Raw genomic sequence first — 44265 nt, 5'->3', positions numbered from 1 at the left:
AGTGCTCGCTGCCGGCGGCGAGAGCGTGCTGTTCATCGACACCGAAGGGCTCTCGGCGGAGCGGCTGGAGCAGGTCTGCGGCGACGCGTCGCCTGACGGGTTATCCATCGCGGCACCGCTCGACCAAGCCGAGCTGCTCGACCTGCTCAAAAGCCTCGACGAGCCGCCGGCGCTGCTGGTCATCGACACGGTTAACGCGCACGCGCGGCTCGAGTATGCGCTCGACAAAGAGAAGTGCGAGCGAGTATTCACACTGATGATAATCCACCTGCATAATCTCGCGACCGAGCAGGGGCTGCCCATCCTGTTGACGGGACAGGTTTACGAGCGCGACGGCGAAGTTGGTCCTTACTACGGCAAGTCGCTGGTCCACATGGCCAAGACGCTGCTCCACCTCGAGAAGGCGCACGCGCCGGGGCTACGGCACGCGCGCCTCAGGAAGCACCGCTCGCTCCCCGAAGGCGTCGCCGACTTTTTGCTGACCGGCAACGGACTCGAGTAGTCAGCGCCGCCGCCGTGCGGCGATTGACATCACGCTGAGCGTGACCGGCAGGCCGGGGCCGGGCAGATCCTCGAGTTTCTGCTGCCATCCCGCTTTCGAGTCACTGGCGTTGCCGTCGGGGTCGGTCATGTTGTCGCCGTTCCCGTCGCCGCTGCCCGGACCGGGCGACGACGCCTTCGAAATCCAGAACTGGTCGGCGACCGCGCCGTCGGAGTTGCGGATGAAGCTGAAGTGCAGCTCGCCTTGCGGGGTAACTTCGAAGACCGAGTAACCGTAGGATGCCTCGCGGTAGGCGGACCAAGCGGGCTGTGGTTCTTCGAACTCGTCGTAGAGCGAGCGGCCACCGGTGCCGACGACGACATGGATGGGTGCGCCGGGGTTGCGGTACGGTTCCGTCGCGCTGGAAGTAGAATTTGAGAGAGGTTCTTCCTGGAAGACGGGGTAGCTGCGTTCGTAGCTGTGGTCGTGCCCCCAGACGGCGAGGTCGACGCCGTAATCGTAGAGCAGTTCTTCCATCGCGTCACGGAAATCAACTTCGCTGCCGTGTGCCGAGTTGGAGCTGTACATCGGCCGGTGCGCGAACACCACCAGCCACGGCGTCGCTTGGCGGTCCACCTCTTGGAGTTCGCTCTCTAGCCAGTTGTACTGCTGGCTGCCGGGCCCGTAGTCGTGCTCCGACGACAGAGATATAAAGTGAATCCCCTCGAAACTGAAGCTGTACCAGAACGGGTTCGACCCTGACGTGTAGAACCGCGTTTCATACGCGTCGAACTCGTAGTAGGCCTCATCCTCGTGGTTGCCGGGAGCATACATGTGCGGCACCGTTGCCGCCAGCGGCTGGATCTGGTTCTGGTAGTCATCCCAGAGGGACTGGTCCGCTACGCCCCCCGAGCCGACGTCGTTAGCGTACGATATGTCGCCGGCGTGGATGACTAGGTCCAGGCTCGCGGCGCGCATTTTCTGCGTTGTCGCTTCGGCGTCAGAGGAAATGCCATGGTCAGCGATGGCACCGATACGCACCGGGCGGCTACCCTGCGGCACGGTCACGAAACTGGCGACGTCGCTCCACTCGCCGTCGCCGCCGACGCGGTAGTGGTAGGTGTTGTTGGGAGCGAGGCCAGCCAGCTCGACAGTATGGATACAGGTGGTCCAGTCATACATCTCCCACGAACCCGATGCGGTCTGGTTGAGGCTGTCCGGTCCGAGGCCGTATTCGATGTCGCTGGACGAGGTGCAGAGCAGCGTCGTGGCTTCAGCGGTGCCCCACTGCACAACCATTCCGTCGCCTAGGGCATTCGTCGCCAGATGCACCTGCTCAGGCGGCTCGCCCGCCGTAGCTGGCGCCAGCCAGAGCAATAGCGTAGCCAGCAAAATCAACTGCCGCATCGCGCCCCACTAGCCGCGGGCGCAAATACGATTTCCCGCGTCAAACCCTTTATCTCCGGGCCAATAGCGGGAGCATGTCGGTCTACGACGATTTCATCGCTCGCGTGGAGGAGCTCTCGACTATCGAGGGCATCGGCGGGCTGCTCGGCTGGGACCAGGAAACCATGATGCCGCCGAAGGGCGGGAAGCTGCGTGCCGAGTCGCTGGCGTTCCTCTCGGGGCTGGCGCACGCGCGGCTGGTCGATCCGGCGATGGGCGAGCTGCTCGTGAAGCTCGCGGACGCCGAGCTCGACGAGGGAGAGGCGGCCAACGTGCGCGAGGTGCGCCACGCCTGGGAGAAGGCGACGAAGCTGCCGGCCGAACTGGTCGAGGAAATCGCGCGGCACAAGTCGCTGGCGCTGCAAATATGGCAAGAGGCGCGCGCCGAAGACGATTTCGCGAAGTTCCAGCCTGCCCTCGAGAAGATGGTCGAGCTGCAATGCCGGGCGGCGGAGCACTACGGCTACGACGACAACATCTACGACGCGCTGCTCGACAACTACGAGCAGGGGATGACGGTCGCGCAGCTCGACCCACTCTTCGCCGGGCTGCGCGAGGAAATCGTGCCGCTGGTGAAGGCCATCGGCCGCTGCGACCAGCCCGATATGTCGTTCATGGAGCGCGGGCCGTTCCCCGAGGCGGGGCAGCGCGAGTTTTCGCTGCGCGTCGCGGCGTCCATCGGCTTCGATTTCGACGCCGGCCGCATGGATACATCGACGCACCCCTTCTGCTCCGGCGCCGGCCCGCGCGACGTGCGCTTCACGACACGCTACGACGAGTCGTTCCCCTTCGGCTGCCTCTACGGCGTGATGCACGAGACCGGCCACGGACTCTACGAGCAGGGGCTGCTGGCGGAGCACGAGGGCACCCCGCTCGGCAAAGCGGTGTCGCTCGGAGTGCATGAATCGCAGTCACGGCTGTGGGAGAACCTGGTCGGCCGCAGCCGCGAGTTCTGGGAGCACTGGCTGCCTGACTTCCGCGAGACGTTTCCGCACGTCGGCGACCTCGATGTGGAAACCATCCACCGTGCGGTGAACCGCGTCCACCCGTCGCTGATTCGGGTCGAGGCCGACGAGGCGACCTACAACCTGCACATCATGCTGCGCTACGAGGTCGAGAAGGCGCTGGTCAACGGCGAAGTCCCGGTAGGCGACCTGCCGCAGTTCTGGAACTCGCGCATGGAGAAATACCTCGGTATCACGCCCCCGAACGACGCGCAGGGCGTCCTGCAGGACATCCACTGGTCAATGGGCGCCATTGGCTACTTCCCGACCTACACCCTTGGCAATCTCTACGCGGCGCAGCTGTGGGACGCCACGCTGCGTGACCTGCCCGACCTGCCGCAGCAGATATCGCGTGGAGAGACCGCGCCGCTGCTGGAATGGATGCGCAGCCACATCCACCAGCACGGCAGCCGCTGGGAGCCGGAGGAGCTGGTGCAGCGCGCCAGCGGCGCGGAGCCCGGGGCTGAGGCTTTCGTGCGTTACCTGAAAGCGAAGTTCGGGGCGCTTTACGGGCTGGCCTGACGCCCCTGCCGCCAGCGCACCAGCACCGCCACTCCGGCGACCGCGACGGCGATAACGAGCAGCGCCAGCACTGTCCGGCCGGCGCTGCCCCTGTCGTCGCCGGCAGCCGGTGGCTGCGCGTCCGCGTACGCCAGCTCTGTTACCAGCCCCGACGCAATATCGAGGCCGGTCTGGAATCCCGCCAGCAGGTTGGCGTGCGAGCCGGCGATGAGCTCGAGCGATTCGAGCCGGTCGGTCGAGAAGTGCTTGAAGGTCTGCTCGCAGCCGTCGTCCTCCTGCCAGGCGTACTCGTGCATGCCGCGGAACCAGATGGCGGGGATGCCGACGCGGATGAATGCGGCCTGGTCTGAGTTGGTCTCGGTGTCATCGATGGCGAGCACCCATTCGGGCGGCAATTCCAGATAGTCGTAGGCGACCTGCTCCAGGGCTTTGCGCAGCATCGAGAAGTTGGCGCGAGTCTGGTTGTCGTACTCGTAGTCGGCGTAGCCGGAGAAGTCCTCGACTGGCGAGGTGTAGAGGTAGAGCTTGAAAAATTCCTCATCGCAGAGCGGCGAGAGGCTGGCGCGGTTCGGGACCGGGTACGAGAGCCCGAACATGTCGAAATTCAGGTTCGCCAGCACGGTCGCGTTGCCGCGGGCCGACTCGACGAACAGCTGCGCGCCCTGCCCGCCCTCCTCTTCCGAGTCCCACGCGCCGAAGACCAGCGAGACTTCCGGCTGCGCCGCTACCTCCTGTGTGAAGTAGCGCGCCAGCTCGAGCACGGTGGCGGTGCCGACGGCGTTGTCGTAGGCGCCTGAGTCACTGCTGATGGTGGCGTCGTAGTGGCCACCCAGGACCAGCCACTTGTTCGGGTCTGTTGCATAGCCTTAATCATGGATGGAAAGGTCGAGGTGCATTCACTGGATGAGTTGGACCGCCGGTGGTGAAGCGCAATCTTTTCTGTGAAAAAACTATATTTATTCACAAACTAATTTATGAACTTTCTTTATATTAGACCCAGGGAAGATGGTTGATATGTCACAAGACAACTTGTTAGTCACTATACTCAAAACAGTATCACGAGGTATGACTTGATTCCAGATTATCCGGTAGGTCACCGGGTCTGTCCACGTCAATCCCACCCTGAGGGAAAAGGACTGCCCCGATCTTCTCCGCGCGATTATGTAGGATTTTTTTCGCTCCAGAATCATTACTCAGCATTTTTAGCTCGGGGAAATATTGTTTTTCAAAGAGGGCTGGAACACCCAAGATTCCGTCATAATCGCTAGCGGTAATCGTATACCCAGATAGGAACAGATCAATGAGCGAGTCAATGACTTTCGCTGTTAGAAAGGGCTGGTCGCAGACCAGAAACAGGGCTGCGCGTGTATTATTGTTAATTACTTCCATTTCCTCCAGTCCTGTTCGGATAGAGGAAGCTATCCCGGACCTCCAATATTTATTCTGTACCGGATGTACTGGGAGCTCAAAAATACTGCCGTGGATGGATGGAGCATGGGCGCCCAGCACTACAATAACTTCACTGCATTTTGAGGCCATGACACACCGGATAGTGTGACCAAGAAGAGTTGTATCTCTATAGGGAAGTAACTGTTTTGGAACTCCTAGCCGTTCGGAAGAGCCTGCTGCCAGTATGATGGCACATATATCCAGTCTGCCGTCAGAATCTGGCGACATTGAGTTCCATTATCTCTGGACTTTTCAGGACGTCTCCTGCACTCTTGCTCAGGATTGCCTGTATCTCCGATACTATTGATAGTGCTATTTCAGCCGGAGTTTCGCTGCCGATATCCAGTCCAACCGGGGAGTGGAGTCTTTTCCTTGCGTCTGAAATACTCATTACTTCTGCCAATTCAACTTCTTTCAGGAGGTTATCAGTGCGGATTTTTGTACCAAGAAGCCCAAGATAATCCAAACCCACCGGTAGCAGTATTTTCAACAATTTGGCGTCACGGAGATAGTTGTGCGTAAGGATTACTGCAGCATCGACTTTGGAGAGATTTACGCTATTGACCAAGTTCTCAGATGCAGCCTGAACTAGGTTGTCTGCGTCGGGAAATTTCTCTTCGGTAAGGTATGCAGGACGATGGTCTGTAACGGTAACTCGCCAACCGAGGCGTTTCGCAAAGGATACTAGTGGCAGTGCATCGCTCCCAGCACCAATTACCAGCAAGTTAATGGGTGGGCAAATGACATTGGAAAAAATTTCCATCTCGCCCAACTCCGTGAGTGAAATCTGGTTCGCACTGTTAGAACCGACCGGCATTTTTCTTACCAAGGACTGAATTGTCTCAATGGTAGTCTGGGAGACTATATCCGTAATCAATCGATTGTCCTCAGCCAGAAATAGTCTGTTTCCCACCTCTTTTTTGTTCCCGGACCTGTGAATAACAACCGACCTGACCGAGGAGTCCTGTTCAATCAGACGGCCAATATGTTCTAGGAAAAAATGAGATTTATTAACAGATACTGGCTCGAGCAAAATATCAACTTCGCCGCCACAACCAATCCCAAGTCCGAATACTATGTCCTCAGGTGACGAAGTATCATATTTCATCAGTAATATTTCTCCAGTCGAGAGTGCTTTTTCCGCATGATGTAGCAAGTCTGTTTCCAGGCAACCACCACTGATGTTGCCCACAAATTCCCCAGATTCGACTATCAAGGCTTGGGCACCCGGTTTCCGGTAATGAGAGCCCTGCACTTTTACCAACGTTGCCAAAACAGAAGATTTACCAGAATCGCGGCACTGTTGGTAAGCCTTTATTATCTGTTCGAGTTCGTTCATTTGTTTTTGGGAAGGCTCTGATCGATGCTTTTCCACCAGTCCCGAAGAAACAGGTCAATCATCTGTCGGCGGTATTTCAATGGCATGAGGTCATTGTTAACTGTCTTACAATTCTTCCGAGCTGCCTTGACGAGACTTTCCAATGTCAGGTCTACGAGAGATTCCTCGATGAGAACAGGTGACATGGACACTCCATTCAGACAGACCCGGGCAACGCCGCCACTATTGACTGTCGCAGCGACTGTCAGAGAAGTGAAGTCCAGTGTTTTCCGTAAGCGGAGTTTCCGGAACCACCAGCTTGCCGGCTTTTCTGAAACCTGGATATCAGTCAGGATTGCATTGTCACCCAGATGCTGGTGGAAATTAATCCCATCCGGAACATAAACATCTTTCAGGTTGATTTGTTTTTTCCCCTTCTGGGACTGAATCTTAACTGTGGCACCAAGGGCAATCAGAGCCGGCGCCGTATCTGACACATTTCGGGAAAAGCACTTACCCTTTCCTCCGGTTACTAGGCATATATCTCCTACATCCCTTATACAGGAGCCAATTGCATCCCGCCATTCCTGTGACTGGTTGTAGAATGTGCAACGGTTGTTAACCAACAAATTGCCGCCAAGGGTAGCAGTTTTTCTGATTACTGGTGTTGCCACAGACTTAGCAGCTTCAATTAGTATCGGAAAATGATTCTTAATCTCTGAGCAAGTAGCGATGTCATCCAGAGTAATGGCAGCTCCAAGTCTTAGCGAATTTCTGTCAACCTTAAACGCAGAGGTATCCACGAGTTCGCTCAGGTCAATGATAGTTTCCTCATTTACCAGTTTATGTTTCCGGTAAATCAGCAGGTCGGTTCCACCCCCAAAATATACACACTTTCCCGGCCGGTCTGATGCCAGAGAAAGGGCCTCCTTGACTGTGGCTGGGCGGAAAAAGCTACTCACGATCCGAATCCTTCTCCCTGAAAATTCTTTCACAACGCTCATCGCCGGCTGGTATTGAACTTACCGTTTCCACCTCTATATCAGTACCCAGTTCACGGTTGAAATCAGTTGTAATTGTCTTGAACCAGCAGTCGCAGCCAGGCTGATCTTCCTCCACAGCATCAAACTTGACGTGCCAGTCATGCCACGGGCACACATCATGAATAACGCTGACCTCGTCATCATTGTCAACGACGCGTGCACTTTCACCCATGGAGAGGGAACTATCCACTATCATCTGGGCAATCTGGGGTGAGACAGGCTTGTCCCTTTCCACTTTTCGAAGATAGGCTTTGGCCGTATCGTGTCCTGCAATCTCCCAGTATTGCAGTACAGCATCCATGGGCGACCTTTCGGGATACATTTTCATGAAGGTTTCTCTCCATTCGAAGAAAGTCGCTCTACTAATCTGACAGAGTGCCTTGAATCTCTGTTCGAGTGTGTAGTTCATATGCTTTCAGTCCGCATCAGATTTGACCTTATATATCTCTTCAGCCTGCTTCTGCGAGACTACCTCGTCCCGCACGTCTCTCAACACTTTTTCACGTCTTCTCTCCTCAGGTTTTCCATATCCGCCACCACCACTGGCGACCTGATGGTAGACTGTACCAGCCGGTATTCCCTCAATCATATCCTTACTCATGGGTACGACTTCTTTCCCATCGGCGTAAGTGAGGCAAATTCTGTTCAGGATACTCTCCTTGCCTCCAAATAGGCCGTAGGGTGGTTTTATGTCGCCATCCCCGAAAACTACCATGGTGGTGTTATTACCACCCAACTCAATTTCAGTTATCACGCCCAGACCTCCTCGCCACTTTCCCGCTCCGGCGGAATCTTTTAGATACTCATGCCGCATCAATTTATGCGGTGTTTGCCGCTCGAACATTTCATAGTCCTGATCAAGCACACCTCCTGAGGCGTCTATCATACCAATATGATCGTAGCCGTCTGACTGATGCAATGCCCCTGAACCACCCTTCATGCCGAGGAAGCAGATGTCTACATATTTTTCGTCTGTTCCAGGGTGAACACCTGTAAAAAGCGAACACAAAAGATGATTCCACCCCGCAGTGACGCGTTCTGGAATTGCCAGACTTAGGGCCTTGAAAATGGAATCGGCTACTTGTGGGCATAGATGATTTCCGAATGTAGTGGCTGCAGGATAGGCAGCGTTCAGGATTATGCCTTCAGGCACAACATAACGCAGTGGTTTTATCATTCCTTCATTATGTGGAATATCTGGGTTAATCATCTGGAGGAATGTAAGCGTGATGGCTGAGCATGTAGATGTGTAGGTGCCGTTCACGAAACCTTTTGTCTGGGGAGATGATTTGGAGAAATCAAAGCAGATAGTTTCATCCTCAACCGTGATTTTTGCGCGCACGGTAAATTGAGTTCCCTCATGCTTTCCGTCATAGAATACTATGCTCTCACCCTCATAAATACCATTGGGGATGGAGGCTATTTCACTCCGCATCATTTTTTCCGTAGAACTGAAAAGTTTCTCCTTGTGAGCTTCATAGCACCCTACACCGTACTTTGCTGCCAGCGCTTTTAACCTCCTCTCACCCAGTGTACAAGCACCAACTTGGGCTTTAATGTCTTCCTGAACTATGTCTAGCCGAATATTTGCAAAAATCAGATTCCAGACATCCTCCCTCAGCTGCCCTTTTTCATAGATTTTGACAGCCGGGATTCGGATTGCTTCTTGCCACACTTCCGTGGCGTTTGGGTTGTACCCTCCCTGCACCGCCCCTCCAATGTCTGCCTGGTGCCCCTTCGCGGCAGCCCAGCCAATTAAGGTCTCATCGTAAAAAATGGGCTTGAAGACAGCGACGTCGTTGTTCTGATTACCCATGGAAAACACATCGTTGTGTATGATGACATCTCCTGGATGTATATCTTCACCATACTGTTCTAGAATGACTCTGCAAACGGGTCCCAAAGAAAATGAGAGAATCGGCAGATTTTCAGTCTGCTCCAGCATCCGCCCTTCGGCGTCATAAAGTCCAGTCACGAAATCCTTTGCTTCGCAGAGGATTGGAGAGCGAGTAGTCTTGGTCAGTGAAATACTCATTTCATCCGTAATGGATTTGAATGCCCGTTGAAAAATCGAGAGAAGAATTCTGTCAATATCTACCATTGCACCCTCTTTTAGTTGGTTGGCTCAAGTCTGAAACCCTCTGGATATTTATCTCGGTTGTATACAATGAACGAACCCCCAATTCCACTATCACAATCGTAGGAATTTCCCAGAAAAATCGTAGTATTGACCTGCTCGATAATTGCAGGACCTTCGATAGTGTATCTTTCCGTTAGCTTATCTCCATCGTAAACCGGAACTTCTTTCAGCTCATCTATTTCCGGCACGTAAGCTCTTCGTCTGCCTTTCAGTGCAGTATTGGGATTTCGAACCGGCGTTGAACTATCAATTTCGGCAGGAAGATTTGGCTTTTCGATGACGCCAATTGCCCTGAGACGGAGGTTGATAATCTCCAGTTCAGTCCCTTCCTGTTCAAGTGAATATCCAAACTGGCGGTTGTGTTCCTTGTGAAATTCACGTTGGATTCTCTCCAAATTGAATGATGCTATATCATCCATGCTCGTAGGAAGTGGCACTTCATGATACTGTCCCACATAGCGCAAATCCAATGAAGGCTGTAGTTGAACGCATTCTTTGGCAATCCCTTCTTTTGACATGGTAAGTTCGCACTCAGCTATCAGTTCTCCGAGGACCTCGAGAAAAGAATCTTTGTCGATTTCAGAAAGCCTGGTAATGTACGACCTGACAAAATCGTATTTCAGGTCTCCTAGCAGCATGCCGGTAGCACAGAAGATCGGTGCAACATCAGGCACCACGAACATCGGTATTTCCAACTCACGACAGATTTCTCCAGCATGAATGGGGCCAGCTCCTCCAGCCACAATCATCAAGAATTCCCTTGGATCATATCCTCTCTCTACAGAGACTTGGCGAACACCTTGGGCCATATTCGTGTTGATGACGCGATACATGCCTGCAGCGGTCTCGACAGTAGAGAGATTAAGGGGCTGGGCAAGTTCTACGCCTGTTTGTTCGAGGGCTTTTTCAGCATCCAACTTGTATTTTCCCCCAGCAAAGAAATCTGGATCAAGATAACCAAGGATCAGGTCAGCATCAGTACAAGTCAGTTCTTCACCACCTTGGTTGTAACACACAGGGCCAGGTCGCGAACCGGCGCTCTGGGGCCCCATCTGTAGCAAGCCGCCACGGTTTATCCAACCGATGCTGCCGCCTCCAGCCCCAATGGTTACAATGTCAAGGGTTGGGAGGGCGACCCTATAGCGATTGATTTCTCCATCTGTACTGGTTACACATTCCCTCTCCACCACCATACTGGCATCGAAACTGGTCCCACCCATATCAATGGTTATGCAATTATTGTATCCTAAAATCCCTGCGTAATATGCTCCTGCGACTGGAGCGGCAGCTGGACCAGACAAGACCGTCACTGCTGGTATTTTTCGTGCAACTTCCGGGGTCACTACACCTCCATTGGATTGCATTATCAGGAGACTCCCTCCGAACTTTAAATCTTTCAGTTTCTCTAGAAGGGACTGGAGATATTTGTCAACCAGTACACCGATGCAAGCATTCACAACCGTGGTGCTCAACCGCTCATAGAATCGGATGGATGGTAGCACTTCATAAGAGCCGGTAATGAATACACTATCTAAGCGGTCCCTCAGATACTCTGTAGCCTGTCTCTCATGCATTTCGTTCATGTAGGAATTCATGAAACAGACTGCAACAGCCTCTACTTGTTCATCTTTCAACCTCTCAATTAGTGAGTCCAAATCGGATTTGTTTAATGGAGTCTGTACGTTACCTTCGGAATCAATTCGTTCATTTACTACTAGCCTGAGATATCTTGGAACAAGTGGTGTGACATTTCGATAGTGGTTGTTGTACTGCTCTTCCCGGATGCCGCGTCGCATTTCTAGGGCATCTCGCATACCGAGTGTCGTTATCAGGGCAGTTTTCGCCCCCTGAGCCGTAAGGAGTGCATTAGTGGCAACCGTAGTTCCATGTACTATGGTATCGATGCTCGAGATAAATTCTGAGGCATCTTTGTGGAGCTTTTTTCCTAATTCCTTTATCCCTGTAATGAAACCAATAGAGGAATCCTCCGGTGTAGACAGTGTCTTGTGTATTACCATTTCACCTTTAGCGGAAACAAGGAAGAAATCCGTGAATGTTCCGCCCACATCTATACCAAGTTTGTATCTCATGTAGTTTCTAAAAGTAAGTGTTGCCTTCTCTACTTGTGCACAAATTTTGCTTTTGCTCTCGGGCCGTTAGTCAGGAAATTTGCTAAACCAATTTTCATATCTTTGGTTTCGAGACACTGCCCGAAAAGCTGCGCTTCGAAGTCGAGTCCTGCATCCAAGGTCATTTTGCTCCCTCCATAGATCGCCTCAGTGATTAGGGAGTCTATCTTCTGGCTCAGATGGCCAATGTCCAAGTCGGGAATATCGCCACTTTGGCTGAGAGGGTGTTCAGCTATAGGTGCGAGTTCCAGAGCCCCATCTGCCAGTTGTCCCACCAGAAAAATTGCAGCTTCGATTAAGTCACTTTCCACTTCCTTGTGGACTAAGCCAATTTCGGTTGCTTCCTTAGAGGAAATAGTGCGGCCTGTTCGCAATATTTCTGCTGCTATGTCGACCCCCACCAGCCGTGGCAGTCTCTGTGTAGCACCAGCACCAGGGATGAAACCAAGATTAACCTCTGGCTGTCTGACTAGAACAGCTAATCCTTTCCGACATATTCGGGCACTACAGGACATGGCCAGTTCATTTCCGCCGCCGAAAGCAAATCCGTTCATGGCACAAACAACAGGTTTTCCAAGAGCCTGAATTCGACTGAATACAGTCTGAAAGCGGCGTGCATTTTCGTATCCTTGATCAGCGGTCTTCAGAGAGGCAAGCATGTTGATATCTGCTCCCGAAACAAATGCCTTTACACCAAAACCAGTGATGACCGAACCGATAACCGACGTATCTTTTTCAGCTTCAAGCAAACCTTTCTCCAGTTCAGCAATTACACCAAGATTAAGTGCGTTCAAAACTTTCGGACGCCGGATAGTAAAGACTGCGACCCGACCTTCCAGTTTTTTTACTATTCGGGAAATCTCCCATTTTCCTGCTGCCCGCGCAGCTTCGAGCGATGCTGGAATGGAAAATCCATCCTGCTCATTGCAAAAATCTTCAACAAGCTGGTAAACATTGTTGAGACCGAGTTTATTCATTAGAGTAAAAGGAGCTTTCATTACCAACGCTATCTCACACGCCATATCAAGATCATTAACATTGCTGATTCCCTTATCTATAATGAAGGAAGAGAGTGCAAAATAAGCGCCGAGAAATTGTTTTTCCAAAATGGCCTCCTTTTCCGAGGCAATGTTCACTTCCTCGCCCCGTTGGGCAATCTCCCAACTAGTACCATTTCTGACCTCTTCTTGCAGTGTCTTGGGTGACTTAAACCAAGGCATGAGTTCATGGTTCATTTCATCCAGACCATGGTCAGTGATGGGGTTTCCCCCCGTCAGGGTCAACGCAGTGAAGGGGCCCACACCCAGTCCCAGTGCCTTGCAGGCGGCAGCATCAATCTCCTTTACGGTGCCATATCCCTTTTCAAGGCATAAAATAGCCATCTGGCAAAGTCCTTCAAAAATAGGGTCGATAGCGTAACCGTAGGAACTTTTCACCCTGATGGGAACCTTTCCGATAGCTTCATAGAACTCCATAAGCGAAGTGGTAATTGTTTCGCTAGTGTCTGCACCAGGTACTATTTCTACAACAGGGTTGCGTTCAGCTGGGAAAAAGTAGTGAGTGACAAGGCAGCGTTCTTTTTCGACAATATTCTGAAAAATTACTTCCGGGCGCATGTGAGACGAATTTGACAGGAACAGGCATTTTTCTCCACAAATCTCTTCGACTTGGCTGAAAATTATTTTTTTTATTTTTTCGTCCTCTGTGGCAGCTTCCAGAACTACTGCCGAACCTGCGATTGCCTGATAATCTGTGGTATACGATATACTGTTCCTCATTGTTTCAGCCATTGCTGGTCTGAACGCACCGCTTTCAACACCTCTTTGGATTTTCTTTTCTATTCTGGTCTTTGCATTCGAAAGTGCGTCATTAGATATATCAACCAGGATCAGTTCAACACTGCTTTTCGAAAACACTTTCGAAAAGTGCAGGCATATATCAGGCCCTATCTGACCAGCACCGATTATCGAAAGCTTAGATATGGATAAGGTTTTGTAACGGTAACTCATGGTTCACCAAAAAATTTCACGTCATACACATACCACACTCTACTAAGTGGTGTCTTTGAGCTTGTGTATAGATTCTCTTTCAATTCAATCATTAAAGATGTCCCTGCAGATATTCCAAAGTACTTCTCGGCGGTACCATTCCGAGGCGCGCAGATCCGTGATTGGACTGGCACAATCGAGCACCATAGTGGCAAATTTTTCACGTTCATTGTTTGTTAAACGGGAATGATTTTTGCCTGCTAAGAAATCGCAGGCAGATCTTGCAAACTTGATTGTCGGGGCCACAGAGCCAATGGCCACACCTGACGATGTGACATTTCCATCATTGTTCGCCAGTACATGGAACGCAAGAGATACGATAGCTATCTCCATCGCGTTTCTGACACCAACCTTGACGAAACGAGAGTGCACGATGTCCTCAGTTCTGTTCAAGGGGAAAACCACACTCCGCAAAACTTCTTCTGCCCTCAAGACAGTCTGTTTGACACCCGAAAAAAATTCTGCAATTGGGACGGAACGCACATCTCCCTCTACATTCAGTATCTCGCAGCTTGCTTCCAGAGCTGTCAAAGCACATGACATGTCTCCAGCAGGAGAAGCTGTGCAAATGTTTCCGCCCACAGTAGCAACCTCTCGAATCTGGCGTGAGGCAAAGTTTTCCGCTGCCTGAACCACAACAGGTGCCCGATGGCGAACTTTCTTGTCCGTCATGATTTCAGCAATAGTTGTTAAAGCTCCAATTCTGATGCCTTCATCTACGAATTGAATTGTTGTAAAATCACTGTCATCCATCTGGGCCAAATTGATTATCAGCAAGTCTTTTTGTGGTTCCTGCTTCAACTCAAGAACTAGGTCAGTATATCCTGCGCCGAATCTGAAATTACCGTTGATATTCCGGTTGATTATCTGTAGGAGGTCTTCGGTCGTTTCGGGTGTTTCTATCTCGATTCCCATTTCAATTGTTAATCTGTTGTTTCCCGTCAAGAGCCCTAAGGACTCTCTCCGGAGTAAGCGGAATGGTGTTGATTTCAACACCTAGGGCGTGACATACAGCATTCGTAACGGCTGCCGCTGTAGGGACTAATGGCGCTTCTGCCACTCCTTTCGCACCATACGGTCCCGACGGTTCGTCAGTTTCCACAGGATAAAAATGAATCCTTGGGATGTCACGCGTAGTGGGCAACTTATAATCATGAAATGTCGGATTTAGCAGATATCCCTCATCAGAAAACAGTTCTTCGCTCAGGGCGTAACCCAGCCCCATTGCAACTCCCCCCTCAATCTGTCCTTCAAGCCCCAGTGGGTTCAGTACTTTTCCTACATCCTGTGCCATATAGACGTCCAGAACCTCAACTTTTCCAGTGAGAGTGTCTACTTGGACCTCTACCGCTTGGGATGCAAATGCGTAACACCCCGATACATTTCCCTTGTATTGCTTGTCCTGAAATTCACTGGAAGGCTCATAGAAATATGAAACTTCACACAGTTCATGTGGTGTCTTGAAGTGGATCTCCCTCACGACTTTGTCAATTTTGTATGAGTCACCTGTCTTGTCAGATTGGATATTTCCATCAATATAAATCAAATCTTCTGGGACCGTGTCAAGTAGCTGGGAGGCTTTTGACGAAAGCTTATGCTTTAGTTTCTTCAGCGCTCCAAGAAGTGAATTACCAGCCACGAAAGCTGTACGCGAAGCGTGAACGCCTACGTCCCATGGCTTTACGTCAGTATCGCTGTTGATAATCCGAATTTTCTCCAGATCAATCCCCAGTTCTTCCCGGGCAAACATGGCCAATATGGTTTCTGAACCTTGTCCGATTTCGCTGGAGCCTGATATGATAGTCAAATAGCCATAGGTATCAAGCTTGAGAGTGGTACCGCATCCGTCAGAAGGATATATTTTGGCACCGCCACCCACATGGAGCATGGAGGCAAAACCAATTCCGCGCCTGTAGCGATTGGAACAGGTCGTTCCGTTTTTCTTCGTATTGTAATCGCTGTTTTTAACTACAGATTCTAGAGCTTGTTTATGCCCACACGTACCGTACACTAGTTCCTGACCAGTAATTTCTCCAGGAAGATTGGCATTGAGTAGGCGTATTTCTGCTCTATCAATGCCCAGTTTATCAGCCATCAGATCTATGTTCCGCTCGAGGGCGAAAGTAGCTTGAGGATTGCCGAATCCCCGAAAGGAGCCAGCAAAGACATTGTTCGTGTAGACAGCATCTGCATTATAGGTACAAGCTGGAATTTTGTAGAGTGATGAAAACGTTTGCATCATCACGAAAGAGCTCCTTGCACCCCATGAAGTGTAGGCACCATTGTCCTTTGTGATTTTCACTTCCCTGAAAGTAAAATTCCCGTTCTCGTCCATACCAGTGGTGAGGTCGATTATCATGGACTGTCTGATGGCAGAGGCGATGAATTCCTCTTTCCTGTCGTATAGAATTTGGACAGGCCGCCCCGTCTTCATTGAAAGTAAAGCACAGATTGGTTCGAATGGGTGAAGATCGAGTTTACTTCCAAATCCGCCACCAATAATAGGTTGAATGACCCGAATTTTTGACGGTTTCATCTTAAGAGCATGTGCAATCTCTCGTTGATAGAGGAAGGGGACCTGGGTTGAACTGTACATCGTCAGTCTGCCATCCACATCAGAATAGTTGGCCGTAACGTTGCTTGTTGCCATGCAACTATGTGCTACCTTCGGCAGGACATACTGTCTGCTAACCACACAAGTGCTTTTCTCCTTCTGTTTTTGCATATCGCCGTGTTCGTAATGAAAAGACTCCGAAATATTCGGATTACCTTCTTTGTCGTGGTTGAATCGGTTAATCTGCGGGGCTGTGGTTTTCAGTGCATCGAACGGATTGAAAATACCCTTTCGTGGTGAATATTCTACTTTAATCAGTTTGAGCGCCTCCATAGCCAATTCCTTCGTAACAGCAGCCACGGCAGCAACTTCATCCCTGATACAATTGACTTCATCACCTTTCATGACGGGATGATCCTTCCGGTAACCGAGGTTATTCGTATCAATGTCACTTGCAGTAATAACACACTCGACTCCTGGCAGGGACAATGCTTGTGACACATCGATTGAATCTATTCTGGCTGAAGGGTATTCAGTCCGTAAAATAGCACCATGCAGCATCCCGGAAATTTCGATGTCTGGACCATAAACTGCCTTGCCGCTCACGCGGTCAGCAGCATCCAATTTTGGCGTTGGTTTGCCGATTGTACTCATTTCCACATTCATCAAGTTCCTGAGGATTCATCGAAAAGTGCTTCAGAAGCATCGATAATCTTGGTGTAGCCTGTACAGCGACAGATATTCCCCGACAATGAATCCTCAATCTCCTCTCTCGTTGGGAGATGCCCTTCCATCTTGCATTGATCGACAAATGACTTTATGGCCATCACCATCCCTGGCGTGCAGAAACCGCATTGTACCGCTCCATGCTGAATTAGTGATTCCTGTACCGAATCAAGCGTTTTCTCACCATCTGGTATTCCTTCGATTGTTACGACCTCCCTGCCAGTAATGTTAATGGCTGGAAAGAGGCAGGAGTTAATCGCCTTTCCATCGACTAGTACAGTACAGGCGCCACACTCCCCTTCCATGCATCCAGGTTTAGTACCTTTCAATTTCAACTCATCTCGAATCAAATTGATGAGGAGGAGAGATGCAGGAATCTGCTTTTCACAGTAACTGCCGTTGATTGTGAATGATATATTAAAGGAGTTTTCTTCCATAATCTTGGTATCAGGGGTGACGTTAGTTCATGTTTAAGTTGGAATCAGATTCTCTCCCTGTTTTCGGCCATTGTTATACGCAACAATATTCATTGCTCTCCGGTGATTAGGTGATAGAGCAAGAATAGCGGTTTGCCATGTTTCGTCCGGAATATAATTGAATGGTTCTGTGATGGAAAGCACCCCCAGCATCACCATGTTTGCTGTTTCGGCAGTTTGATCTCCAGAATCTATTGCCACCTCGGTGGCATCAATCTGGACCACCTTGTGCCCCTCAAGTGCCTTGATTATTTCTTCCTCAGGTGGATACTCCTCCTCTTGGGCCGTTATCGGCAACAGAGCGAACTTGTTCAGTATGATTGTTCCTCCGGGTTTCAGCATCCCCAGAAATCCCGGTCTGAGAATTTCACTGATTTCCATCACGACTAAAACATCAGCAGAACTTGGTGCTAATATTGGAGAGACAACATCTCCACAACCGAATGTAGAGAGAACGGGGCCACCCAATTGAGCCATACCTTGTGTGTCCCCTTTCACAATGTGGCTATTAGCATAGGGAGTCCTTAGTGCCACCTCCGAGAGGATTTTGCCGAAGAACAGATTTCCTTGACCCCCTATCCCCCTGATGGCGACTCGTAATGAATCAGGCAGACTATCCCTTTCGATAGTTGGCAGTTCGACTGGTTCTGGCTCGGGTAGCTGTGGCCTACTTTTCAATCCCTCATCTATAGCTACAATTGCATCGAAGGGGCAGCGCTGTAGACAGACTGGATTGTTGGCAGCACAATTGGTGCATAGAGTCGTGTAGTGGGGCTTTCTCTCATTGTCTGTCTCTATCCCGGGGCACATATTGCACAAATCGCACTTTCGGCAGCTATCATAATCAAATTCTATGCTCCTGCTTAACTTCTGTTTATCTACACCCAGAATGCAGTCTCCTTCAAGGATTATAGTTGAATATGAACCTTCCTCAGCCAAAGCCAAGGATGTGATCAGTTCCTTTTCAACGGCTTTCAAGTCAAATGCATCTACGACAACAGTCCTCCCTCCTTCAGCCTCTATAGCCTTCCTCAGACTGAAATTGTGTGGTCGTCCTTCTAGATTGACCTCCGAACTAGGAGCAGGCTGCCCACCAGTCATTGCCGTGGAATAATTATCAAGAATGATCTTCACGCCAGGGACATTCCTGAATACGGCATTACGAGTGGAATCCATACCCGAGTGGCATTCGGTTGAATCGCCAATAACACTGATGGTCTGATGAGCCATCTCAGGCCGCGACAGAACAAAACCTTGGCGCATAGAATCGGAAGCGCCCATGCATGATACGGTATCCAGTGCATCGTAGAAATAGAGCAGTGTCGAGCAGCCGATGTCGCCAAAAGACGCATACAGCTTCCGTTTTCGTTTGAGTTTGGCTATTGCTAGGGCGAATGCTTTGTAGGGACAGCCGGGGCAAATTGCAGGCGGTCTGGGAAGGGGTTCAAGCCCTATATCTTTTTTCTCAGGCAGGTGACTGATAATCGAGTGTTCGGAGAGGAAACTCAGAACATCTTCAGGAGTCCAGTTAGTGATAACACTTAGTTCTTCCTTGCCAGTGACCTGAATATCCAGCAGCCGTATTCTTTCCTCCAGAAACCGGTCTCCGTCCTCGATGACAAACAGTTTCCCCTTAATTTTTTGAGCAAAATGCCTTATGGCCTCTTCAGGGACAGGATTGGTCATGGCGAGGGAAAGTATGGATGGATCCGCTTCAGCAATATCAAGGGCTTCCCTGACAATAATTTCACTCCAGCCACTGGCAATAATCCCCCAGTCTTCTGTTCCGTATGTTTCTGTAACAAGGTCACTTGATGTACACCACTTCCTAATTTCGGGTATTCGCTTTCTGGTTGCTTCATTATAATTCGCTCTGGCAATATTTGGAAGAAGCATCCACTCATGGAGATTGTCAGGGAGCTCCCGTGGCTCAGTAATTCGAGATTCTCTTGTACGAATCAGAGCTTCAGAATGAGCGAGGATTCCTGATGCCAGGACTACTACTGGAGTATGGAATTTCCTGCTGAGATCTGCGGCCGTTGAGGCAATATCGTACATCTCCTGGTGATTCCGAGGCTCTAATACTGGCAACCGTGTCGAAGCGAAGAAGTAGCGGGGGTCTACCAAGTGCTGGGTGCTTGATGGAACGTAGTCAGTCGGGGCGTAAATTACCAGGGCACCTGCATCTCCACTGAAAAACGCACTGGTAGTGATAGCATCTGCAGCTTGATACACACCAGGAATTTTCATCGTGACGAGAGCGTCATGACCTGCCATAGCATGACCTAAGGCCGTGGAAACGGCTACCGCCTCGTTGACAGACCAGCCGACTTGGATTCGGTCCTTGACGTGAGCCAGAGATTTATCGATCACCTCCGTACTTGGCGTTCCCGGATATCCAGTTGCCGCATGATAACCGGCGTGGATGACACCTAGTGCAAAAGCAGAATTTCCCTGTAGGATAAAAGTGCTGCCTGCAGACGCATCAACTTGGTTTTGAAATCTGGAATTGTGGGTTTCTTTCAAATCACGCCAGTGTTATTCAGCCTTAGAATCTCTTCTGAAGCAAGACCAGCTTCGCTCAGAATGCTCTCATTATGTTCACCCAATCTCGGTGCACAACTCAACTTACAATCATTCTCTTCCAAAAATTCTGTAATTAAAGGGGCAGGGAAAAGATTTACTTCATTACCGTTCGGCAAACACGTTTTGACCATTTGCTCTCTGACAAAATCAAGAGCTGCTACTTCTTTGACAGTGTTAACCGGGGCCACGGCCAAATTATTCTCCAAGCATATTTCAATAAATGCTTTCGTTGTATAATTTTTCAGGCCTTTCCTGATATCGGCATAAATTTTTTCTCTCTCCTCTTTTCGTCCGTTATTTGTATTTCTACTTGGCTTCGAAAGATGTTCGAAATCCTTGATTTGAGTTAATTTCAGCCATTGAGTGTCGCTCCCAATAGCCAAGTACACATACCCATCTTTTGTAGGATAACAATTAGATGGGATGAAACTACGATGTTCATTTCCACTTCGTTTGAAGAGGTCTTTTTCATTGTTTACAAAAGACAGCTGTGGCAATGCTGTAATCAGCCACGACACAGCGCATTGTGCCATGGAGACATCAATTCGTTTGCCCTTTCCTGTTTCTTTCTGTTCCATCAAGGCCAGCAGAATCTGTGTGAATGCCTCATCGCCGGTTCTCAAGTCAATAATAGGGAGACCACACATCGTAGGATCACGATCAGACTCTCCAGTTAGATGCATATATCCGAGCATCGCCTGAAGAGCAGGATCATATCCGGCCCGTTCAGGATAGTCTGGTCCAAAAGCGGAAATCCCGCACCAGATTAGGGCTGGATTAGCTTCCTTCAAACTCTCGAAATCTATGCCCAGCTGCTGATAGCGTTTAGGGAGGGTGTTGCACAAGAAGATGTCAACTTTGAGTTCATGAATTAGTTGTTTTAGTAATGTCTGCCCTTCTGTTTTCTGAAGGTTTATAGTAATCGCTTCTTTTCCCACATTCGGAGCGATGTAGTAGGCGTGAAGATCATCCACTCCTGTATCTTCTCCAATATAGCGATTTGGATCACCAGAGTTTTCATGTTCTGATTTTCGCGGCGCTTCAATACGAATGACTCGCCAGCCCAGCTGGACGAAACGCTGCGTAGCGTAGGGAAGCGTGAGTGCTTGCTCAAGAGAAAGTATTGTGTGGATGGTTAATAACCTCTAAAAGAAAATAGGTTCTTCATATTCACCATAAACATCTTTGAGTGTTTGAATAATTTCACCGACAGTTGCGTATTCCTTCACGGCCTCAATGACAGGGGGTAACAAATTCTTGTCGTTTCTGGCATCCTCTCTCAATAGATTGAGGCATTGATTGACTTTTTTGGAATTCCTTTTCTTCCTCATCTTACGTAGTTTCTCTACCTGAAAGTCTGTTGCCTCTGCGTTGTAGGGATGAAATTCTACCGATTTGGGAGTTTCTTCTCTCTGGAAAATGTTGACCCCGACTTTGGGTATGTCACCCCCTTGAATTCTCTTCTCTCTATCATATGCCTGATGCGAAATAATATCCTGAATTTCGCCAGTAGTAATTGCAGCGACTATACCTCCCATAGCTTCGACTTTCTTCATCTCAGCCCTAATTTTGTTCTCAAACTTATCTGTTAGTGTCTCTACATAATATGAGCCCCCCAAAGGATCCACGGTGTCACATATCCCCATTTCGTGGATAAGTATTTGCATAGTTCTGAGTGAAAGTTCCGCAGCTTTTTCTGTTGGGATGGTATAGGCTTCGTCATAAGAGCAAAGTGCCATGGTTTGGGTTCCTGACAGAGCGCTGATTAATGCATAGTATGCACTGCGAATAATGTTGTTCTCAGGCTGTTCTTTGGTAAGGCCACCACCACCACCGCCAGCAATCATTCGCATCCACGATGACCGGTCATTCTTTGCACGATATTCTTCTCGAATGATTTTGGCCCATAAACGGCGACCTCCACGGAACTTGGCAATTTGTTCAAATAAATTCCCGTAAATATCGAAATTGAATGATAGACGAGATGCGAATTCATCGATGTCCACACCCCGTTTCAGAGTTTCATCGGTGTATGCTTTGGCAATACTGAAAGCGTAAGCCATTTCCTGGACTGGATTAGCGCCCGATTCCCGAATATGGTAGCCACAGACGCTAACGGGGCTGTATTTGGGGACGTTTCGGGCACAATACTCTACAGTGTCTACCACCAGTTTTACAGATGTGCCTACTGGAAAAATCCACGTTCCTCTACCGATGAATTCCTTCAGGATATCATTCTGGGCGGTCCCTCTCAAGGTGCGAATATCAAACCCTCTCTTTTCAGCTAGAGCGAAATACATCGCCATTAGAACTATTGCAGCGCCATTGATGGTCAGAGAGACAGTTATTTTATCTAGGTCGATGCCGTCAAATGCTATTTCGAAATCATCCAGTGTGTCTACAGCCATACCAACACGCCCCACTTCACCAAATGCCTTTGGATTATCCGAATCATATCCGCATTGAGTCGGCAGATCAAAGGCTACATTCAGGCCCGTTTGGCCATTTTCAATCAAAAACTTGAATCGTTTATTGGTTTCTTCGGGAGACGCGAAGCCAGCGTATTGCCTGATGGTAAAGGGACGTTTACGATACATCAAGGGATGGATGCCGCGTGTGAAAGGATATTCTCCCGGAAGATTATGGTCAGCTTCCGACTTCTCCACGTCTTCTTTTGTGTAGAGAGATTTTACCTCAATACCAGATTCCAATAGAACTTTTTTCATATCATCTGTCATCAAATTAGACAATTTGCCATTGCCTTCATTCTTGTCTGGATTTTTCATACTGTTTGATATTCTTTGAGAAAAGTGACGACTTCATCTATTTTTGTCCCTGTTGGGAAAATTGCTGTGGCACCGCAACCTTCCATCATCTCCAAGTCTTCGAGTGGTATATTGCCGCCAACCAGCCACGGAATAGTAACTCCCTCTTCATCCAGAACTTCCTGCATCCGTTGACAGATGATGACATGAGTTCCTGAAAGTATGGAAAGGCCTATCATATCGGCGTTAACTTCTCTGGCCTGATTCACGATTTCCTCGATTGATTTTCTCAGACCTGTGTAAAAAATGTCGAAACCCGCTTCCCTGAGTGCGTGCGCTAGCACCTTCACACCTACATCATGGCCATCAAGTCCAGGTTTTGACAGTAAGATTTTCATTCAGTCCCGTCGCTTATTATACGTATTATTCTAAACCAGCTGATGGTAAAACTATGCATCCAGCCGTAACACAATCGCCGCCGCAGTGTCACCAGCAGCGCAACCGGTGAACAGACCGTAGCCTCCACCAAGATGCGCGAGTTCTTCGATCATTTCCATGATCAGTCGCATACCTGTTGGTCCCTGTGGATGGCCCCAGACTAGTGATGAGCCATAATTATTCAGGGCCTCTTTTGACACACCCATTTCGCGTGAGAAGAAGATGTCGTTCACTGCAAATGGGTTGTGTGTTTTGATTGTCTTTACATCGGATATGCCTATTCCAGCCAGTTCCAGTGCGCGTTGTGATGCAGGAACGTTTGCCATGGGCATGAAGCCCTTCTTCGCCCTGGCCTGAGCAAAACTGAGTAACTGTACTGTGATAGCTGAATTCACACTTAATTTCGCGGCGCGTTCTGCTGTGGTGATTATCATGCCCGCGTTGCCATCTGCTGGGAAGGTCTGTCCACCAAAAGTGACACTACCTTCTGGCAGTACTGGTTTGAGTTTTGCCAAACCTTCAAACGTTGTGGGAAATATCCCCTCATCGGTCTTGATTGTGCCAATAACTTTACGCCCACTAGGGTTGATTTCTACTGGCGAAACCATGTAGCGACGCTGGAAAGCTGCGTCGTCCATCAGTGCAGCCTGATACTGTTCGTAGCGCAACAGAGCAACTTCATGCTGCTCTTCTGTGCTTATACCTACCTCTCTGGCCACATTTTCGGCAGTGTCTAGCATAGCATTGCGCGCAAACGGGTCCCAGTTGAAATTGTCCCAAACCCAATCTTCAGCATCACCCTTACCACCCGGCGAGGCTGGATTTGGGTAGAGCAGGTGAGGTCCGTTGGATGTGCGATCAGCCGTAATGCAAAGAATCGCAGATTCAGCCTTATCACCAGTTTCTACCTCGAACGCAGCACTGGCAATTACTCGCGCTGAAGTGGCACACGCTTGCCCAATTGTCGGACCAGTAATGTTTTCCGCACCAATCATACCTGCCATCCAAGGTGCACCGTAGAACGATGACTTGGAAGGCACGGTTGTTCCCAGATGTAGAGCGTCGAAGATCTTCGCAGAAAGTTGGCGCGTTGCCAGTGCATCCCTCGCAACTTTAGCTGCGAATTTCATTGGGTGCAGATTAGCAAAACTACCCTGCCACTTGCAGAACGGGGTGCTCCAATAACCACCATAGGGAATGTAGGCGTTCCTATATTGCATAGTTCGCTCCATGTAAGAAAGGATATATGAATTGCGTTTCGTCGTCGAGACTCGAGAAGATAATGCTGGAAAAGGAGTGGTTCACAGCCCCATCTCCTTACCTATATTAATTGAGAGGATTTCAGATGTCCCACCGCCGATGAGGAGGAACCGAGCATCACGCAGATACCTCTGTAACGGGTATTCAGTGGCATAGCCGTAAGACGCAAAAATCCTAGACGCCACATCGCAAATCGAATTGGCACATTCGGAGGCGTACAGTTTGGCAATCATCGACTCTTTTTGTCTTGGTAAATCACGGTCAGTGAGAGATGCCGCGTAGAAGAGGTAATGGCGTGCAGTCTCAAGTTGGACAGTCATTTCGGCGCACTTGGTCCTTATGGCCTGGAACTTTCCGATAGGCCTTCCGAATTGGACACGTGTTTTGGCATATTTGACAGCCTCTTCAAGAGCGGCCGTTGCTACCCCTACGGAGAGGGCAGCAGTCATTATTCTTATCTCTGCAAGAATTTCTCTGAGGCATGTCGTCCCCTCACCAATCTCACCTAGTAGGTAGTTCCCGGGAAGCTTCACCCTATCGAAAGACACTTCACTGGTTACGGAGCCGCGAACACCGAGTTTATCTATGTTCTTTCCAATTGTGACACCTTCTAGATTGGTTGGGACAAAGAATATAGAGATTTTTTCATGATTGTCTGTTTTGGCGAAAACAGTCAGAAAATCTGCTACTGGTGCAGATGTTACCCAAATTTTTTGTCCACTCAGGACGAAACCGTCATCAAGTACGTTAGCCATTGTGCGGATACTGTTCAGGTCACTTCCGGCGTCAGGTTCGGTCATGCAGATTGTGCCAATTTTTCCGCCTTTCAATGCTTGGTCAAAATACGGTTTCAAATCATCATCGCCGAAACGGTAGAGGAAATAGGTAGCCATCAGTGATTGCATGGTACAGGCAGCTGCCAGCGAGAGTGAACCTTTGGCTAATTCAATAGTTGCAAGACAGTAAGAAATGGTATCTGCACCAACCCCACCCGCATCCTCAGGATAGCGCATACCAAAAAAGCCAAGGTCTGCCACCTTCTTGAACAATTCCATTGGAAACTCTTTCCTTTGATCAATCGCCTCTGCTTGTGGTATGACTGCTTGCTCTACAAAATCACGAAATGTTTTCTGAATCAATTCCTGATCACTATTCAACTCAAAATCCATCAGTTTTTCTCCTGAATTTTTGCCAGTATTTTTTCTGGGGTGAGAGGCAATTCTGTCATCCGGATTCCCACCGCGTCAAAAATAGCATTCCCGATAGATGGTAAGACTGGATGAATAGGCCCTTCGCCAGCCTCTTTAGCACCATATGGGCCTTCTTCATCATTGGATTCAATAATTGTCACATCCATTTCCGGAGTATCTACACTGTAGGGAATGCGATAGTCAAAGAAGTTGGCATTCATTATCTGGCCCTTTTCATAGCGCATGTCTTCGGAAACGACTTGGCCCAGCCCCATATGAATGCTGCCTTCAATCTGGCCTTCGACAGCCAGCGGATTCAATGCCTTCCCGCAGTCATGGGCGGCCCAGACTTTCTCAACATTTACAGCCCCCGTATCCGAATTTACTACTACTTCGGAGATAAAAGCACCAAAACTGTATGCGGGACTCTGCCCGGCTCCAGCACCCTTGAAATCACCTCCCATCTTGGGTGAGATATAATATCCACTTTTAACGAACGAACCCCGGCCAGCCATGGCAATTTCTACGCCATCTTCCCATAATATGTCCAAGGTCCCATCATCAGTGAATATTTTCCCATTACTGAAGCAAATATCATCTACAGGCACTCCCTTCTCATTGGCAATTGCGCAAGCCAATTCGTTACGGATTTTTTCGGCAGCTACTTTTGCGGCATTTCCGGCCATGAAAGTAACACGGCTGGAATAGCTGCCTAAATCAACCGGGGTGGTCTTGGTATCTGCTGTCTCCACCTGCACAAAATCCATGGGAATGCCTAGTTCTTCGGCAGCAATCTGAACCAGTAGTGTATCACTCCCCTGACCAATGTCACTGGCACCACTGAACATGACGACTCTGCCATCAAAGTCGAGTTTTGCATGCACCACAGTCTGTGGATAACGGTTCCAGATAATAGGTAGCGCACTGCCACTGATGAAAAAACCACAGGCAACACCAAGCCCACGACCGTACGGGAGCTTTCCGTAACGGTTATCCCAGTCCGATTTTTTGCGTACTGCCTTCAGGCAATCCTGCACGCCGTTACTGGTGATACGCAGTTGCCCAACAGTCAAGGTATTTTCGGGCAGAAAATTTATTTGCCGCAGGTCACAGGGATCCATATCCATGTCATGTGACAACATATCTAGTATTACTTCAATGGCATACCTGGGATTCACAGCACCATGCCCACGCATGGCACCACACTGAGGTTTGTTCGTGTAAGTTCGCCGTGTCCGGAAACCAAATTTATCTATCTTGTAAGGGCCCTGAAGCAATACACCATTGTAATAGGAGGTTACTACTCCGAAACTTCCGTAGGCTCCACCATCAATTATGACATCTGTATCCAAGGCGATTATTTTTCCATCATCATCACAACCGACAGACATCTCGATCTGGGTGGGGTGTCGGCCGTGATTGGTGATGAAAACTTCTTCTCTGGAAAAGGTGCATTTCACTGGCCTTCTAGTCTTCATGGATAGATATGCAGTAATCATTTCATGGGGAAAGGGGTCACTCTTTCCACCGAAACCACCTCCCAGTGCAGGTTTCTTAACCTGAATTCGATGCATAGGGAGTTCTAACACTTTTGACAAGTTCTTGTGGAGATAGTGGGGAACCTGTGTCGCACTGATGACCGTGAGGGTTTCGTCTCCATTCCAGATAGCAATGGTCGAATGCGGTTCAGTAAATGCGTGAGTTACGCCTGCAAATTTGAATGACTCCTTCCGCTGGAATGGTAAGTTTCTCAATGCCTTTTCTGGTTCATTAAATCGTAGTTCAGCAGTCTTGTGGATATTCTTATTATCCTTTGTATGGCTGTGAATCTGTTCATCTTCCCTACAAGTTTCCAGTGATTCGTGAGGGTCAAGAAATTCACGGAGAGGCTCATACTCTACGATTATTTTTTTCACACCGTTCCAAGCGGCCTCCATAGTTTCTGCAGCAACAGCAGCAACGATTTCACCCACATACCTTACTTTTTCAACAGCCATGGCATTTTCATCAGGACTGATAGCTAAAACACCGAAGGAAATAGGTAGATCAGTACCAACGGTAACTGCTGCCACATCCGGGTCTGCTTTTGCTACAGACGTGTCAATATGCTTGATACGGGCATGGGCATAGGGACTTCTTAGTAAGCCGACAAAAAGCATGTTAGGGAACCTCAAATCGTCAGTGTACATAGCCTGTCCAGTCACTTTCTGAACTCCGTCGATGGAGGGCGTCGGCTTCCCAATAGGACCATTCATCTATTCATCTCCTCAGCAGCATCTTCGATTGCTTCAATGATTTTTTTATAACCCGTGCACCGGCATAAATTTCCTGCAATACCCTCTCTGATTTCAGCTCTGGAAGGGTTGGGGTTTTTTTCTAGAAATGGAATCGAGGTCATCACCACTCCAGGTGTACAGAAACCGCACTGCAAACCACCGTCTTGTACCAGATATTTTTGTACGGGGTGTAAGTCATTTCCCGGGCTGACTCCTTCAATAGTAACAATTTCCTTATCAACACAACAGATTGCCAGTGTCAGGCACCCCAGAACAGGTTTGCCGTCCAGCAGAATCGTACAACTGCCGCAAGTGCCTTCATTACAGCATTGTTTGGTCCCAGTGAGATTTAGTCGATTGCGAAGGGTTTCAAGGATTGTCTCATGAGAATCTATTAGAATAGTACGTACCGAACCATTAATGCTTAATTGAATTTTTTCCATGAATTGGTCGTTTTATCGTTTCAAAAGCATAGCCACTCCCTGCCCATGCCCCACACAGAGTGAAGCTATTCCATAGTGGGCATTCTGTGCACCCATGCTATGGGCAAGTGTCACCGCAATCCTCAGACCAGACATCCCTAGCGGATGTCCTAGGGCAACGGCGCCACCATGAATGTTCAATTTAGTTTCATCAATACCGAGTTTTCGTTGACATGCTAGTACCTGTACCGCAAAGGCCTCATTAATTTCGAACAGGTCGATTTCATCCAGTGATAGTCCCGTCATCTTCAGTAATTTTCTTATTGCAGAAACAGGACCAAGACCCATGGTTTCCGGATTCAACCCGACATTGGCGGTCGTCATGATTTCCGCTAGCGGTTCTTTGCCGGACTGCTCGACAGTGCCTTGGTCCCCTATCCAGGCCATGCAGGCACCGTCTGAAATTCCTGAACTGTTCGCCGCCGTGACCGTGCCATTTTCCTTGAAGACTGTTCGCAGCCCCGATAGTGATTCCAGTGTTGAGAGACGGGGCTCTTGGTCTTCGGTGACAACCTTCCCGTCAGGCAAAGTCACAGGTACCCTCTCCCTAGTAAGGAAACCAGCCTCGCAGGCATCAAAGTATCGCCGGTTGGATTCCATCGCAAATGCGTCCTGCTCAGTCCGGTTAATGCCAAAATCTTCTGATAGCTTTTCCGCAGTAAGGCCCATATTGGTCCACTGAAAATCGTAGCTCTTGAAAAGATTCGGATGGTATCCCAAAGCTGCCGTCATGGGGACATGGCCCAGATGCTCGACGCCGCCAACCAGCATCTGGCTATTCGTTCCTGCCCTGATACTGTCGGTTGCCATCTGGAGGGCAGTCAGACTAGAGCTGCACAGGCGATTAACCGTAGCGCCTGGTGTTGTTTCAGGCAAATCGGCCAGAAGAATAATTAACCGGGCTAAATTCTTTCCCTGTTCCAGATGCTGACCGACACATCCGAGATAAAAATCATCAATCTGTTCCGGATTGAGCTCGGTACGATCAATCAGAGCCTGAAGAACTTGAACAGATAATTCATCCGCACGAAGGTTATGGTATAGTCCCTTTTCTGGATGGCCCCTACCAATTGGTGAACGGCAGCCGTCAATTAAAAAAACTGGATTCATCAGATATATTGTCCTCCATCTACTTTGATAACTTCACCGGTAATGTGTTTTGCACTGTCACTAGCCAAAAAGGTGGTCAATTCGGCAATATCTTCTGGGCTACCGATGCGGCCCAGCACAATTTCTTCCAGTGCTTTCTTCTTGAAATCATCCGGCATACTCTGGATCATTTTAGTCGCGATAAGTCCGGGACAGATGACATTCACAGTTACATTTGCCCGTCCCATTTCCTTGGCCACACTTTTAGACAAGCCAATCACACCAGCTTTGGCAGCAGCATAATTCGATTGGCCAAACTTTCCCCGGAGGGCGTTAATGGACGAAATGGTAATGATTCGGCCAGATTTCTTTTCCCTGAAAGTGGGAGCTGCGGCCCGAATATAGTTGAAAACACCTTTTAAATCAGTAGCAATGACTTCGTCCCACATTGTTTCTGTCATTTTCCAAATTACCCTATCCTGATTGGCGCCGGCATTATTCACCAGAATATCCAAGGTTCCAAATTTTTCAATGGCCTGGTCTACTATTTCTTGAGCTTTAGCATAATCTGCCATATCTGCCTGAAAATATATACCCTTCACGCCCATTGATTCTATTTCTGCAAGAACTGTTTCCGCCCCTTCCTTATTGCTGTGATATGTGAAAGCGACATTCGCACCTTCTCCTGCTAGACTCTGAACGATGGCTGTACCAATCCCGGAGCTTCCCCCAGTTACTAATGCTGTCTTTCCTTCCAAGCGTTTGCTCATAAAATCTCCATAATTTTCCTGTTAGTTGTTTTTCCACCCTTTTTCTTTGTAATAATCCTTGACCATTCTATCAATATCTATCGTCGTCCCCTTCGCCGGTCCATCTGGAATGGGGTAATCCACAAAGCGGGCAGGAAGAGTGTCATCTTCTGGTTGGAGGCCTTCGCGAATGTTGAATTCTCTTTCGACTTGGCTGACATAGGAACAGATTTCCCAAAGTTGTTGCGCCTTTATATCACGCCCTAGCAGCCCTGAGTAAGCCTCTGCTGCGAAATCAAAGCCGATGACATCCACCATACAACAGGAAATATTCTTGCAAAGAGTCATGCTGTCAGAAAGAATCCCCATATGTTCGGCATAGTTAACCAATACCCCTTTCCCCTCCTCTTTTAATCTATGGGCCGCATCCCGGTTTCCTGTACGCTTCAGAGCCAATTCCTCATCTCCTGTCAATTCAATAGACGGTTCGCCGCGATAGTGATCTCCGCCCCGGGAATTGACAGCATTCATGAGAGCATATCCCTTAATCCCCCGGGGATCAGCAGAAAACAGTTCTAACCCCTTCACTTCGGCTGTCAGTTTTTGCGCTTCTTCACCAAATTGCTTTGCTGCACGCTTTGTCCCTTCCGCCAACAGGTCACCTATTCCCTCCCTGTGAGCAACCATTTCAGGGAGTCGAAGCAGGGCTTCCTTCGAACCCCAAGATAGATCTATATCGCCAACCTCCGCATCCGATACTATTCCTTCGTGTCTGCATTCCATAAGCCAAGCGATGACTTCTCCCATACTGATGCAGTCGAGCCCAAGCCTATTGACTGTATTGGATACAGCTACAGCCAGTTCCAAATCGGGATTTCCACATTTAACGGTAAATCCCGCCTGGGCCTCATACTCTGGGCCTTCTCCTTCATTATACTTTGTATATGTGTAGCGAGAACAATAGATATTGCAGTTATAGCACGATTTCGCTTTTACGACATGTTCGCAGCGTAGAGCCGTACCATTGACTTTTTTTAGGTCATCAAAAAGAGCTGTTCTGTAGTGATAAGCTGGTAACACGCCCATCTCTGCTAGTTCATCCATGATTTTTGTTGTTCCAAACTTATGCCGGTCTTCAAACTCATCGTTCTCTTCAATCCTCTGTTTGAACTGTTCGCATGTATTCTTGAACCGTTTTGGATCTACGGCTGTTACTGGCTTACTACCCCGGACAACAATAGCTTTGAGTTTCTTCGACCCCATAACTGCCCCCATTCCTGTCCGACCGGCAGCCCGAGCGAGATTGCAGGAAATTATTGAGTATCGAACTAGGTTCTCTCCGGCGGGACCAATGGCGGCAACCTGGAGATCAGGATCGTGAAGTTCATCTTGAAGCTGGACGGTTGTCTCTGTGATGTCCAGGCCCACCAAGTGTGAAGCGTCACGGAGTTCTACTTTGTCATCGTCGATAAAAAGATAAGTCCACCTGTCTGAAGCTCCTGTGAAAACAATTTGTTGATAACCGGCCCACCGTAGCTCCGGGGCGAAAAATCCTCTGGCTCCCGAATCTCCTAGAATCCCCGTAAGTGGACTCTTGGCGCTGGCGATAAATCGGCAGGTTCCGATCAATTCGCTTCCTGTAAGTGGTCCCACTGCAATACAAAGAATATTCTCTGGCCCCAGTGGATCTATCCCGGGCTTTAATTCATTCATTAGTGTGATACTGTTCCATGTTCGCCCTCCAATTCCATTATCTGGTGTTTGACTTTTTTCGACCTTGCCGTAAGTCAGATCCACTCGCAGACTTGTTCCTCGGCAGATACTCACGAATCTACCCTCAAGCCATCCTTCCATTCTTCGCGGATTGGTTCACCCTGCACGGAAACGTAATTCGCACGTTTCTGATTGGGATTTCCATCAGTCTGGAGGAAGGATACCAGACTACTGTCCCGGTGATCTTCGATGTATGAGAGAGCGCCGCTGGGGCAGGCGGTCACGCAGGAAGTGGCACCATCACACAGATCACAATAAAGAGGCAAGTGATCGTAAAATCCGATAGCACCCACCGGGCATGCATCCACACAGATTTGGCAGGACGTGCATAAATCTTCATCCAGAATTATTTCGCCTTTGTCGCCTACAGACAATGCCGTAGTGGGGCACTCTAAACAGGGTTTCTCCAAGCAACTGAGGCAGGCAATGGCCATCTCCAAACCTACACTTTCCAGCTTGGCGACACGAATGCGGGACATAGCCCGGGTGACACTGCCAAAGTGAAACGAGCTGCAAGCAACCTCGCACATGCGGCAACCCACACAGATTCGAAGCTCACAATGGATCATGGTTGTAAGCCTTCATAATCCTTGCACCAATTTATTATTCCAAAATGGATGATTCTATCTATCAACTATTTGTCCACTTCGGCTTCCGTTTCTCCAAAAAAGCTTCTATACCTTCATTAGCATCGTGAGTTTCCATTAATTTGGTTGTGTATGTCTCAGCAAGTTTGTCCAGACTCACAGATAAGTTTTCGTTAAATGCCGTCCGTGCTGCGCGGCTGGCAAAACGCAGAGATGATGCACTCTTTCCCAAGATGTGTTTTTCGACCCAGTTATTGGCACCATCTATCATTGATTGTTGGCTCTCAAAAAGCTGCGTCCCCAAACCGGAAGACATAACCTCATTAGGTTTCATGCTCCTGCCGGAAAGAAGCAATTCATCGGCTTTGGCCTGACCAACCTTCATTGGCAGAATCAAGGATGCCGGAGGTGCGAATACTCCCAACACAATTTCGGGTTGGCCCAATCTTGCAGTTTCGTCTAGGAAAAGGAAGTTACACGAAATAGCCAGTTCCATTCCACCACCAAGACATTGTCCCGACACCATTGCCATTGTAGGGACCGACAGGCGCATTAGAGTTTTGAAAAGTCCATGGAACTGGATCAACATTTCCTGAGCATTTTCTTTGGTGTGTTCTGGTACTGATGCGCCATAACTGAAATTATCTTCAGCTCCCATAAACTGTATCAGCTTAACGTCGTGACCCATAGTTCCCAATCCCGACTGTAATTCTGCCATCATCTCGGCATCCAGTACGTTGATTTTAGGCGCATTCAGGACAAACCGAACCACCTGCCCATCAAAAAATGACTCTGTAATTACTTTCTCCATGATTACCTAGCTAGAATCACATTAAAGGCTGTAGGGTATCTCAGTTTGACCTCAAGATAAAGAGGCATCTGCTTCAAAATCACCATCGAGTGTGGTGGCGGTTCCATCGTAGAGATGAGGATAATGTTTTCGGAATGTAGCAATCATCAGTTTTCGGGGTAAGTCGGCATAGTGACCTAGATCCTGCAAGTATTCCATATGGCGTTGACCCTGAGAATCGTATTCATGAAATATGGAATCGTTCTGTCCGTCAAATTCCAGAGGCTTGACGTCAAAACGCTGGCAGAGGGAGAGGTTGAAGGCAGGCGTTGCCTTCACCCAGCGCCCCTCAAGGTAAAGTTCTGTGAAACCGTGAAAGGCGAAAACATCGCTCCTCATGTACTGGTTAAGGCGCTCTGTGGTTAGGTGGTTGCGTACGTTAGCATATCCGAGGCGACTGGGGATACCTACCACCCTTGCAGCGGCAGCCAGTAGGTTAGCTTTTACTATGCAGAATCCTCTGCCCTTAGCCAGAACAGAACTGGCAGTCAGAGCTTCAGGAGCTAAATCGATGTTGTATGGGTCGTAGCGAATTGTATCTCGCACAGCGTAGTAGATACTGACTGCTTTCTCTCTCTTTTCCGCCGATCCAGAGCTCACCGCCTGAGCAAATTCAACTACTGCAGGAGCATCACTATCGACAAAACAACCTGACCGAAGGTACTGTTTAAATTCAGGCTTGAAAAACTCAGTCATGTAAGATTACCTGGGTAATGTCGTTTAATTTCAATTGTTGTTCTCCATGAATTTTTGCAATCTATCTTCTAAAACAGGGATGTCTTCGGAGTCCACAAAAGATATGCAGATTCTCAACCCTTCGTGCCTATTTGAACCGGTCGATTTTAGAGTAATTGTGGAAATTCCATACTTCAACAATTCTATCATCAGGTTATTCCCGTCATAGCCAGGATAGGACATTGTAAGATAGAACCCGTCTCCTACCGGTTCATCCATATCCTTATCATAAACTTGTTTAAAACCGTATTTCAGGAATATTTTTCTGACATGGCTTGCCCTTTCTCCATAAATTCTAGTAGTGTCTATAAAATTGAAATCACCTTTGGTCGCACTTTCAAGCATTTTTGATAGGGCATATTGTGCAGTGTGACTAGTTCCCGCGGTCGTTACGTACAAGCCCCCAAGGGAAAACGCGTGGCCGAATCGGTTTCTTCCACAAAACCTTTTCAAACCCTCGAATTCCTGTTCGGTAAGCTCAGGGGAGATGACTGCGATCGCACATCTTGACCCAGGTAATGAGAAAGCCTTGGACGCTGAGATTAACGTGATCCAGTTGGTACCGAATTTGCCAATCGAAGGTATGTATGGTTCTGAGTACGGTACAGAATAGTCCTTTCTGAAATCCATTCCTAAATACGCGAGGTCCTCAATTGCCAGTATCTGATTATCGTCACATATTCTGGCTATTTCTTTTAATTCTTCTTTCGTTAAACAAGACCAGCTGGGATTGTTTGGTGATGACCATAGAATTCCCCCAATATCTCCCTTAGAAATTCGTTTTTCTACCGCATTCACTAGTTCAGATCCTCGATTATCATACATTTCAATTCCATCACTTTCCAATCCGAGAAACCGGGCCTGATACCTACTTACTGGAAAGGTTGGGTCAAGATATAATATAGTATTCTTTCCCGGATGCATATTTCCCGCGAGTGCTTGAGAGATGTATCCACCTTGCAATGATCCACTTGTAGGCACTACATGTTCGGGCTTCACATCCAAATCCAAAAATGCCTTGACAAAATCGCTTCCAGCTTTTTTTAATTGTGGGATTCCATCAAATGGCGGATACGTACCTTGTAAACCGTCATCTATAGCCTTCTTCTCAGCCTCCCTTGCGATATCAGGAGCAGGAATGTTGGGAATGCCCATTTCCATCCTTACAAATTCGATTCCGTATTCTTTACTTATAAGAGATGCCAAATGACTTGTCTCACGGATTGACAAATTGTTAGAGTCGTACCCAGCTTCGTCAAAAATCTTGGACAGGGTCCCTTCGGGTATCGGTACTGATTTTGTCAAATGTCACACCTCAAATCATAGTTATCCAAATCCTCTGCTTTTTCCTCTTCACGTTCATCAATACGATTTTCATCATTCATGATGACTACGTGAGGTTTCCAAGATTCCTCCGAATCTATTTCTGCAAATGTAGCAAGAATAACTTTGTCTCCTGAATTAGCAAGATGTGCTGCTGCACCATTCACACAGATTATACCTCTATCTTCTCCTTCATATTTCATGACGTAGGTGACCAGTCGAGTGCCTTGTGTTATGTTCCACAGGTGTACTTGTTCATGAATTCGAAATTTGCCCAAATCAATCAAGTCCTGGCTTAGCGCAACAGAACCCACATAGTCTTTGAGAGCGTGTGTTACTACCGCATTGTGCAATTTAGATTTCAGAACTGTTATACTGTGAGACACCGTTGTTTACCTAGGGGGTGGTAAATATTGACAATCTTGAAATAGGAACTTTCAAGGCTTGAAAAACTCAGTCATGTAAGATTACCTGGGTAAAATTGCCTTGAGCATATCGCCATCCCATGGCAGCCCTTCAGCCAGCATCTGCCGTAGCTTGATGAAGTCCACTTCGCGGTTTCCTTTCTGACCCTCATTGAATGCCCTGAAACCAGCCTTTGCTTCTGTCATCATATTTAACGCCAGCCAATCGCGGTTGCTCTCCTTGTTTCTGTCCCAGTGTTCCAGCTTTTTCTTGCGGACGGAGTTGAGGGTTTTACTCAAGCAATTGGGGAATGTCAACATCAGTTTAGTACACATTTTTTCCACGGTACTGTCAAGCAATGATAGATCTATTTCACCCTTTTTCAGTATTGCTTTTGCTTCGTCCAGCGCTTTTCCTTTTCTGGGGAGGCCAAAGATGATTTCACCCTTGCACTTGCTGATCCATCTATCTGTTCTGACTAGTGGGTTTGGAATGAACTTACCGTCAACTTTCAGAGCAGGTACTATTTCTGACAGTAATCCATGCCGTAGTGCTTCGTGCGCGCTCCATGGTTCGCATACTGTACAGGAAAGCATTGCCAATTCCGCACCAACAAACAGATGCAGAAAATCAGTTGAGCCACCGTCGGGAGCGCTACCATGCTTCGGGCCAGCCTGCCCGAAACGGGCCAGGTCCTGTGCAATCGAGAAATCACAAGCCATTCCGATTTCCTGACCGCCGGCGATTCGCATTCCATTCACTCGATTGATTACGGGTTTGTCACACATCAGAATAGCAGAAACCATGTCGTTGAACAGACGCATATATTGTTTATATTCTTGTGGATTGCCTGCATAATACTCAGCATATTCTTTTGTATTTCCGCCAGTACAGAATGCCGTATCGCCTACAGCTGAGAATACAACTGCAACAACACTGCGGTCATTGGATGCCGCTCGAAATGCCAAAATAATCTCCTTCACGGCCGCGGTTGTGTAAGAGTTATACTGCTCAGGATTATTCAGTAAAATCCATGCATTGTTCAGTCCATTAACCGCCTTTCCGTCATTGTCCAGACAGGGGCGTGACTCATAGATTATTTCTTTGAAATTTGTTTCGACCAGATTGTGACTTGCCAAGTTGTTATTCATTTTTTGCTCCAATTATTTTGTCTGTTGTTCATTTTTTGTTCCTATTCAAAAATCTGGAATCATCACCGAACGTCTGCTTAATTGGTGTTCCAAGGTCTTTTTAAAGATTTCGTTGATTTGCGACATGGGAAAGGTTTCAGTAAATGGTTTTATTTCAATTTTTCCCTCATCGACTAGTCCCAGAACGTTATTGTATAATTCAGGCTTACATCCCCAAGTACCAATCAAGGTTGCATCAAACGCCATTAGGTTGCTAAGACGCACTTCTAGTTTGTCCATGGTGAAACCAACAATAGATAAGGTACTAGCAATCCCCATCAGTGCAAATGCCAACTCTTGACCTGCTCTAGTTCCAGACATCTCGTAAATTTTCCAGCGATTGGGTGGTGCACCCATCTCTTGACATTTCTCCTTTACAGCCTTTTTTATTTCTCTTATACCCATGTCAGATATATTCAGTGTCTGCCCTATACCTATTTGGCCGAGTTGATCCAGTTTTTCCTGTGAGATGTCCAGTGCCAGTACTTTTCCTCCGAAAACACTTGCAAGTTGAGCCCCATAAATCCCTACACCCCCAACTCCAATTATGATTGCAAAATCACCTTCCTGGATTCCACTCTTTAGCATCACCTGATAAGGTGTTGAAATGGCATCGGCAATTACAGCAAGTTCAGGAAGACTGTGTTTTGACAGAACGGAAACAGGTACTTCTGCCAGATACTGTGCTGGTACCACTGTATGACTCGCAAATCCACCATGAAAATCATTTCCTGGCATTTGCTGTTTTTGACAAATATTACTTCTCCCCGTCTCGCAAAGATCACATCCCCCACATGGCATCACTGCAGGGATAATAACCGGCTTGCCAATAAGGTCAGATACTCCCGCAACAACAGTCCCGCTGATTTCATGCCCTAGGACTAGGGGAATCTCATGACGGGTAGGGACCCCATAATGCCAGAAACTCAGATCCGTATGACACACGCCACAGCCAGCTACTTCCACGAGTACCTCATTCTTTTCTAACTTTTGGACCGGAATCGTTCCTAGCTCAAAGGGCTGGCTTTTAGCAACCATTTGCCATGCCTTTATTGTATTCATATCATTCCTGACTTTGTCTTTAATTAGTATTAGCGTCGTTTGAGCACATATAACGGATATATCTAAGTTTCAGGAACATTCTTTCTGTGCCAGAACAGATGCGCCTAATGCAACCGCAAATTGGGGATTGGGCGCGGTTTCCACCTCAGCCGAAAATTCTTTCGTTAACAGTTCCTGCAGGTATGGATGAAATGCTATTACACCTCCACAAAGAATTACAGGAATATCGGTTTTGACAGGAAGTTTTCGGATCCGGTTTACGATTGACAGATATATTCCCTTGGATATTTCCTCGATGGGGATATCATTGAATTTCCATCCTAGAATCTCTGATTTGGCGAATACTGTGCAGAAACTGTTGATTATCTTCGAGCCGGTGGCCAACTGGGCAAGTTCGCTCATTTCATCAATTTTAAGTTCGGCCCTCTCAGCAATTTCAGTGATAAAGGTCCCTGTACCCGCAGCACATTTATCATTCATGTGGAAATTAATTACTTCTCCCGACGGTCCACTCTCTATAATTTTAATATCTTCGCCACCAATATCAACGATGCATTTATGCTTAGGGTATGGCACAGATATTCCTGCCGATGCACAAATCAATTCCGTTTTTTTCACATCCCCCTGAAAACTATCTCGACCGTATCCAGTTGTACAGACTCCATTGATTGAGAATTGTTCTTTTATTTTAGACAACTGGCTCTTGAATAGATTCTTGTTCCTGCTTAGTGAAGGAATTACACTTTTGATTACCAAATCATTTGAACCGTTCGTGACAACAAACTTTGTGTAAGAGGAACCCAAGTCTATGCCAAGATGATGTTTATCCATTTTCTTTCTTTTCTTGAAGATGGATTAGCGCAGTAACGGCACGATTCAGCGGTGTGTCTATGCCATGTTTTAATCCATACTCCAGAATTTTCCCATTTAGTCGGTCAATTTCGGTCATTGCCCCATTCTCGATATCGATTAGCATAGAGGGCTTGTGATTGCCTGCCTTTTCCAGGTAAAGAATACAATCTCTTCGAAAACCATTCCGTATCTCTATCTTTTCCTTTTCCGCAACCATGATAGATTCATCAATGATTCCTGCGACTAGATTCTTTGTTTCAGGAAAAGTCATCACCTCTTTCATAGTGCAATGTGATATGGCGCATAAACAGCTCAATGAAGCATTCAAAATGGATTTTTCCCAGACATAATTCCTTATCTTATCCGGTCCCGAAATTTCTGTCTTCAGTTTCACAGAATTCAATAAATTTCTAATTGCTTCTGAAATCTCTTTTCCATTTGCTGTTAAAGCGGCTATGTGATTAGGCGGATGGAAAAAGGTCACTTTGACCGTATTCAAATTTTTCATTTCACCTGCATAATTTATGACCATCCGCAAGGTTCTATCTTTACCGAAGGCCTCTGCAGCGATTAATTCGTTATCAATGCCATTCTGAGCACACATGACAAACATTTTTCCGGAATCAATCCGAGTTAATTGCTCAACAACAGCATTTAGTGCTGTGGTTTTTACAGATATTACAATCACGTCTAGGTCATAATCACCCAGTTCAGAAATAGTGCAGCAGACATGGTTGATGCTTACATGTTTGTTGATTGTCTTTGTCAGTTTAATGCCGGATTTTTTTATCACATCAATTTTTTCAGTTATAAGGTCACACACAACTACCATTGCTCCAGCTTCAATTAGATGGGCTGCTAATGTGAGCCCGGCTGGTCCTCCACCGATTATACCTATCCTTAATTGAGCATCAGATATCTTCACTATATTTCCTTCCATAATTTAATCTATTTCTTGAATTTCAGTTGTTCGATGAATGTTTCAAGTTTTGTTCGTGTCTGACCATCGGAAAAGAATCTCAAATCCACTAAGTCTCCATCGAAGGATATGCTATCCTTGCCTGTAGCTTCTTCAACTCGTTGAGGCAAGCCAAAACGACTGTTCGCGTTGTTGAAACAAGTTTTTGAATCGTGAAATACGACGCCGTCAACTCTGAAGGTTTTCATCAAATTCTTCATCACTTCTAGCTTTGCATTTTCTCCCCTGTTAATGAAAATTTGAGTATACGCATAAGCCATAGATTCCAAAGGCCTTTCCGGGTCAAAATCATCGAATACCCAGCTATTGCAGTAGGTTGAGGCCACCACAGCAGTATTATTTTCGGCGAAAAGCTCGGCCAGGTTTCTTAAACGTCCCCAGACCGGCATGCCTTCCCAGTAAATTCTCACTTTCTCATCAGGGACGGCACCTTGGTTTCTTGCAACTAATTCCTCAAGTTCCGTCAACGCTTCTCTATAGAAATCAACACATATCTCCGTTCCACGCAGGATAACAATAGGAGCCATTAAAATACATCCATCAAAAAATGTTAGTGGTGCTGGCGTCTGGCTCGCAGTTTCCAGCATTTTTTTCCAGAGTTTCGAACCTTCAAAACTCAGTGCAAGTGTCTCCGACAGTTTCTGATAATCCAAAGGTTTTCCAATAATTTCTTCTCCAACGGAAATCAGACCCCTTAATTGAGCCGTTACATTATCTACATCAGCTTCTGAAACTTCCTCTAAATAGCGTGGCGGATATATTCCGACCACAGGACAGTTATATTCACGACCAAAAAAGTTGAACCATTCGGACACTTCCCTGCACTGATTTGTGTTGTACACTATAATATCAGGTTCGGGAATGGATTTCAGACCATACACTTTTGTCAGGGGAGTCTCTTTCATCAACCAAGCACCAATGTCTGCCGTAAGATAGGAGCAGATTTCACCGTCAAAACCTGCCTGATGAGCACGTGGAATGTATTTTTCAGCTGTGCGTGACGCTCCCAGAAAGGCACCATGATTTTCTGGGAAATACACCTCAAATCCAAGAGCCCGCAGTATCTCCGCCGGCCCAGCACTAGTGCACCAAGCTATCGGAGATTTCATTCCCGTATAGTAATCTTTCAGAACTTCTTTCAGTCTTTTTTGTGATTCGAGTCTAGCCATTTTCTATTCCAGATTAATCACATATGCCTTTTTAGATATTGGTTTTTCAGATTCGTAGAGAGAGGCGATATCATCTTGAAAGATATTCTCCACTACTTTTGGAGAAAGCTTCATTGAAGGAGTCAGTTCTTCATTCTCGATAGTCAGTTCATAGTCAAGTACCAACGCTTTTTTGTAACGAGCATATTTCGGTGTAATAGCCTGGTTCCATATCTTTAGACATTCGCTTAAACACTTTAAATATTCCAGCATATTTGATGGGCATTGACACCTATCGCATAACATAGACTTATCAGGTTTTTGGGAAAACACATTCTTATTTGGGAAAAGAAGAATTACTGGATAATCACGGTTGCGACCACTCAAAAAGGTGTGCGATAGATATGCACAATCCTTTGAAATCAGATTTTCAACTTCCGTGGGGACCACGTTTTCACCATTAATCAACTTGAATATCCTGCCTTTCCTGGAGATGAGTTTCAGGCCAGTGTCTGTGTATTCCCCTATGTCGCCTGTGTGAAACCATCCACTTTCCTCGATCACTTCAGTAGTGGCTTCAGAATTGCTGTAGTATCCGGCCATTACATTCGGACCTTTAACCAGTATTTCCCCATCAGAGGCAATTCTCACAGATACACCAGGAATCGGCTTGCCCACAACCCCAGTTTCTCTCTCAATATTTGGGTCAGTCGTGGTACAACAGGGAGAAGTTTCAGTCAATCCCCATCCCTCGATGACTGGCACTCCATAGTTTGCAAAGAGATCAGCTATATTTTTGGGCAGGGCAGCTGCTGCCGTAAAGACGAAACGTAGTTCATCATGAAAAATCGTTTTCTCTATAGCCGGATCTTGCGTGGCCCTGATAGCGATCTCTTGGTAAATACGAGGGACGCTGAAAAATACCGTTGGCCGTACATGGTTCCAGTTTTTTAAAAGGGTACTAATATCTTTACCATATCCATTTTCAAGAGATAGAGTTGCCCCATTCACAATTGCAGCGAATTTCTCAAAAATTCCGCCAAAACTATGGTGCCACGGAAGGTAGGACAGGAATCTGTCTTCTTGATTCAAATCCCACAAGGCCTTCATAGCCGCCTGCTGCGATAGAATATTTCCGTGAGTCAACTGTACACATTTGGGCCTTCCCATAGTACCGGAAGTGTACATCATCAATGATACAGTGTCAGCCGGGATATCTAACCCGGTAACATCCGTAACGCCAATATAATGAGAAACCATATCCCCGAAAGAGATGGAGTTTGAACCAAATTTTCCTTCATCGCCAGAAAAATGAATGATTTTTCGCAATGATTCGGGAGTCTTGATTTTTGCATATTGAATATTATCAGCTACTGCTGCAAATGTCGGGTTACAAAAATCCAGCAGACGATTAGCCTGATCATCTGGATACCCTGCAAAAATGGGAACTGAAATAGCACCCATAGCCATAACAGCCAACTCCAGTTCTAGCATTTCCTGGCAATTGCGCGATAGAATGGCAATTCTATCACCCTGCTTAAGCCCCATGGAACGTAGATATTCTTGAATAGCTGAAATATCTCTAACAAATTGAGACCAGGTTAATACTTTATATTCACCATTTCTTGGTTCTTGATAAACGGCTGAGCTTGAAAAATTTTCGCCATTTTGATTAAGCATTACCGCCAGATTCTGCGGAAATTTCATTAAATCAATTTCGCTCTTATATATTTTATCTGCTACTTCCATTTAATCAATTAAAATGATTGAACAAAATTATCCAGTTGCTCAGTGATTTTTGCTTCATCAAAGAATCGTGCATCTACCATATCTGCCTCAATCATTACAGTGGGGATCCCTGCCGCTTCATATCCCGGAAGTCGGCGTTTAACATAACTGTTCCAAATGCTGCAACTGTTGTTCCAATGAGCAACAATCCCATCTGCCTGATATTCCTTGACCATATTGATGGTCCAATTCAAAATCCAGTCTTTTGAACGATTCATGGTATTCCATGCGTATCTTCTCACTAGAGAGTCCATTGCATGATTTGCGTCAAAATTGAACCACCAACTATGTGTGTATGTACTGGCTACAAAAGCAACATTGTTTTCTTCGCAGTATTTTGCCAGCCAGTTTTTTCGCGGCCAGATGGGGATTGCGTCCCAGACAAGTCTTATTTTTTCATCGGGCACCGCTTGGATTCCTTTTTCAATTCTTTCCTCCAGTTCAGACAGAAGCGAGCGGTAATAATCCGTACAGATTTTTGTTCCTCGTGCGACTACAATTGGTGCCATAGCAGTAAAAGCATCAATATTGGTCCATGGTGTCGGTTTTCTTTTCGCTAGTTCAAGACATTTCTGCCATAATCGATTGGCCTTGTCTGCTTCTTCTACAATTTCATTTAGTTTTTCTTCATTATAGTTCAATTCAAAACGGTCACATATTTCCTTTATGTGTTGTTCGATTTTCTCTTTAAAATGCTGTAATTCCTCTGGTGAATGCTCTTCTTTTCTTACCAGAGGCGGTGCCCGCAGTACATAATGAGGGACATCTTTGTTTTGCTGTGAAAATATTTTCTGGACCTCATTGCCCCACCGTTCCACAACTGAACATTGGCTGTTGCAGGCATAAAACATATCCGGTTCGGGGAGGCCGTGGATGGGAGAGGCTACATCTCCTAGGAGTATCCCGATATCACTGAGGGCATATTTACATAGTATGGGTGAGCTTAACCCACTTGCCTCAGATAATTTGATAGAATCTTGGCTGTACGGATTGTCAGGGTTTCTATCAGGAGATAGGGCGCCCAGTATTGCAGCATGGTTTTCAGGGTATACAGGGATAATATCCATTGCCATAAGGACTTCAGTGGGGGCAAATGCGGAACACCAAGCTATTTTTTTCCCGCTGGCCTTCACATCATCATAAAATGCGAATATGTCAAATACTGTCTTTAATCCTACCATTTTTAGTTCCTGATTTTTTGCAGATTACCGAACCCAGATTGTTTTCATTTCGTCACCACAGCCGGCTAAACAAGCATCACAGGAAGCTCCCATGGGTTGGTCCTCCTTTGCCATTGATTCTAAATGAATTTTCTTTCCCATAGACTCAAACAGTTCGCATGCTTCAGTCAAACGTGGTTCCCCACAGGTAAATTGCCTTGCCCATCCTTTCGCCTTTAATC

General features: G+C 47.4%; 36 protein-coding genes. 2 read left to right on the top strand and 34 right to left on the bottom strand.

The features are described from left to right. Positions 1–502: hypothetical protein (locus QGG57_03425; GenBank protein MDP7007223.1), on the top strand; the 502-nt coding region annotated here is incomplete at its 5' end. On the opposite strand, the gene QGG57_03420 is transcribed toward QGG57_03425, so the two are convergent. Then, positions 503–1888 carry a metallophosphoesterase family protein gene (locus QGG57_03420; GenBank protein MDP7007222.1) on the bottom strand — a complete coding sequence of 462 codons (1386 nt, stop codon included), beginning with the start codon at positions 1886–1888 and terminating at the stop codon, positions 503–505. 74 nt (positions 1889–1962) lie between these two features. On the opposite strand from QGG57_03420, the gene QGG57_03415 reads away from it, so the two are divergent. Then, positions 1963–3453, top strand: coding sequence for a carboxypeptidase M32 (locus QGG57_03415; GenBank protein MDP7007221.1), 1491 nt, complete (start codon positions 1963–1965; stop codon positions 3451–3453). Here the strand turns inward: QGG57_03415 and QGG57_03410 are convergent. The 33 genes from QGG57_03410 to QGG57_03250 form a co-directional block, all read right to left on the bottom strand. Further along, entirely contained in the window at positions 3438–4292 is an 855-nt protein-coding gene (locus tag QGG57_03410) for a M28 family peptidase (GenBank protein ID MDP7007220.1), read from the bottom strand. The genes QGG57_03415 and QGG57_03410 overlap by 16 nt on opposite strands. 217 nt (positions 4293–4509) lie before the next feature. Continuing rightward, positions 4510–5130 (bottom strand): nucleotidyltransferase family protein, encoded by a 621-nt coding sequence (locus QGG57_03405; GenBank protein ID MDP7007219.1) that lies wholly within the window; start codon positions 5128–5130, stop codon positions 4510–4512. Continuing rightward, the gene (locus QGG57_03400; protein MDP7007218.1) at positions 5114–6241 is read right to left on the bottom strand and encodes an XdhC family protein; all 1128 of its coding nucleotides are present in this window, start codon (positions 6239–6241) and stop codon (positions 5114–5116) included. The genes QGG57_03405 and QGG57_03400 overlap by 17 nt, the downstream gene beginning before the upstream one ends. Next, positions 6238–7224 (bottom strand): FAD binding domain-containing protein, encoded by a 987-nt coding sequence (locus QGG57_03395; GenBank protein ID MDP7007217.1) that lies wholly within the window; start codon positions 7222–7224, stop codon positions 6238–6240. Before QGG57_03395 ends, QGG57_03400 begins: the two co-directional genes overlap by 4 nt. Then, the gene (locus tag QGG57_03390) at positions 7175–7672 is read right to left on the bottom strand and encodes a hypothetical protein (GenBank protein ID MDP7007216.1); all 498 of its coding nucleotides are present in this window, start codon (positions 7670–7672) and stop codon (positions 7175–7177) included. The genes QGG57_03395 and QGG57_03390 overlap by 50 nt, the downstream gene beginning before the upstream one ends. 6 nt (positions 7673–7678) lie before the next feature. Beyond that, a complete protein-coding gene (locus QGG57_03385) occupies positions 7679–9364 on the bottom strand; it encodes a hydantoinase B/oxoprolinase family protein (GenBank protein MDP7007215.1) in 1686 nt (561 codons plus the stop codon). 11 nt (positions 9365–9375) lie between these two features. Continuing rightward, on the bottom strand, positions 9376–11493 hold the full coding sequence (locus QGG57_03380; protein MDP7007214.1) for a hydantoinase/oxoprolinase family protein: 2118 nt from the start codon (positions 11491–11493) through the stop codon (positions 9376–9378). A gap of 29 nt (positions 11494–11522) precedes the next feature. Further along, the gene (locus tag QGG57_03375; protein ID MDP7007213.1) at positions 11523–13541 is read right to left on the bottom strand and encodes an enoyl-CoA hydratase-related protein; all 2019 of its coding nucleotides are present in this window, start codon (positions 13539–13541) and stop codon (positions 11523–11525) included. An 84-nt stretch (positions 13542–13625) separates the two neighbouring features. Then, a complete protein-coding gene (locus QGG57_03370) occupies positions 13626–14495 on the bottom strand; it encodes an FAD binding domain-containing protein (protein ID MDP7007212.1) in 870 nt (289 codons plus the stop codon). A gap of 1 nt (position 14496) precedes the next feature. Then, entirely contained in the window at positions 14497–16800 is a 2304-nt protein-coding gene (locus QGG57_03365; protein MDP7007211.1) for a xanthine dehydrogenase family protein molybdopterin-binding subunit, read from the bottom strand. Beyond that, a complete protein-coding gene (locus QGG57_03360; GenBank protein ID MDP7007210.1) occupies positions 16800–17297 on the bottom strand; it encodes a (2Fe-2S)-binding protein in 498 nt (165 codons plus the stop codon). The genes QGG57_03365 and QGG57_03360 overlap by 1 nt, the downstream gene beginning before the upstream one ends. A gap of 33 nt (positions 17298–17330) precedes the next feature. Next, the gene (locus QGG57_03355; protein MDP7007209.1) at positions 17331–19862 is read right to left on the bottom strand and encodes a 2-oxoacid:acceptor oxidoreductase family protein; all 2532 of its coding nucleotides are present in this window, start codon (positions 19860–19862) and stop codon (positions 17331–17333) included. After that, positions 19859–21046, bottom strand: coding sequence for a CoA transferase (locus QGG57_03350; protein ID MDP7007208.1), 1188 nt, complete (start codon positions 21044–21046; stop codon positions 19859–19861). The genes QGG57_03355 and QGG57_03350 overlap by 4 nt, the downstream gene beginning before the upstream one ends. Before the next feature lie 21 nt (positions 21047–21067). Next, entirely contained in the window at positions 21068–22708 is a 1641-nt protein-coding gene (locus QGG57_03345; protein MDP7007207.1) for a methylmalonyl-CoA mutase family protein, read from the bottom strand. Further along, entirely contained in the window at positions 22705–23085 is a 381-nt protein-coding gene (locus QGG57_03340; GenBank protein ID MDP7007206.1) for a cobalamin-dependent protein, read from the bottom strand. The genes QGG57_03345 and QGG57_03340 overlap by 4 nt, the downstream gene beginning before the upstream one ends. A 51-nt stretch (positions 23086–23136) precedes the next feature. After that, positions 23137–24345, bottom strand: a complete 1209-nt coding sequence (locus QGG57_03335; protein MDP7007205.1) for a thiolase family protein — start codon at positions 24343–24345, stop codon at positions 23137–23139. A gap of 81 nt (positions 24346–24426) precedes the next feature. Beyond that, positions 24427–25554, bottom strand: coding sequence for an acyl-CoA dehydrogenase family protein (locus QGG57_03330; GenBank protein MDP7007204.1), 1128 nt, complete (start codon positions 25552–25554; stop codon positions 24427–24429). Continuing rightward, the gene (locus QGG57_03325; GenBank protein MDP7007203.1) at positions 25554–27830 is read right to left on the bottom strand and encodes a molybdopterin-dependent oxidoreductase; all 2277 of its coding nucleotides are present in this window, start codon (positions 27828–27830) and stop codon (positions 25554–25556) included. Before QGG57_03325 ends, QGG57_03330 begins: the two co-directional genes overlap by 1 nt. Next, entirely contained in the window at positions 27827–28294 is a 468-nt protein-coding gene (locus tag QGG57_03320; protein MDP7007202.1) for a (2Fe-2S)-binding protein, read from the bottom strand. Before QGG57_03320 ends, QGG57_03325 begins: the two co-directional genes overlap by 4 nt. A 12-nt stretch (positions 28295–28306) precedes the next feature. Further along, positions 28307–29443, bottom strand: coding sequence for a thiolase family protein (locus tag QGG57_03315; GenBank protein ID MDP7007201.1), 1137 nt, complete (start codon positions 29441–29443; stop codon positions 28307–28309). Beyond that, entirely contained in the window at positions 29443–30192 is a 750-nt protein-coding gene (locus QGG57_03310; GenBank protein MDP7007200.1) for a 3-oxoacyl-ACP reductase family protein, read from the bottom strand. Before QGG57_03310 ends, QGG57_03315 begins: the two co-directional genes overlap by 1 nt. Positions 30193–30213: 21 nt before the next feature. Then, on the bottom strand, positions 30214–31968 hold the full coding sequence (locus QGG57_03305) for an aldehyde ferredoxin oxidoreductase family protein (protein ID MDP7007199.1): 1755 nt from the start codon (positions 31966–31968) through the stop codon (positions 30214–30216). A gap of 606 nt (positions 31969–32574) precedes the next feature. Further along, a complete protein-coding gene (locus QGG57_03300; protein ID MDP7007198.1) occupies positions 32575–33342 on the bottom strand; it encodes an enoyl-CoA hydratase-related protein in 768 nt (255 codons plus the stop codon). 51 nt (positions 33343–33393) lie between these two features. Further along, a complete protein-coding gene (locus QGG57_03295; protein MDP7007197.1) occupies positions 33394–34077 on the bottom strand; it encodes a transglutaminase family protein in 684 nt (227 codons plus the stop codon). A gap of 30 nt (positions 34078–34107) precedes the next feature. After that, entirely contained in the window at positions 34108–35421 is a 1314-nt protein-coding gene (locus tag QGG57_03290; GenBank protein ID MDP7007196.1) for a pyridoxal phosphate-dependent aminotransferase, read from the bottom strand. Next, a complete protein-coding gene (locus QGG57_03285) occupies positions 35418–35825 on the bottom strand; it encodes an aspartate 1-decarboxylase (protein ID MDP7007195.1) in 408 nt (135 codons plus the stop codon). The genes QGG57_03290 and QGG57_03285 overlap by 4 nt, the downstream gene beginning before the upstream one ends. Before the next feature lie 81 nt (positions 35826–35906). After that, entirely contained in the window at positions 35907–37007 is a 1101-nt protein-coding gene (oah, locus tag QGG57_03280) for a 6-oxocyclohex-1-ene-1-carbonyl-CoA hydratase (protein ID MDP7007194.1), read from the bottom strand. A 33-nt stretch (positions 37008–37040) separates the two neighbouring features. Continuing rightward, the gene (gene had, locus QGG57_03275; GenBank protein MDP7007193.1) at positions 37041–38096 is read right to left on the bottom strand and encodes a 6-hydroxycyclohex-1-ene-1-carbonyl-CoA dehydrogenase; all 1056 of its coding nucleotides are present in this window, start codon (positions 38094–38096) and stop codon (positions 37041–37043) included. 69 nt (positions 38097–38165) lie between these two features. After that, on the bottom strand, positions 38166–38927 hold the full coding sequence (locus QGG57_03270; protein MDP7007192.1) for an acyl-CoA dehydratase activase: 762 nt from the start codon (positions 38925–38927) through the stop codon (positions 38166–38168). Further along, a complete protein-coding gene (locus QGG57_03265; protein ID MDP7007191.1) occupies positions 38920–39888 on the bottom strand; it encodes a 2-dehydropantoate 2-reductase in 969 nt (322 codons plus the stop codon). Before QGG57_03265 ends, QGG57_03270 begins: the two co-directional genes overlap by 8 nt. 8 nt (positions 39889–39896) lie before the next feature. Then, positions 39897–41096, bottom strand: a complete 1200-nt coding sequence (locus QGG57_03260; GenBank protein ID MDP7007190.1) for a 2-hydroxyacyl-CoA dehydratase family protein — start codon at positions 41094–41096, stop codon at positions 39897–39899. A gap of 3 nt (positions 41097–41099) precedes the next feature. Then, positions 41100–42824, bottom strand: coding sequence for an AMP-binding protein (locus QGG57_03255; protein MDP7007189.1), 1725 nt, complete (start codon positions 42822–42824; stop codon positions 41100–41102). Between the two features lie 8 nt (positions 42825–42832). Next, positions 42833–44044: a 2-hydroxyacyl-CoA dehydratase family protein gene (locus QGG57_03250; GenBank protein MDP7007188.1), complete on the bottom strand. Its 1212-nt coding sequence runs from the start codon at positions 44042–44044 to the stop codon at positions 42833–42835. Positions 44045–44265: the final 221 nt, after the last annotated feature.

It is taken from the genome of Candidatus Poseidoniia archaeon (assembly GCA_030748895.1).
Lineage (GTDB): Archaea > Thermoplasmatota > Poseidoniia > MGIII > CG-Epi1 > UBA8886.
Note: the sequence above shows the minus strand (reverse complement) of the source record. Positions and strands in the feature narration are given on the sequence as shown.

Bases quoted from the DNA above. Each gene is read 5' to 3' on its own strand.
- QGG57_03420 (MDP7007222.1), bottom strand. From the start codon at position 1,888: ATGCGGCAGTTGATTTTGCTGGCTACGCTATTGCTCTGGCTGGCGCCA.
- QGG57_03415 (MDP7007221.1), top strand. From the start codon at position 1,963: ATGTCGGTCTACGACGATTTCATCGCTCGCGTGGAGGAGCTCTCGACT.
- QGG57_03405 (MDP7007219.1), bottom strand. From the start codon at position 5,130: ATGTCGCCAGATTCTGACGGCAGACTGGATATATGTGCCATCATACTG.
- QGG57_03400 (MDP7007218.1), bottom strand. From the start codon at position 6,241: ATGAACGAACTCGAACAGATAATAAAGGCTTACCAACAGTGCCGCGAT.
- QGG57_03395 (MDP7007217.1), bottom strand. From the start codon at position 7,224: ATGAGCGTTGTGAAAGAATTTTCAGGGAGAAGGATTCGGATCGTGAGT.
- QGG57_03390 (MDP7007216.1), bottom strand. From the start codon at position 7,672: ATGAACTACACACTCGAACAGAGATTCAAGGCACTCTGTCAGATTAGT.
- QGG57_03385 (MDP7007215.1), bottom strand. From the start codon at position 9,364: ATGGTAGATATTGACAGAATTCTTCTCTCGATTTTTCAACGGGCATTC.
- QGG57_03380 (MDP7007214.1), bottom strand. From the start codon at position 11,493: ATGAGATACAAACTTGGTATAGATGTGGGCGGAACATTCACGGATTTC.
- QGG57_03375 (MDP7007213.1), bottom strand. From the start codon at position 13,541: ATGAGTTACCGTTACAAAACCTTATCCATATCTAAGCTTTCGATAATC.
- QGG57_03370 (MDP7007212.1), bottom strand. From the start codon at position 14,495: ATGGGAATCGAGATAGAAACACCCGAAACGACCGAAGACCTCCTACAG.
- QGG57_03365 (MDP7007211.1), bottom strand. From the start codon at position 16,800: ATGAATGTGGAAATGAGTACAATCGGCAAACCAACGCCAAAATTGGAT.
- QGG57_03360 (MDP7007210.1), bottom strand. From the start codon at position 17,297: ATGGAAGAAAACTCCTTTAATATATCATTCACAATCAACGGCAGTTAC.
- QGG57_03345 (MDP7007207.1), bottom strand. From the start codon at position 22,708: ATGAAAAATCCAGACAAGAATGAAGGCAATGGCAAATTGTCTAATTTG.
- QGG57_03340 (MDP7007206.1), bottom strand. From the start codon at position 23,085: ATGAAAATCTTACTGTCAAAACCTGGACTTGATGGCCATGATGTAGGT.
- QGG57_03335 (MDP7007205.1), bottom strand. From the start codon at position 24,345: ATGCAATATAGGAACGCCTACATTCCCTATGGTGGTTATTGGAGCACC.
- QGG57_03330 (MDP7007204.1), bottom strand. From the start codon at position 25,554: ATGGATTTTGAGTTGAATAGTGATCAGGAATTGATTCAGAAAACATTT.
- QGG57_03325 (MDP7007203.1), bottom strand. From the start codon at position 27,830: ATGAATGGTCCTATTGGGAAGCCGACGCCCTCCATCGACGGAGTTCAG.
- QGG57_03320 (MDP7007202.1), bottom strand. From the start codon at position 28,294: ATGGAAAAAATTCAATTAAGCATTAATGGTTCGGTACGTACTATTCTA.
- QGG57_03315 (MDP7007201.1), bottom strand. From the start codon at position 29,443: ATGAATCCAGTTTTTTTAATTGACGGCTGCCGTTCACCAATTGGTAGG.
- QGG57_03310 (MDP7007200.1), bottom strand. From the start codon at position 30,192: ATGAGCAAACGCTTGGAAGGAAAGACAGCATTAGTAACTGGGGGAAGC.
- QGG57_03300 (MDP7007198.1), bottom strand. From the start codon at position 33,342: ATGGAGAAAGTAATTACAGAGTCATTTTTTGATGGGCAGGTGGTTCGG.
- QGG57_03295 (MDP7007197.1), bottom strand. From the start codon at position 34,077: ATGACTGAGTTTTTCAAGCCTGAATTTAAACAGTACCTTCGGTCAGGT.
- had (MDP7007193.1), bottom strand. From the start codon at position 38,096: ATGAATACAATAAAGGCATGGCAAATGGTTGCTAAAAGCCAGCCCTTT.
- QGG57_03270 (MDP7007192.1), bottom strand. From the start codon at position 38,927: ATGGATAAACATCATCTTGGCATAGACTTGGGTTCCTCTTACACAAAG.
- QGG57_03265 (MDP7007191.1), bottom strand. From the start codon at position 39,888: ATGGAAGGAAATATAGTGAAGATATCTGATGCTCAATTAAGGATAGGT.
- QGG57_03260 (MDP7007190.1), bottom strand. From the start codon at position 41,096: ATGGCTAGACTCGAATCACAAAAAAGACTGAAAGAAGTTCTGAAAGAT.
- QGG57_03255 (MDP7007189.1), bottom strand. From the start codon at position 42,824: ATGGAAGTAGCAGATAAAATATATAAGAGCGAAATTGATTTAATGAAA.
- QGG57_03250 (MDP7007188.1), bottom strand. From the start codon at position 44,044: ATGGTAGGATTAAAGACAGTATTTGACATATTCGCATTTTATGATGAT.